The sequence below is a fragment of the Siccirubricoccus deserti genome, assembly GCF_014283215.1.
In the GTDB taxonomy this organism is placed as follows: Bacteria; Pseudomonadota; Alphaproteobacteria; order Acetobacterales; family Acetobacteraceae; genus Siccirubricoccus; species Siccirubricoccus deserti.
On sequence record NZ_JACOMF010000012.1, the window covers coordinates 56,165 to 110,788 of the forward strand.

Consider the following 54,624-nt stretch of genomic DNA (forward strand, 5'->3'; position numbering starts at 1 on the left):
GTGATCCCGATGTACCCCGCGGCCTATCGCCAGCGAGTTGGGCCAGAGGGCTACGCGAAGGCGCCCATTGGCTCCGGCCCCTACCGCATTACCCGCTTCGAGCCCGGCGCGGCGGTGGAGTACGAACGCTTCGACCAGTACTGGGGCGGCAGCCCGAAGGGCCGCCCGGCGATCCGGAAGCTCAACGTCCGCTTCGTGCCGGATCCGACGACCGAGATGACCGAGCTGCTCTCTGGCCGCGCCGACTGGATCTGGAACGTCAATCCCGACCAGTTCGACAACATCAACCGGCTGCCGAGCGTGCAGGCGGTGCGTCAGGAATCGATGCGCGTCGGCTATCTCTCGATCGATGCGGCGGGGCGCAGCGGCGCCGGCAACCCGCTGACCAATCTCAAGGTCCGCCAGGCGATCTGGCATGCGATCGACCGCGAGACGATCGCCAACCGGCTGATCACCGGCGGATCCCGCGTGCCGCCGGCGCCCTGCTACCCCAGTCAGTTCGGCTGCGATGGCGCCGCCGCGGTGCTGTACGACTACAACCCGGCGAAGGCCAAGGCGCTGCTGGCGGAAGCCGGCTTCGCCAATGGCTTCGAGATCGAGATGGTCAGCTATGTCACCCCGCAATGGACGGCCTCGGTGCAGAGCTACCTCGCCGCTGTCGGCATCCGCGCGCGGGTCAACCAGATGCAGGTGGCGGCTGCGGTGCAGCGCGCCTGGGAAGGCCGCAATCCGCTGTATATGGGCAGCTGGGGCAGCTATTCGGTGAACGACGTCTCCGCCATCCTGCCGGTGATGTTCGGCGGTGGCTCGGACGATTACGCCCGCGACCCGGAGTTGCAGGCGCTGATCGCCCGCGGTGGCTCGACCACCGATGAGGAAGAGCGCAAGACCGCCTACAGCGCGGCGATTCGCCGTGCCACGGAGAACGCCTACTGGCTGCCGCTGCACACCTACGTCACCATCTACGGCCACAGCCGGCAGCTTGACTTCAAGCCCTATCGCGATGAGCTGCCGCGCTTCTATCTGGCGAAATGGAAATAGTCCCATGGCACTGAAGGCCGCCGTCATCCCGGTCACACCCTTCGAGCAGAATTGCGCCCTGCTGTGGGAGGAGACGACGGGCAAGGGGGTCGTGGTCGACCCGGGCGGCGAGGTGGACCGCATCCTCACCGCCATCGGTGAGCTGAAGCTGAGCGTCGAGCGCATCCTGCTGACCCATGGCCATATGGACCATGCCGGCGGCGCGGCCGAGCTGAAGGCGGCATTGCCGGATGCGCCGCCGATCATCGGCCCGGATGTGCGCGACCAATTCCTGCTCGATGGGTTGGCGGCGCAGGGGGCGAAATACGGGCTGCAGTCGCGCGACGTGACCCCGGACCAGTGGCTGGTGGAGGGCGACAGCGTCACCATCGGCGCGGAGGAATTCGCGGTGCTGCATTGCCCCGGACACACGCCGGGGCATGTGGTGTTCGTCTCCACCACGCTGCGGGTGGCGCTGGTCGGCGACGTGCTGTTCCGCGGCTCGGTCGGCCGGACCGATTTCCCCTATGGCGACCATGCCGCGCTGCTGGCGGCGATCCACGGCAAGCTGCTGCCGCTGGGCGATGACATCAGCTTTCTCTGCGGCCATGGCCCTGGCTCGAATTTCGGCCATGAGCGGCAGCGGAACCCGTTCCTCAGGGGCGAGTAGGTGGGCCGCGGCGGCGGCGGAAGACGCTGCGGAATTCCAGCCGGTTGACCAGCACCAGGGCAAGGAGCCCCACCACCAGGACCAGGATAAGAATGGTGGTCGTCATGCTGGCTGCCTCCTGCGCATTCGAAAGAATGCGCGGGCCGTCCGCGGGTTCACCGCGCGCTACGGTTTCCCGGCGCCTTCCAGCAGCAGGCATTCGGCGGCGCCGCCGGCGGTCATGATGGCGTGCGGCGTGGTGGTGGCGCAGCGCGGCTCGGCCACCGGGCAGCGCGGGTGGAAGCGGCAGGCGGGCGGGATATTCGCCGGGTCCGGCAGCGTCTCGCCGAGGCCGACATCCGGCACGCCAAGCCCTGGCTCCGGCGTCAGCACGCTGGCCAGCAGGGCCTTGGTGTAGGGGTGCTGCGGCGCCCGGAACAGCGCATCCGCGGTGGCCCGCTCGACGATACGGCCGAGGTACATCACCGCCACCTCGGTCGCCACATGTTCCACCACCGCCAGATTATGGCTGATGAAGAGGTAGGTGAGGTTCAGCTCCCGCCGAAGCTCCGCCAGCAGGTTCAGGATCTGGGCCTGCACCGAGACATCCAGCGCGCTGGTCGGCTCGTCGCAGATGACGATGCGCGGACGCAGCACCAGGGCGCGGGCGATTGCCACCCGCTGGCGCTGGCCTCCGGAAAGCTGCGCCGGGTAGCGCTCGGCCTGCTCGGCGGAAAGGCCGACGCGGGCCAGCATCTCGGCGGCGCGGTCGGCAACCTGGCGGGCGGGAATGTCGCCTTGCGCCACCAGCGGCATCGCAACGATGTCGCGGATCCGCCGGCGCGGATTGAGCGAGGCGAAGGGGTCCTGGAACACCGGCTGGATCAGCCGGGCGCGGGCGCGGCGGTCCATCGCGGCAAGCCGCCGGCCTTCCACCAGCACCTCCCCGGCCGTCGGCGGCAGCAGGCCAAGGATGATCCGCGCCAGGGTCGACTTGCCGCAGCCGCTCTCGCCGACCACGCCGAGCACGCCGCCGCCTGCCAGGGTGAAAGAGACGTCGTCGACCGCGACCACTGTGCGGTCCTGCCCGAGCAGCCCGCCGCGCTGGCGAAAGCTGCGGCACAGCCCGCGCACCTCGATCGCCGGCGTCATGCGGCCCAGCCGGGCGGCAGGCGGCAGAGCACCTCATGTGCGCCGGCCTGCTGCCGTGGCACCGCGCCGGCGCATTCGGGCGCGGCATGGTCGCAGCGGTCGCGGAAGGCGCAGCCGGTGAAGCCGGGCGGGATGCGCGGCACCATGCCGGGGATGCTGCCAAGCGCTTCCTCCCGCTTCACCTTGCCCGGCACCGGCACGCAGGCCAGCAGCCCGCGGGTATAGGGGTGCGACGGCGCGGCGAAGAGCGCGGCGGTGGGGGCGCTCTCCACCACCTCCCCGGCGTACATGACGCTGACCCGGTCGGCGATGCGGGCGACAATGCCGAGGTCATGGGTGATCAGCAGGATGCCGAGGCCGAGGTCGCGCTGCAGCTCCGCCAGCAGCCGCAGGATCTGCGCCTGCACCGTCACGTCGAGCGCCGTGGTCGGTTCGTCGGCGATCAGCAATTCAGGGTCGCACATCAGCGCCATGGCGATCATCACCCGCTGCCGCAGGCCACCCGAGAGCTGATGCGGGAACTGGCCAAGCCGCATGCCCGGCGCGGTGATGCCGACGCGGGCGAGCAGGTCGGCGGCGCGGTCCAGCGCCGCGCGCCGGCTGCCGCCGCGGTGCCGGGTGAATACCTCCGCCATCTGCGATCCCACGGTATAGGCAGGGTTCAGGCTGGTCATCGGTTCCTGGAAGATCATCGCCATGCGGTCGCCGCGCAGCGCCGACAGCTGGCGCTCGGACAGGGCACGCAGGTCCTGCCCGGCGAATTCCAGCCGCGCCGCCTCCCGCCTCGCGCCGCGCGCCAGCAGTCCCATGACTGCCAGCGCGGTGACCGACTTGCCGCAGCCGCTCTCGCCGACCACGCAATGCGTCTCGCCCTTCTCCAGGCTGAAGGAGGCGCCGCGCACCGCCGCGGTCCGGCCGAAGGTGACGCGCAGCTCCTCGATTTCCAGCAGCGGAGGGGATTGGCGTGGCGGATTCGGGCTGCGCGCTGGCGGCGCTCCGCGATCCGACGTGCTCATCGTGTGTCGCCCGCGCCCAGCAGATCGCGCAGCCCGTCGCCCAGCAGGTTGATGCCGAGCACCACGATGAAGAGGGTGACGCCAGGGATGAAGATCACCCAGGGGGAGAAGAACATGTAGTCCTTGCCCTCGGCGATCATCAGCCCCCAGGAGGGCAGCGGCGGCGGCACGCCGAGGCCAAGGAAGCTCAGCGCCGCCTCCAGCAGGATCGCCAGCGCCATCTCCAAGGTCGCCACCACGGCAAGATGGCTGGCGATGTTGGGCAGTATTTCCTTCAGCAGGATCCCCGGTGTGGAGACGCCGGCGGACCAGGCCGCGGCGACGTAATCCAGGTTGCGCAGCTGCATGGTGGTGGACCGCGCCACGACCGCGAAGCGGTCCCACAGCAGCAGGCCGAGCACCAGGATCACCAGGGTCAGGCTCGACCCCAGCAGGCCGACCACGGCCAGCGCCACCAGCACCACCGGAATCGCCAGCCGGCAGGTGATGGCGAACAGCACGGCATCATCCACCCGCCCGCCGAAGAAGCCGCCCAGCACGCCGAGGGTAGTGCCGATCAGCCCGGAGGCCACCACTGTCAGCACCCCGATCAGCATCGAGATGCGCGCACCATGGACGAGGCGGGAGAGATAGTCCCGGCCAAGCTGGTCGGTGCCGAGCAGATGCGCGGGGTTGCTGCCCTCCATCCAGAACGGCACCGCCAGGCGGTTGTCGAGGTTCTGCAGGAAGGGATCGTGCGGCACGATCCAGGGCGCCAGGATGGCGCAGAGCAGCGCGATGCCGACGATGACGCCGCCCAGCACAAGCCCGGCCTGCCTCATGCGGCGCGCAGTCGCATCATGGCGCTCATGCGGCGCGCAACCTGGGATCCAGCAGTCCATTCAGCAGGTCCGCCGCCATGGTCAGCGCGATGTAGATCAGCGCCAGCACCAGCACCACCGCCTGCACCACAGGGAAGTCGTTCTTGCTGATGCTCTCCCAGGCCAGGAAGCCGACGCCGTGCAGCGCGAACACCGTCTCGATGACGATCGAGCCGCCGAGCATGAAGCCAAGCTGCACCGCGGCGATGGAGACCACCGGGATCGCGGCGTTGCGCAGCGCGTGCTTGCCGAGGATGGAAAGGCGCGACAGCCCCTTGGCCCGGGCGGTGCGGATGTAGTCGGACCCCAGCGCCTGGATCATGCCGCTGCGGGTCAGCCGGGTTAGTGCCGGAATCGCCGAGAAGGCCAGGACCACGCCCGGCATGACGTAATGCTCCCAGCTCCCGGTGCCGGAGATCGGCAGCCAGCCGAGCCTGAGGCCGAAGGTGATCATCAGGATCAGCCCCAGCCAGAAGCTTGGCATCGCCTGGCCGACCATCGCCACCAGCTGCACCAGCCGGTCCACCCAACTGGCCTCCCGCACCGCCGCCAGGATGCCGAGCGGGATGGAAACCGCCAGCGCGATCGCCAGCCCGGTCAGGCCCAGGGTCAGGGTGACCGGCATGCGCTCGGCGATCAGGGTCGAGACGCGCGCCTTGAAGAAGTAGCTGTCGCCGAAGTCGCCCACCGCGGCGCGGCCGGCCCAGTCGAGGAATTGCGCCACCAGCGGCCGGTCCAGCCCATAGGCGCGGCGGATGATGGCGACATCCTCCGGCGTCGCGCCGGCCCCGGCGATGGAGATCGCAAGGTCGCCTGACAGCCGCGTGAGCAGGAAGCTCAGCGTCATGACAGTGAGCGCGACCAGCAGGGCGACCGCCAGCCGGCGCAGGGCGAAGCGCAGCATCGCCGATTACGCTAGCCTGCGATCGCCCTGGGTGGAACCACCCCGGGCGTGAATCACCGGCTCAACACAGCCAAGGGGGATGCTGCGGCGCGGCAAGCGCCTACCAGGCGGCCGCCCAGCCATCCCGCCGCGGGTCGCTGGCCGCCATGCGCACGCCATTCTCCAGCAGCCGGATCGCCTCGACACTGCACGGGCCTTCCAGCGGCGGCACGATCCGCACCTGATGGCCGAGCGCCGTCAGCGCCGGCGCCGCCTCGGCCAGGCCTTCCTCCAGCGTCAGCACCGCATCACCGCCATGCGGGTAGTTGGCGGCCTGGCCAGGCTGGCTGCTGGTCCAGCGCGGTGCCTCCAGCGCCTGCTGCGGGTCAAGGCCGAACTCGGCCATTGCCACCAGCACCTGCATGTTGACCTGCACCTGGTTGTCGGCGCCCGGCGTGCCGAACACCGCCCAGGGTCGGCCATCCTTCAGCACGATCGGCGCGTTCATGGTGTGCCGCACCCGCATCCCCGGCCGCAGCAGGTTGGCGTGGCCTGGGTTCAGGTGCCAGTAGGCCATGCGGTTGTTCAGCAGCACGCCGGTATCGCCCGCCGTCACGCCGCTGCCGAAGGCGGAGTTCAGCGACTGGATGGCGGAGACGACATTCCCCGCGGCATCGACCACGCAGAAATAGGTGGTGTCGCCCTCCCCCATGGCGCGCACCGGCAGGGAGGCGGCGCGCTTCGGGTCGATCAGCGCGGCCTGCGCCGCCGCATGCTCGGCCGACAGCAGCCGGTCCAGCGGAATGTCGGCGCCGCGCGGATCGGCGCCATGGGATTCGCGGTCGAGGAAGGCACGTTTCTTCGCCTCGACCATCAGATGGATCAGCGCCGCGCTGTCCCGGTCCAGCCCGGCGAGGTCGAAGTTCTCCAGGATGCGCAGCATCTGCAGGAAGGTGAAGCCAGTGGAATTCGGCGGGGTCTGGCGCAGGGTGAAGCCGCGGTAGGGCACGCTGATCGGCGCCTGCTCCTCCGCCATGCAGCCGGCGAGATCGGCCTCGGCGACCAGCCCGCCGGCGGCGGCGATGCCGGCGGCGAGGCGCCGGGCCAGCGCACCCTGGTAGAACCCCGCCGCGCCCTCGGCGGCGATGGCCGCCAGCGTCTCCGCCAGCTCCGGCTGCACCACCAGCCCGCCGAGCGGTGGTGCCGCCCCATCCGGGCCGAGGAAGCGGGCGCGGCTGGCGGCATCGGGCTTCAGCCGGGCGCGGTTCTCTTCCGCGAAATGCCGGTAGGTGTGGGTGCTGGCGAAGCCGTCCCGCGCCGCCTCGATGGCCGGCGCCACCAGCCGGGCCCAGGGCAGGGAGGCGTGCCGCGCATGCAGCAGCGCCAGCCCGGCCAGCAGTCCCGGCGTCTGCGCGCTGAGCGGCCCCTGCACCGGAATGCCGCCAGCGGCGCGGTAGCGTTCCGGCGTCGCCGCGGCCGGGGCGGCGCCGGTGGCATTGATGCAGACCGGCGCGCCGTTGGCCAGGTGCAGGTGGAAGAAGCCGTCGCCGCCGATGCCCGACATATGCGGCTCGACCACCCCGAGCGCCAGCGAGACGGCGATGGCGGCATCCATCGCATTGCCGCCGGCCCCCAGCACATCCAGCCCCGCCTTGGTGGCGACCGGATGATTGCTGGCCACCGCGCCACGCCGGCCCATGATCAGCGGCCGGTGGCTGCGCAACGCCGGATGCATGGCGACCTCCCTGAATGCAGCGCCAAGGTCAGCACGCCCGGTGCCGCGCGGGAAGGCCTACTCGGTGGCCTGCTATCCCCGAGGTCGCCCGGTGTGGCGCCCCTCGCGGAATTCCTCGGTCATCTTGCGGATGAATGCCGGGATGTCGTCCGGCTTGCGAGAGGTGACGAGGCCATTGTCGGTGACCACCTCCTCATCCACCCATTGCGCCCCGGCGTTGGTCAGGTCCTGCCACAGCGAGGGCCAGCTGGTCATCCGCTTGCCATTCACCCCGCCGGCGTTGATCAGCGTCCAGGGACCGTGGCAGATCGCCGCGATCGGCTTCTTCTGCTCGACGAAATGCCGAATGAAGTCGATCGCCCGCGGCACCAGCCGGAGCTGATCCGGATTGATCACGCCGCCCGGCAGCAGCAGCGCGGCGTAATGCGCCGGGTCCGTCTGGTCGAGTGCCCGGTCCACCGGGATCGGATCGGCCTTGTCGAAGTGGTTCCAGCCCTGGATCGTGCCGGATTTCGGTGCCACCACATGCACCTCGGCGCCGGCCTGCTTCAGGGCCTTCACCGGCTCGGTAAGCTCCACCTGTTCGACCCCATCGGTCGCCAACACCGCAACCGTGCAGCCCTTCAGTTCATCCGCCATCCTCATCTCCCATCCGGTGGTGGGCAGTTGCGCCGGCATCTGGATGCCTTGCGCCGGTCCGGGCCATCAGCGCTCCGCGTTGGGCCCGGATTCGCCGCGCTCCACCCCGCCGACTGCCTTCATGACATCGGCGATGCTGGCGAATTCCTGGTCCGGAATGGCGTTGATCACCTCCATGACGTCCTGTTCGGCGCCGTTCCGCTTCGCCTGCTGCACCAGATCCTTCTTCTTGGCCGGGAAATGGATGCCCTTCAGGTGATGCGTGACATTGGCGGGCGAATGCCCACCGAGGCCTCTGGTCATGAGTATCTCCCGTCCTACGCGCCGCAGAACGGCGGCGGGCGAGGACGGTTGCCCCGCTGCCGTTCGCTTGACGCGCCGCGTCGCACATCGGATCGTTCGGGCAAGCGGCCCGGAATCGGCGCCGGACAGAACGGGGGGAAGACCATGCTGGGACGACGCGGGGCGTTGATCGGGGCGGGGGCGATGCTGGCGACGGCGGCGCAAGCCCAGGGTGCCTGGCCGGACAGGCCGATCCGCCTCCTCGTCGGCTTCCCTGCCGGCGGGCCGACCGATTTCGCCGCGCGCATCCTGCAGGAGCCGTTGCAGCAGCTCTGGGGCCAGCCGCTCGTGATCGAGAACCGGCCCGGCGCGTCGCAGATGATCGCCGCCGAAGCGGTGGTGAAATCCCCGCCCGATGGCTACACGCTGATGCTCTGCACCAGCAACCTGACGAGCAATCCGGCGGTCTTCGCCCGGCTGCCCTATGACACGCTGCGCGACTTCACCCCGATCGTCATCATCTACTCCTCGCCCACGGTGCTGTTCACCGGGCCGGACCAGCCCTACCGCAACGTGCGGGAGGTGGTGGAAGCGGCGAAGCGCCAGCCGGGCATGGCGGCGGCGACCTCCGGTGTCGCCACCTCCGGCCACTTCGCGACCGAGATGTTCATGCGCGCCGCCGGCATCGAACTGACGCATGTGCCCTATCGCGGCGCGGTGCCGGCGCTGCAGGACGTGATGGGCGGGCGGGTGCCGATCACCTTCTCCACCCTGTCGGGCGCCATCGGCCTGGCGCGGGAGGGCAAGCTGCGGCCGATCGCCGTCGCCGCGCCGCGCCGCACGCCGTCCTTCCCGGATGTGCCGACCATGGCGGAGCAGGGCATCGAGATCCGCGACACCTCGCCCTGGTACAGCTTCGTCGCGCCGGCCGGGCTGCCGCAGCCGATCATCGACCGCATCGTGCGCGACGTGCAGGGGCTGCTGAAGCGTCCCGACATCATCAAGCGCATCGAGGAGAGCGGCGGCAACGTGGAAGGCGAGGGCCCCGCCGAATTCCGCGCCCGCATCCCGCGCGAGATCGCCATCAACACCGAAGTGGCGCGCGCCGCCAACATTCACATCGACTAGGATGGACTGCGGAGGAGCGTGAATGTCCTCCGCAAACAACGGCCTACAGCGGTCTGGCGGTAAGACGGAGCGCGATCCGCCCTAGACCCGCCGGGCCAGCGCCGTGGCGCATCCCCATGGGCGCCCGCAGCCTGGCCCGGTGGCCCTGCGGGCCCAGGTCGGCGCCGGGCCGTTGTAACTCCCCGCGCCCTCATGCTTGACGCGAAATAGACCATACTTGCGCCCCGCCCATCATCCTCCTGTCCTTCGCTTGACGCACCGCACCGCACGGCGGATGTCTCGCCTCGCAACGGGGCAAATGATGCCGCGCGAAAAGGGTAGAGAGCGTATGCTTGGACGACGTGGTGCGTTGATTGGGGCCGGAGCGATGCTGGCGACGGCGGCCCAGGCCCAGGGCCGTGGCAACTGGCCGGACCGGCCGGTGCGTCTGCTGGTCGGCTTCTCCGCCGGCGGCCCGACCGATTTTGCCGCCCGAATCCTGCAGGATCCGTTGCAACATCTTTGGGGCCAGCCGCTGGTGATCGAGAACCGGCCCGGCGCGTCGCAGATGATCGCGGCCGAGGCCGTGGCGAAGTCGGCGCCCGATGGTTACACCCTGTTCCTGTCCACCAGCACCCTGACGGCCAACCCGGCCGTCTTCTCCAAGGTGCCGTATGACACGATCAAGGATTTCACCCCGATCGTCATCATCTACTCCTCGCCCACGGTGCTGTTCACCGGGCCGGACCAGCCCTACCGCAACGTGCAGGATGTGATCGCGGCGGCGAAGCGCGAGCCGGGCATGGCGGCGGCGACCTCCGGTGTCGCCACCTCCGGCCACTTCGCGACGGAGATGTTCATGCGCGCCGCCGGCATCGAGCTGACGCATGTGCCCTATCGCGGCGCGACCCAGGCGCTGCAGGATGTGATGGCGGGGCGGGTGCCGATCACCTTCTCGACCCTGTCGGGCGCCATCGCCCTGGCGCGGGAGGGCAAGCTGCGGCCGATCGCCGTCGCCGCGCCGCGCCGCACGCCCTCCTTTCCGGATGTGCCGACCATGGCGGAGCAGGGCATCCAGATCCGCGATACCTCGCCCTGGTACAGCTTCATGGGTCCGGCCGGGCTGCCGCAGCCGATCATCGACCGCATCGTGCGCGACGTGCAGGGCCTGCTGAAGCGCCCCGACATCGTCAGGCGCATCGAGGAGAGCGGCGGCGTGGTCGAGGGTGAGGGGCCGGTGGACTTCGCTGCCCGCATCCCGCGCGAGATCGCCATCAACACGGAACTGGCGCGCACGGCCAATATCCACATCGATTAGGGACGTCTAACCATGCGCATGCAGGCTGCTATCATGTTCGAGCAGGGCAAGCCCCGCCCCTACGCCACCAGCCAGGCGCTGGTGATCGAGGATGTGGAGCTTGAAGGCCCCGGCCCGGGCGAGGTGCTGATCGAGGTGGCGGCGGCCGGCCTCTGCCATTCCGATCTTTCCGCCATCGAGGGGATCCGGCCGCGGCCGCTGCCCGTCGTCATCGGCCATGAGGGGGCGGGCATCGTCCGGGAGGTGGGGGAGGGGGTCACCGACCTCAAGCCGGACGATCATGTCATCACGGTCTTCGTCGCCTCCTGCGGCGCGTGCCGGAATTGCGTGCGCGGGCGGCCGAACATCTGCAACGCCGGCAATGCGGCGCGCGCCGCGGGCACGCTGCTATCGGGTGCCAAGCGGATCAGCCGGTTGAGCGGGGAGAAGGTCAACCATGGCAGCGGCCTGTCGCTGTTCGCGCAATACGCCGTGGTCGGCCGCCGCTCCATGGTGAAGATCGACCCGTCCATCCCGCTCGAGGATGCGGCGATCTTCGGCTGCGCGGTGATGACCGGCGCGGGCGCGGTGCTGAACACGGCGGGGATGCGGGCCGGCGACACCATCGCCGTGCTCGGTCTCGGCGGTGTCGGGATGAATGCACTGTTTGCCGCGGTGGCCGGCGGGGCGGAGCGGATCATCGCGATCGACACCAGCCCGGAGAAGCTGGGCCTCGCCCGGCAATGGGGCGCGACCGACACCTTCCTGGCGACCGACAAGGATGTGGTGGAGCAGGTGAAGGCGGCGACCGATGGTGGTGTCGACACCGTCATCGAGACCGCCGGCAATATCCGCGCGATGGAGCTGGCCTATGCCGTCACCGCGCGCGGCGGCAGCGTGGTCAGCGCCGGGCTGCCGGCGCAGGGGGCGACATTCTCCTACATGCACGCCGGGCTGGTCTCGGATGAGAAGAGCATCCTCGGCAGCTACATGGGCAGTTGCATCGCCGAGCGTGACATCCCGCGCTTCCTCGGCCTGTACAAGCGCGGCAAGCTGCCGGTGGGTTCGCTGAAGAGCGGCTTCCTGCCGCTGTCGGAGATCAATGCCGGCTTTGACCGGTTGGCCGATGGCGGGGTGCTGCGCCAGGTGCTGCGGCCGAACGGGTAGGCCCTCCCCCGCAAAGCGGGGGAGGGAACACACTCACACCACCCGGAAATTCTGGAACTGCCAAGGGTCCTCGCGGTCCAGCGCTTCCGAAAACAGCACCTCCCGGTCCTGCAACGGCGTCCAGTCGGAAAATTCGCCGACCACCTCGCCCAGGTAGGGTCGCATGATGTCCATGCAGCGGGCGTGGTCGATCTCGTCCGCTTCGATGATGCCGGCGCGCGGGTTCTCCATCGCCCAGACCAGCCCGGCCAGCACCGCCGCCGTCACCTGCAGCGACGTGGCGTTGTTGTGCGGTGCCAGGGCGCGGGCCTGCTCGATGGATAGCCGGCTGCCGAACCAGTAGGCGCCCTTCGCATGGCCCATCAGCAGCACGCCCAGCTCATCCGTGCCGCCGGTGATCTCCTCCATCATCAGCCGCTTGGCCGGCTGCATGTGCCAGTTCTTGCCGGCGATCTCGTGCACCGACAGCACCGCATCGTCGCAGGGGTGGTAGGCGTAGTGCGCGGTAGGGCGGTAGGTCACCGCCCCCGCCGCATCCCGCACCGTGTAGTAGTCGGCCAGCGAGATCGCCTCGTTATGGGTGATGAGAAAGCCGTGAAACGGCCCCTCCAGTGGGGTCCAGCTGCGGACCCGGGTGGAAGCGCCCGGCCGTGCCAGCCAGATCGCAGCATCGCAGCCGAAGGCATGGCGGTGGCCGTCCGGCGGCAGCGCCTTCTCATGCGTGCCCCAACCCAGTTCGGCCGGCTGGCAGCCCTCGCCGACGAAGCCGTCGATCGACCAGGTGTTGACGAATTCACCCACCTGCTTCGGGTGGCTGGCCACCTGGGTATCGCGCTCGGCGATGTGGATGACCTTCACCCCCAACTGCTGCGCCAGCGCCGCCCAGCCTTCCCGTCCGGCTGGCACCGCCACGCCTGTCCCCGCCAGGTTCAGCAGCGCCTGCTTCACCAGGTGGGAAACCAGGCCGGGATTGGCGCCATGTGTCAGCACCGCTGTCGGCCGGCCGGCCACACCATCCCGCAGCGCCAGCGCACTTTCCCGCAGCCCGTAATTGGACCGCTGCGAGGGCGTCAGCGTCGGGTCGGTATAGCCGCCGGGCCAGGGCTCAATGCAGGTGTCGAGGTAGAGCGCGCCGATCTCCTGCACCAGCGCGATCAGCGCGACGGAGGAGACATCGACCGAGAGGTTCAGCAGGAAATCTCCGGGCGCCAGTTCGGGCAGCAGCACGACGCGGAGGTTTTCCCGTGTCACCGCCTGCTGCACGAAGCGGATGCCGTACTCGGCCGCCACCTCGGCGCCGCGGGGTTCGGCGGTGATGATGGTGATGCGCTCGCGCGGCATGGCGATATGCCGCAGGATCAGCGGCAGCACGCCCTGGCCGATGCTGCCGAAGCCGAGCATGACAAGGCGGCCGCTGAAGCTGGCATGGATCATGGCAGGCTCTCCTCGGGCACGTGCGGGGGTATCCACCGGCCAACGCGGCCGGCGGAGCTGCAAGGCATGAACTTCGGGTGAATTCAGGCCCCGGCCAGTTGCGGGGCGTCCCGGACCTCGACCAGCTTTGCCCGGTCGAAGCCATTGAAGGCGGTGCGCAGGCAGCCGCCATAGGCACCGAGCTGACCCAGCTCGATCCAGTCGCCCTCCCGCACATCCTCCGGCAGCAAGAATGGCCCGGCCATGTGGTCGGCGCTGTCGCAGGTCGGCCCGAACAGGCTGAAGCCGTGCAGGGCCTCGGCGGCCGCCCCCTCGGGCCGGATCAGCCGCACCGGGAAGGCGAAGCCGGGCCGCCCGGCATCGGACAGCGCGCCGTAGATGCCGTCATTTACGTACAGCGCATCGCCGCGGCGCTGCTGCACCTGGATGATGACGCTGCCGCCGGCCGCCACCAGCGCCCGGCCAGGCTCGGCCCACAGCACTGCACCCGGCAGCGCCAGCGCTTCGAACCCCGCCTCGATCTCGGCGAAGAAGGCGCCGAGCGGTAGCGGTGTGGTGTCCGCATAGGCCACCGGGAAGCCGCCGCCGACATCGACGATGTCGATGGCGACGCCGGCGGCGCGGATCACCCGCCCGGCCAGTGCCAGCGCCTCCCGCCAGGCCAGCGGGTCAAGGCATTGCGAGCCGACATGAAACGATACGCCGAGCCGCGCCGCATGCGGTCGCGCCGCGCGCAGCAGCGCCACCGCATCCTCCGGCACGGCGCCGAACTTGCCGGAAAGGTCGTACACCGCGCGGCCTTTCGGCAGAGCCAGGCGCACCACCAAGCCACGGTCATCCGCACCGGTTTCGGCCAGGATCTTGCCCAGCTCCTCCGCCGTATCCAGCACGAAGTCGCGCACCCCATGCTGCGCCCAGGCGGCACGGATGGCGCCGCGCGCCTTCACCGGGTGCATGAAGTGGATATGCGCCGCCGGGAACATGCTGCGCACCAGCGCCACCTCGCCCGCCGAGGCGCAGTCGAAATGCCGCACCCCCCCAGCCCAGACCGCACGCAGCACGGCGGGCTCCGGGTTGCACTTCACGGCGTAGAGCGTCTTGCCCGGGAAGCCCTGCTCGAAGCTGGCGCTGGCGGCGGCGATCACCGCCGGGCGCAGCGCGTGCATCGGCTCCTCCGGCCGCTCGACGGCGATGAGGTCATCGATGCGCGGCAGGGCGGGGGTCGCGCAGGAGGCGTGCGGGACGCTCTCCGCATCGAAGCGGCGGAGCGGAGAGACAGCGGTACGGGCGCGCAGCAGGCTCATGGCGACATCCTCACAGCATCCCGCGCGCGGGCGCGCGGCGATCAACGGGGCAAAAGGCAGGCGGGGCAGGGCCCCGGGCTTCAGACGATGCGGTGGGAAATTCGCATCGCGGCGAACCGTTCGAGCAGCATGGGCAATCCCTCACGACCCCACCCTTGCGGGTGGCATGGACGAAAAGGACGCGTCCCGTCGTTGCTGTGCAGGGTCCTGGACCCGCTCTCGGCACGTGCGATGGCGTCAGCGCGGCCCTTGCGGGTGGCGCGGCCGGATAAATAGCGGCTTTCGCGGCGAACTGCTATGTTTTTTTTCAGGAGGGAGGCTGCCCTGCCAGCATGGCTCCCGGGGAAAGCTGCAGATAGCCGGAAACTTACCGGCTGCGCAGCCCCTGCAGCGCCAGGTACTCCCACGCCATGGTGGCGGCGGCCAGGGCGGTGATCTCGGCATGGTCGTAGGCCGGTGCCACCTCCACCACATCCATGCCGACGAAATCGACCCCACCAAGCCGCCGCAGGATGGCCTGCGCCTGCCAACTGGCCAGGCCGCCGATCTCCGGCGTACCGGTACCCGGGGCGAAGGCAGGGTCCAGGCTGTCGATATCGAAGGTTAGATAGGCGGGCTGGTCGCCCAGCAGCGCCGTGACCTGCGCCGCCAGTGCCGCCGGCCCCACTTCCTGGGCCTGCTGGCCGGTGATGATGGTGACGCCCTGCGCCACCGTCCAATCCCAGGTCTCCCGGTCCACCGGAGACCGGATGCCGATCTGGATCATCCGCCTGGGATCCACCAGCCCTTCGTTCAGCGCGTGCCAGAACACCGAGCCATGGGCGAGAGCCTGGCCGAAATTGGTTTCCCAGGTGTCCAGATGTGCATCGAAGTGCAGCAGGCCGAGCGGCCGGCCCAGCCGCTTCGCCAAGGCGCGCAGCAGCGGCAGGGTAATGCTGTGCTCGCCGCCCAGCGCCACCAGATGCGCATGCTGCGCCGCCTGCTGCTCAATAAGCGAGAGGCTGGCGGCGAGGTCGCCCAGCGCGATGGCGAATTCCCCCACATCGGCCACGTCCATGGCCTGCGGGTTGGTCCAGTGCTGCGGGTGCACGCCATCCACCAGCATGCGGCTGGCCCGGCGGATGGCGCCGGGCCCGTCCCGCGTGCCGGCCCGGTTGGTGGTGCCGATGTCGAGCGGGATGCCGGCCACCGCATAGCTCGCGGTGCCGTCCCGCTGCGCCAGGCCGAGGAAGCCTGGCGCGGTGGCGAAGGTCGGGATGCCGGCCATCGCCTCAGCCGCGGTAAGGAGATGTGGTCATCTGCGGCAGCATTCTCCGATGTCCGGACGCTACTTCACCGAGGAGAAGGCGGTCGGCGCAAGGAACAGGTTCTCGACCGAGGCGACGATCTGGCCGCTTTCCTCGGTCTTGGCCCGTGCAGCCAGCCATTCCGGATCGCTGGCGAAGGTGTTCCACTTCTTCTCGCGGTCCGCCAGGCTGTCCCAGGCGAGCAGGTAGTAGAGATCCTGGTTCGAGGAGCCGACCAGCACGGTCCAGAAGCCGGCCTGCTTGATGCCGTGCTTTTCCCACAGCTTCAGGGTGATGTTGTTGAAGCGGTCCAGCAGCGCCGGCAGGCGGCCGGGGATGCAGTGGTAGATGCGCAGCTCATACATCATGGTTCGGTCCCTCCCTTTGGGCGGGCCATGCTAGCTCGTGCCGCCCGCGTGCCATAGTGCCGGGATGGAGCGGATTCCGGATCTTGGGGCGAAGCAGTTGCAGGCGGTGCTCGCCGTGGCCGGGCAGGGCAGCTTCGTCGCCGCCGCGGCGGTGCTGCGGGTTTCCCAGCCGGCGCTGACGCGGATGATCCAGCGGGTCGAGGATGTGCTTGGCGTGGCGCTGTTCGAGCGCAGCACGCGCCGCGTCGCGCTGACCGGCGCGGGGCGCGAATTCGTCGCGGTGGCGGAGCGGATGCTGAACGATTTGCGCATCGCCGCCCGCAGCCTGCGCGAGCTGGCGGAGGAACAGCGCGGCCAAGTCATCCTCGCCTGCATCATGTCGGTCGCCGTCGGACCCCTGCCGCGGCTGCTGGCGGAATGGCGCGCCACACGGCCGGGGGTGGAGCTGCATCTGCGGGAAGGCGTCCATGGCGATGTGGTGGAGGCGGTGCGCGGCGGCGTCGCCGACCTCGGCATCACCTATCTGGAGGCGCTGCCGGAAGGGCTGGAGGGCGAGGCGCTGGGAGAGGCGGTGTTCCGCGCCGTACTGCCGCCCGGCCATCGGCTGGCGGCGGCGCCGCAGGTCACCCTGGCGGCGCTGGCGGCGGAGCCGCTCATCTCCTTTCCCGCCGAGGCACGGACCCGGCGCATGCTGGATGGCGCGGCAACGGCGGCCGGCCTCTCCCTGCGCCATGCGGCGACGGTGACGCAATTCGCTACCATGCTGGCGCTGGTGCGGGCCGGGCTCGGCGTCGCCATCATCCCGGCCGGGGCGGTGGCGGGCGCCGAGGGGCTGGCTGTGCGCGATCTGGCGCCGCCGGGGCTGCGCCGGACGGTTGGCATTGTGACCCTGGCGGAGCGGGACCTGGCCCCAGCGGCGGCCGGGCTGCGGATGCTGCTGCAGGGATTGATGCACCCAACGCAAGAATAATCGACAACGCGTCATCTCTGGTAAGAACCAAGTCGCTGGCGCAGACTGGGCCACCGGAGGAATCCACCATGTCCATCGCCACCGCCGTCGAGGCCGGCACCGATCTCGTCGAATACTATTTTGCGCGCGGCTGGACCGACGGCCTGCCGGTGGTGCCACCCACGCGCGAGAAGGTCGAGGCGTTCATCACGGCGCTGGGCGGCGAGCCCGAACTGGTGGAATGCAAGGTGGCACCGCGCTGGGGCCTGCTAACGCGGGAGGTGCTGGCGATCAACGCCGTCATGGCCGGCTGCCTGCCCGACTACGCGCCGGTGCTGCGGGCAGCGATGCTGGCGCTGACCGACCCGCTGTTCAACCTCAACGGCGTGCAGGCGACGACCCATATGGCGGCGCCGCTGGTCATCGTGAACGGGCCGGCGGCGCGCGCCATCGGCATGAACGGCGGGGCCAATGCCTTCGGTCCGGGTAACCGCGCCAACGCCACCATCGGCCGTGCCATTCGCCTCATCATGCTGAATGTCGGCGGAGCCCATCCGCCCGACCTCGACAAATGCACCCTCGGGAATCCGGCGAAATACAGCTACGCCATCTGCGAGAACGAGGCCGACAGCCCCTTTGCCCCCTATCATGTCGAGCATGGCTGGAAGCCGGAGGACAGCACCGTCTTCGCCATGGCAGCGGAGGCGCCGCACAGCGTCACCGACCACCAGTGCAACGACCCCGAGGGCATCCTCGACACCATCTGTTCGGCGATGAGCACCATCGGCAGCAACAATGCGGTGCTGTCCGGCCATTGCGCCGTGGCGCTGGGGCTGGAGCATGCGCGGAGCATCGCCAAGCATGGCTGGACCCGCAGCGACATCCGCCACTACCTGTGGATGCACAGCGGCAATGCCTTCCGGCTGATCACCCGCGACCACCGCTACGGCCGCGTCTACAACCGCAACCTGCCGAAATGGTACAAGCGCGACCCCGACAGCCGCATCCCGATCGTGCCCAGCCCGGACAACATCCACCTCTTTGTCGTCGGCGGCGACGCCGGGCGGTTCTCCGCCTTCATCCCCGGCTGGGGCCATATGAACACCCCGGTGACGAAGCCGGTGGCGGTGGGTGCCGAGGCCGCGGGGCCGGAATGCGTCGGCGGCGTCTGCGCGATCTGAAGGGGAGGAACCACGCCATGCTGCAGAAGCTCGACGCCGACCGGCTGTTCATCTTCGACCCGCGCGGCCGGGTCGAAAGCGCCGACACGCCTATCGCACCGCGTCCCAAGGCGCTGGACGGGCTCCGCCTCGGCATCCTCGACAACAGCAAGTGGAACGCCAACAAGCTGCTGCGCGGCGCCCAGGCGGCGTTGGAGCAGCGGTTCCGCTTCGCCGCGGTGAATTACTACGTGAAGCACAGCTTCTCGAAGGATGCGGCGCCGGAGCTGATCGCGCAGATCGCCGCGGAATGCGACATCCTGCTGACCGCCATCGGCGACTGCGGCTCCTGCTGTTCCTGTTGCGTCCGCGACAGCATCGCGCTGGAACGGCTGGGCGTGGCCGCGGCCTGCATCATCACCACGGAGTTCGAGCGGGAGACGGAGCTCACCCGCGCCGCGATCGGCATGCAGGGGCTGCGGCCGGTGGTGATCGATCACCCGGTCAGCTCCATCACCGCCACCGAGGTCGCCGCACGGGTGGCGCAGATCGAGGTGCAGGCGGAGGCGGTCTGGCTCGGCCGCTGAGACCGTATCCAAGACGCTACGACATGCGCTAGCCTGCCCGGAAAGCCTGGGGAGAAGCGCATGAAATTCTACAATTCCATCGGCCCGAACCCGCGCGCCGTCCGCATCTTCATGGCGGAGCGCGGCATCGATCTGCCGAGCGCCGAGATCGACCTGCGCGGCGGCGAGAACCGCCAGCCGCCCTATCTGGCGAAGAACCCCGCCGGCCAGATGCCCTGCCTCGAGCTGGATGATGGCAGCGTGATCGCCGAGATCACCGCCATCTGCGAATACCTCGACGAGATCACCCCGGGCGACTCGCTGATCGGCAGCACCCCGCGGCAGCGCGCCGAGACCCGCATGTGGGTGCGCCGCATCGACCTCAACATCGTCGAGCCGATGCTCAACGGCTTTCGCTACGGTCAGGGCCTCAAGCTGTTCCAGAACCGCATCCGCTGCATTCCGGAAGCCGCGGAGGGGCTGAAGGCGGTGGCGCAGGACCAGATGGCCTGGCTGGATGGTCTGATCCAGGGGCGGGAGTTCATCTGCAACGGCCAGCTCACCCTGGCCGATATCATGCTCTTCGCCTTCCTCGACTTCGGCGCCGGCGTCGGCCAGCCGATCAACCCGGCGCTGAAGGCGGTCACCGCGCATCACGCGATGATGAAGGCGCGGCCTTCGGCAGCGGCGTAGCAGGCTGCGGAAGGGCTATCTCCCCGCCATGGCCAGGCTTGACCCGGCCATGACTGACCGGCTGTTTTCGCTGGATGTCCGGATGCGCGGGTCAAGCCCGCGCATGACGGAGATGAGGAGAACTCGCCTTTCCGCAGCCTGCTACACGAAGCGCCGCCGCCGCCGGTGCGCCGGCGGGTCGGCCGGGAAGGTGATGCCGCTGGCATCGACGCCGAGGTTGACCATCAGCTTCGCCAGTTCGATGCCGCAGCGGTAGCCCTCTAGCACCGGCACGTCCCAGCCGGCGGCGCGCAGCCTCTCCTGCAGCGGCGCTTGCAGCCAGAAGGCGCCGGAGCAGCCGAGCAGGATCACCTCCGCGCCATCCTCCTCGACGGCGGCGATGGCCGCGGCGACGGCGCCTTCCAGCATGCCGCTGCGCTCGCCCGCCGCGTGCCGCTCCGCCTCGCCGCGCAGGGTCGGGCGGTCCGCGCCATAGGCGGGCCGCGGCAGCGGGTAGTCGATGTTGCGGATGGAGGCGCAGCGGTCCGTCATGCGGTAACGCACCACCAGCTCCGCCATATGGGCGTTATGCGTCTCCGAGATGTCCACGACGGAGAAGCGGTTGCCGAGGGTCATCGCCAGATGCATCTGCGCATGGGCGTTGGCCGTCACCGGAATGCGGTGGCGCCGGCCGATCTCCCGCGCCTCCATGTAGCCGGGGTCGCCGCCGCCGAGCAGCACGATGGCGTCGTACTTCCCGCTCTCGCAGGCTTCCCGCACGATCGGCAGGCGGGCGACGCCAGCGATGGCGAATTCCTCGCGTGTCTCGACCGGCCAATTGCCGTGCGGCGCCATGGCACCAGGGTGAAGGTCCCACGCCACATCGGCCAGCAGCGGCGCGACGGCGGCGTGGTTCATGAGCTGCTGCTCCTTCGTCCCGCCCGCTTTCCGGTAGTTGTTGGGCGAATCGGCGGGCAGCGAGAAGGCCTGCACCAGCAGCAGGCGGGGGCGTGTCCCGGGCGCGCGCATGCTCAGATCGCCTTCTGCGCACGCAGCGCGGCGATGTCACCTGGGGCGTAGCCCAGCTCGGCCAGCACCGCATCGGTATCGGCGCCCATCACCGGCGGCGGGCGATCCACCTGCGGCCCACCATGCGCCAGCTTGAAGGCGGCGACCGGCACGCCGAAGGGCCCCGGCACGCCGGGCGCGCCCTCGGGGAAATAATGCACCACGCCGCGGGTGGCGACATGCGGGTCGGCCAGCGTCTCCTCCATGCGCCGCACGCGCGCCGCCGGCACATGCTTCGATTGCAGGAAGGCTTCCCACTCATCCGCGGTGCGGGTCAGCATGATCTCGGTCAGCACCGCTTCCTCATGGTCGCGGTCGGCGAGGCGGGCCTCATTATCCGTCTTGGCCATCTCCGGACGGCCAAGCGCCGTCCACAGCCGCTTCTGCTGCCGGAGGTTGCTGGCCCCGAGCATCACCAGCCCGTCCTTCGTCTGATAGGCGCTGTTGGAGGCGTGCGCATGCTTGTTGCCGGAGGGCTTGGCACCCTTGCCGTTGCGCAGGAAGGCGGCGACATGGCTTGCCTGCATCATCAGCGCCACGTCCAGCATGGCGAGGTCGATATGCTGGCCGCGGCCGGTGCGCTCGCGCTGGAACAGCGCGGCGGAGAGAGCGAAGGCGCCCATGGTGCCGGTGGCGTAGTCGATCGCCGGGGCGCCGAATTTGATCGGGTTCACTTCCGGCGTGCCGGTTGCCGCCATGATGCCGGAGGTGGCCTGGATGACGTGGTCATAGGCGGTCTGCACGCCGCGCGGCCCGCCATGGCCGAAGGCGGAGATGGAGCAGTAGATCAGCCGCGGGTTCAACTTCGCCACCGCCTCGTAGCCAAGGCCCAGCGCCTCGAAGGCGCCGGGGCGGAAATTCTCCACCAGCACATCGGCAGTCGCCAGCAGGCGCCGCAGCACCTCCCGCCCGCCCTCGGTCTTGAGATCAAGGGTGATGGAGCGCTTGTTGGACGCCTGGGTGATGAAGTAGCTGCCCATGCCGGCGCGGTTCAGCGCCAGGTCGGGGCCGCTGTCACGGCTCTGGTCCGGGTCGTCGGGGTGTTCGACCTTGATCACATCGGCGCCGAGCAGGGCGAGCTGATAGGCCGCGAAGGGCCCGGCCAGCACATGCGTGATGTCGATGATGCGGATGCCTTCGAACGGCCTCATCGCCCTATCCTCCCTTTGCTGATGCTGCGACTATGGGCCCGCTGGCGGCGCGCGCCAATCGGCGGCAGAGTGGCGCGGGAATACGGCTGCCGGGAAGGAAACGATCAGCGTGGACGCCTCCGCGGCACCGATGCCGCGCCTGTTCGCCGTGGCGGATTTCCGCCGGCTCTGGACCGTTGGGCTGATCGTTTTCGTGGTCCGCTGGCTGGAGATGCTGGCGGTCAGCCTGTTCGTCTACCAGGCGACCGGCTCGGCCTTCCTGGTCACCATGATGACCCTGCTGCGCATCCTGCCGATGGGCCTGTTCGGCGCCATCATGGGTGCGCTGGCGGAGCGGGTGGAGGCGCGGAGCGCCCTGGTCTGCATCGTGCTGGGCAGCCTCGGCACCTCCCTGGTGCTCGCCCTGCTGGCACATGCCGGGGTGCTCGCGGTCTGGCATCTCGGCGTGGCGAGCTTCGTCAACGGGCTGGCCTGGGCGGCCGACAACCCGGTGCGGCGGCTGATGATCGGCCATGTGGTCGGCCCGGCGCGGATGGGCAGGGCGATGTCGGCCGATGTCGGCAGCAACAACGCCAGCCGGATGTTCGGCCCGATCGCCAGCGGGGTGATCTTCGCGACCGTCGGCATCGAGGGCACCTTCGCCCTCTCCGTCCTGCTCTACCTCGTCGCGCTGCAGGCGGCGCTCGGCCTCCGCTATCGCAGCGGCGTGCAGCCGGCCGCCGCCGAGGGCGTGCTGGCCCGCATTGCCGAGGGCGTCGCCGCGGTGCGGCGCGACAAGCGGCTGCAGGGAACGCTGGCGATTACCGTCATCTTCAACATCTGGGGCTGGCCTTTCACCAGCCTGGTCCCGGTGGTGGCGCAGGATCATCTGCGGCTGGGGCCGGAGGCGATCGGCCTGCTGGCCAGCATGGATGGCGTCGGCGCCTTCTTCGGCGCGCTGGCGATGGCCGCCTGGGCCACGCCGTCGAACTACGGCCGCTGTTACATCGGCGGGCTGGTGCTGTATCTGCTGATGATCCCGCTCTTCGCCCTGGCCCCGCACCCGCTGGCGGCCGGGGCGGCGCTGCTGCTCAACGGCTTCGGCCAAGCCGGCTTCAGCGTGATGCAGGCGACCCTGGTCTATCTGCTCTCGCCGCCGGAGCTGCGCAGCCGGGTGCTGGGCATCCTCTCGGTCTGCATCGGCGTCGGGCCGATCGGCTTCCTGCATCTCGGCCTGCTGGCCGATGCCATCGGCGCGCAATGGGCCTGCGTGGTGTCGGCGCTGGAGGGCTTGCTGGCCCTCGCGCTCACGCGCAGGCTTTGGAGCAAGGTGTAACCGCCGGTGCACGGCACCGATTTCATGAGGAGAGAGAATCCATGGCCGACCTGACGATCCGAGAGATCCGCACCAGTTTGCTGCGCATGCCCTGGGCGGATGATCCCTGGATGAAGGGCCACGCCCTCGGGCCGCAGCGCGACCTCGTGGTGGTGGAGGTGGTGACCGCCTCCGGCCTTACCGGCATGGGCTACCTGCACCTGCTGAACCTGCCGCTGCAGCGCACCATTGGCGCCTGCATCGAGGAGGCGCTGGCGCCGCGGGTCATCGGCCGCGATGCGACGGCGGTGGAGGCCATCTGGCGCGACCTGTGGCGCGCGACCCTGACCGGCGGCCGCGGCGGCGTGACGGCGATGGCGCAATCGGCGATCGACATCGCGCTATGGGATGTGGTGGGCAAGGCAGCCGGCCTGCCGCTGCATCGGCTCTGGGGTCATTTTCGCAGCCAGATTCCGGTCTACGGCAGCGGCTGCTTCCGCGGCGCGCTCGGCGAAGGCATGGCGGCCAAGGCGAAGTGGTATGTCGACCAGGGCTACAAGGCCATCAAGATGCAGGCCGCGCATATCGGCGACTGGCGGCAGGATGTGCGCAACCTGCGCATGGTGCGTGACGCGGTGGGCCCGGATGTCGACATCATGATCGACATCAACATGGGCTGGACCGCCGACCAGACCATCATCGCCGGCCGCGCCATGCTGGACTACGATCCCTACTGGCTGGAGGAGCCGGTGCTGGCGGACGACTTCGCCGGCTATCTCCGCTGCGCCGACGCGCTGCCGACCCGCATCGTCGGCGGCGAGAGCCATTTCGGCCGCGACGATCTGAAGCCCTTCTTCGAGCATCCGAAGCTGCCGATCCTGCAGCCCGACCCGATGCGCGGCGGCTTCACCGAGTTGCGCAAGATCGCCACGGTGGGGGCGACCTGGGGCATGACCTTCGCCCCGCACCTGTTCCCGGAGCTGAACGTGCACATCCTGGCCAGCATCCCGAACGGGCTCTGGGCGGAGCAGATGGGGCTGCTCGACGATGTCTGGATTTCGCATCCGAAGATCGAGAACGGCTTCATCACCGCGCCGGAGACGCCAGGTCACGGGTTGGCCTTCAAGCCGGAGGTGCTGAAGGATTTCGTGCTGAAGTAGTCGCCGCCCCGGCCGCGGGGAAGCCCCCCGCGGCCGGGCAAGCATGCGCTAGAGCATTCTCCGTTCGCATGGGTTCACGGAAATGCTCTATCCCTTCTTGGTAGAGCAGATTCACGCCTCCGGGCGATGCCGCCCTGCGGCGGTCTGCTCTAGGCCAGCGCGTCGATCGCCGCGGCGACGCCGCCCGGCGCATGCGGCACGCCGGCGACCTTCATCGCCAGCTCCACCGTCGCCAGCGTGCCGAGGATCATCGGCTCGTTCAGGTCGCCGAGATGGCCGATGCGGAAGACCTTGCCGCCGAGCGGCCCGAGCCCACCGCCGAGCGAGAGGTTGAACCGTTGCAGCGCCACCGAGCGCAGCGCATCGGCATTCAGCCCCTCCGGCATCAGGATCGCCGTCACGCTGTCCGAATAGCGTCCCGGATTGAGGCAGAAGAGCTGCGGACCGTCATTGCCCGACCAGTGCTGCACCGCGGCCCGCACCGCGCGGCCCAGGCGGGTGTGGCGGGCGAAGACATTCTCCAGCCCCTCCTCCTGCTCGATCAGCCGGAGCGACTGCTGCAGCCCGTAGAAGAAGCTGACCGGCACCGTGCCGACGAAGCTGCGGTGCGGCCGCGCCAGCATGTTGGTCCAGTTGAAATAATGCTTCGGCAGGCGGGACGTCTTATGGGCTTCCATCGCCTTGGCGGAAACGCCGGTGAAGCTCATGCCGGTCGGCAGCATCAGCCCTTTCTGGCTGCCGCCGACGCAGGCATCGACGCCCCATTCATCCATCCGGAAATCGAGGCTGCCGAGGGAGGAGATGGTATCGGCCAGCAGCAGTGCCGGATGGCCGGTGGCGTCCAGCGCCGCGCGCACCTCGGGAATCGGGATCATCATGCCCGTCGCCGTTTCATTGTGCACGACGCAGAGTGCCTTGATCCCATGCGCCGTATCGGCCGCCAGGGCCGCCCGCACCGCCGCCATGTCGACGCCTCTGCGCCAATCGGCCGCGACGCTCTGCACCTCGATCCCGAGATCCTTCGCCATATTGGCCCAGGAGATGGAGAAATAGCCGCTCTCGAGAATCAGGATCCGGTCGCCGGGAGAGAGCAGGTTGACCAGGCTGGCTTCCCAGGCGGCATGGCCGGAGCCGGTGTAGAGGAAGAGCCCCTGCGTGGTCTTCAGCACCCGCTTCAGTCCGGCGACGCAGGCGTCGTAGACCTCGATGAAATTCGGGTCGTTGAAATCGACGGTTTGGTGCGCGGTGGCCAGCAGCACCGAGTCCGGAATGTTGGTCGGGCCCGGGTTGGCGAAGAATTGGCGGCCCCGCGGCTTTCTCGCCGGCTGCGTCACGCTCATGGCGTCGTATTCCCTGGTGAGAGTTGCATAGGCGCTTCCCGGGGGGGCGGTGTCCCATGGCCCGCCTGGCTTGGCCAGAGCCGGGGCCAACCGGCCCCGGCATGCACGGCTAGACCGGGAAGGGGTACTTCTTCAAATAGGGCATGTAGCTTTCCTCCACATCGATCTCGAGCGAGGCGAGCAGCCGCACCACGGCGCAATAGAAGCTGGCGGTCACCACCAGGTCGATGATGCTCTCGGTATCCAACGCGGCGCGGAGCGCGGCGAAGGTCTCGTAGCCGATGCCGGGGCCGGCGTGGATCTCCCGCGCCGCCTTCAGCACCAGCCGGGCGATGGGCTCCAGCGCCGTGGCCTCGCCATTCGTTTCGGCGATCAGCGCCACGATGTCGTCGTCGGTGACGCCGAAATCATAGCCGATCTTCACATGGTGCGACCATTCATAGGGGGATCGCGCCAGCCAGCCCACCTGCAGAATCGCCAGTTCGCGCAGCCGCGGGTTCAGCACCGATTTGTGGCGAATGTAGCCACCGAGGCCGGAGAAGGCGCGGGCCGCGCCGGGGTTGTTCACCAGTGCCTTGTGCAGGCTGATGTCGCGGGCCAGCAGTGGCTGGTCCTCGGGCTTGAGGTCAGCTTGGCTGAGGTAGGGTACGCGCGCCATGGTCTCTCTCTCTCCGGTTCAGATGAATTGCCAGTCGAAGCCCGCGGCGCCGCCCTTCACCCGACCGGCGGTAGGCCCGGGGAAATGGATCGGCAGCACCAGCGTGGGCGTTTCCGCCACCTCCGCCAGGAAGCCGCGGCGGGAGGCGGCGGCCTGGGTTGCGTCCCAGTCGAAGACGGTGGACCAGCCCGGCTCCCGCACCTGCAGCGCATGGTGCATCAGGTCGCCGGTGACCACGGCGCGCTGGCCGCGGGAGGCGATGTTGACGCAGCAATGGCAGGGTGAATGCCCGGGCGAGGGCTGCAGCCAGACGGTGTCATCGAGGGCGAAGTCGTCATCCACCAGCAACGCCTGGCCGGCGGCGACCACGGGTTCGCAATTGAAGCGCCAGACATTGCCAGGCGGGTTGGCGCCGCGGCGGCTGGCCTCCTCCCAGGCGGCGTATTCGCCCTTGTGGAAGACGTATTTCGCACGCGGGAAGGTCGGCACCCAGCGGCCGTTCACGAGGCGGGTGTTCCAGCCGCAATGGTCGATGTGCAGATGCGTGCAGAAGACGTAGTCGATGTCCTCGAAGCGCAGCCCCTCGGCGGCGAAGCCGTCCAGCCAGGGGGCTTTCGGAAAATCCATCGGTGCCGGATAGCCCTTGTCCTCGCCGGTGCAGGTGTCGACCAGGATGGTGTGCTTCGGCGTACGCACGACGAAGGTCTGGTAGGTGATGACCATGCGGCCGGAGGCGGGGTCGAACACCACCGGATCCAGCGTCTTCAGATGCGTCTCGGCGATCGCCGGGTCATAGGCCGGGAACATCTCGGCCGGGCGGCGCCAAGGGCCGTCGCGCTCGACGATGCTGGTGATGGTGACGTCGCCGATCCTGAGCGGCTGCATGTGCCCGACTCCTCCCGATTGGCTCCAGCCTAAGCGATACCGGCGTCGGCGCCAGCCCGGGCGGCGCTGCCCTTAGAGGGAAGGCGGCTCACCGCTGCAAGGATTTTCGCAATGATGCCGCAATGGAACACGGTTGACGCCGTGCCGCAAACCCATGCGAGTTTTATGAATGGAACAGGCTACGGCGCTGCCGGACAACTATGGGATTCCAAAGAAGCGGTGCCAATCCAAGGAATTTTCATGCTCAAATTAAAACAACATCAAGGATCACTTGAGGTTGGATGATCCATGGGTGAGATTGCCGCCTCGTGACACAACCGTTTCTGGCTCCATGACGTGAAAATGCACCCGCCAGCGGCAGACGAGCTCATCGGGCGCACCCTGGCATCGGATGTTCTGCATCGGCTCCGGGCCGACATTGTCGAGGTGAGGCTCCCGCCGGGCCAGCGGCTGCGCTTCGAGACGCTGCGCACCGCCTATGGCGTCAGCTTCAGCACCCTGCGCGAGGCGCTGGCGCATCTTGTCCAGGAAGGGCTGGTCGCGGCGGAAGGCCAGCGTGGCTTCCGCGTCGCTGGCATCTCGTGCGGTGAGTACGAGGACCTCATCCGGGCCCGCATCCTCATCGAGCGCGAAGTGCTGCGCCTGGCGGTGCAGCATGCCGACCCGGCCTGGGACGACCGGCTGACGGCGCGCTTCGATACCATCGGGGACAGCGGCGACATCCGCTGCATGCCGGGCTCGGAGTGGCTTGCTCGACACCGCGGCTTCATCGACACGCTGGTGGCGCCATGCGGCTCGCCGACGCTGCTGACCATGCGCGCCGTACTGGCGCGGCGGGCGCTGCGCTACGGCTTCTGGGCCGGAGAGATGCACCCCGGCCTGGCGCCGCACCGCCCGCTGCTGGAAGCGGCGCTGGCCCGCGACGCCGCCGCGCTGATGGACGAGCGGACCGCGCAGATCCGTCGCATCGGTGAGGATATTCTGCGGCACCTCGGGGATCATCTCATCGCCGGCTGATCCCATGCGCGGCGCGGGCCGGGCTCAGGCGTCGATGTGGTCGGTCGCCCGCACCGCCGGCCGCGCGGCGAAGCCTGCATGCCAGCGGGCCAGCGCCGGATGCGCCTCTCGCCAGCCGAGCGTCGGCCAGCGGAAATCGAGGTAGGACAGCGCCCCGCCGATCGAGATTTGACCGATGTCATAGGCGTCCTGCTCCAGCGCCGACGCCTCTGCCTCCAGCGCCTTCAGCAGCGCCTCCAGCTTCCAGCCGAAGCCTTCCAGCACCGCCGTGGAGGGGTGTTCCCGCGCCAGTTCGCCGCGCCACAGCACCAGCATGTCCATCGCCCCGGTGCCAAGCGCCTGGCGCCGCAGCGCGGTGATGCGCGCCCGGCCATCCGCCGGGAACAGCCGCGGGCCGCTGCCTAAGCCGTCGAGGTATTCGCAGATGACGCTGGAATCATACAGCGCGCTGCCATCCTCCAGCAGCAGGGTCGGGATCTTGCCGAGCGGGTTGGTCGGCAGCAGGGCGCGGTCGGTTTTGGTCATCGCCACCACCGTCGGCACCCGCTCGATCTGATCGACGAGGCCGCGCTCATGCACCACCACCATCACCTTGCGCACGAAGGGCGAGCGCGAGGACCAGTGCAGCCGCATCATTCGATATTCTCCCGTGGTGGCGTTGCCGCTGCCATTCTGCGCCGCCGGACGGCACCGATCCAGGGGCCTGCCCGGACGTCAGGGCCAGGCCAGCGCCAGTTGGGCGTCCGGCCTTGCCCGCGCCATGTTGGTCCAGGTCCGGCAATCCAGCATCTGCCAGCCGGCCGCCGCTGTTTCGCCAGAGACGAATTCCGCGCAGCGGCCGGAGCCGGCGGCCAGCGCCGCTCTTGCCTCGCGGTCCTTGGCTTGGCTGAGCGCCGATTCTCCCACCGCATCAGGCCCAGGCCGCGGGCGAAGCAGATGCGCTCCGGATGATACGCGGTCCCGATGGATTGCGGATGTAGTGCTCGAGAACAGCACCTCCGTGGTGGCCGCAATGGTGGCCCCGGTCACCGCTTCCCGCTAAGGTGGGGCGATGCGGCCGGTGCGCCAGGCTGGGGTTCAGGCGCCTCGGGCTGGTTTCCGCCGCGCGGGTGATGTTGAGGCGGACCACCCGGCTCTGCCGTTCCGACCGCAGCGGCGTTGCGCCGAAGAACCACCCCCGGTCGGGCGCGGCGGGCCAGTCATGCTTGCGGTAGGGCAGGAGCTCACCGGTGCGCAGCAGGCGACTGTGGCCGCAGCCGGGCTCGAAGGGCAGCACGCCGGGGCGTGGCGCTCCGGCTGAATCGAGGCAGGCGGCCTGGACGAGATCGCCGGCAAGGTTATCGGCCTATGCGAGCGCCTTTATACGCGCACCACACCGGGCTTAGCAGCAGTGCCGGCAGCACTGCCTGCAAATTTCACACACCAAATTGTGCGCAAGAGGAGACCGCGGCACGCGGGTTCTCCCGCACCGCAGCATCTTCCCCTAGGGATACGTCCCTCCGCTGAAGCCAGGCGCTGGCCTGGTCCGGCGGATGGCGGGGCTCAGAAGCCCTCGCGCTCCAGCCGCTTGCGCTCGACCTTGCGGGCGCGGCGGACGGCCTCTGCGGCCTCGCGGGCGCGGCGCTCGGACGGCTTCTCGTAATGCCGGCGGAGCTTCATCTCGCGGAACACACCCTCCCGCTGCAGCTTCTTTTTGAGCGCCTTCAGCGCCTGGTCGATGTTGTTGTCACGGACGACGACTTGCACGCGGCTCAGCCTCCTGTCGCTGTGGTGGAGAAACGGAAAAAGCCGCAGCAGGGTGCAAGGTTGCGCGTGGCCCGGCTCGCCGGACCCCGAACGCCACCCCACCCTGACGCGGATGCGCGGCTCTTAGCACGCATCGGTGGCGCGCCGGAAGCCCCTCCCGCCATCGGCCCCGGCATCCTAACTGCTGAAGCAGAATCCGCGGCGGAGCATCCACAATGGCCATTCTGAAGATCGCCCGCATGGGCCACCCCGTCCTGCTGCGGGAGGCGGAGCCGGTCGATGACCCGACCGGCCCCGAAATCCGCCGGCTGATCGCCGACATGGCCGAGACCATGCTGGACGCCGCCGGCATCGGCCTCGCCGCGCCGCAGGTGCATGTGCCGTTGCGGCTGTTCGTCTACCGGGACGGGGCCGGCGTCGCCACCCTGGTGAACCCGGAGCTGGAGCCGCTGGGGGAGGAGCTTGAGTCCGGCTGGGAGGGGTGCCTCTCCATCCCTGGCCTGCGCGGCTGCGTCGCCCGGCCGAAGCGTATCCGCTGGCGCGGGCTGGATGCCGAGGGACATCCAGTCTCGGGTGAGGCGGAGGGCCTGACCGCCCGGGTCATGCAGCATGAGACGGACCATCTGGACGGCGTGCTCTATCCGATGCGGATGGAGGATCTGGCGCTGTTCGGCTTCACCGAGGAACTGGCCCGTGCGGCCGGGAGCGTGACGCGATGACCGAGCGCAGCCCGGAGCGCGAGGCGGCGATCCGCGCCCTGCTGCCGCTCGCCGCCCGGCAGGGCTGGAATTGGGGCAGCCTGCGGGCGGCGCTGGCGGCGATCGGGGAAGCCCCCGCGGTGGCGGAAAGCCTGTTCCCGCGTGGCCCGGTGGGCGCGGTGGAGGCTTGGATCGACCTTATCAACCGCGACATGACCGAGGCGGCGGCGGAAGAGGGGGTGCCGGGGCTGCGGGTGCCGGACCGCATCCGCCGGGTGGTGGAGCTGCGGCTCCTCGCCGTCGCGCCGCACAAAGCCGCGCTCAGGCGGGCGCTCAGCCTGCTGTCACTGCCCTGGAACCTGCCGGCGGCGCTGCGCACCTCGGCGTCGACGGCGAATGCCATGTGGTACGCCGCCGGCGACACCTCGGCGGATTTCTCTTGGTACACCAGGCGGGCGACATTGGCCGGCATCTATGGCGCGACCCTGGCCTTTTGGATGCGCAACGACGACCCGGAGATCGGCGAGGCGATGGCCTTCCTCGACCGGCGGCTGGCCGAGCTGGCGCGGATCGGGAAGCGGCGACGGCCCGGCGTCCAGGCCGGCTGAGCAGCTCCGGTGCAGATGCGGCCGCATCCCCTTGCGCCGCCTGCCCCCCGCTGCCACACAGCGGCGCTGCCAAACGGACGCCATGACAGACGACGCCCCCAATTCTTCCACGCCCCCTGGCCTCCTGCCCGCCGGGCTGATGGACCTGCTGCCGCCCGAGGCGGAGAGGGAGGCGGTGCTGGTCGAGACGCTGATGGCCGCCTTCGCCGGCCATGGCTATGAACGGGTGAAGCCGCCGCTGCTGGAATTCGAGGACAGTCTGCTGGCCGGCTCGGGTGCCGCCGTGGCCGAGCAGACCTTCCGGCTGATGGACCCGGTCAGCCAGCGGATGATGGGTCTCCGCGCCGACACCACGCCGCAGGTCGCCCGCATTGCCGCCACCAGGCTGGGCCTCCAGCCGCGGCCGCTCCGCCTCTGCTACGCCGGCCAGGTGCTGCGGGTGCGGGGTACCCAGCTGGCACCGGAACGCCAGCTGCCGCAGACCGGCATCGAGTTGATCGGCAGCGACGCCCCCGCCGCCGATGCCGAGGTGGCGCTGGTCGCCGCCGCGGCGCTGGCCGCCGCCGGGGTGCCCTCGGTGAGCCTCGACATCACCCTGCCGACCATGGCGCCGGCGTTGCTGGAGGCCGCCGAGGTGCCGCCAGCGCTGCGGCAGCGGCTGGCCCGGGCGCTGGACCGCAAGGATGCCGCCTCGGTCGCCGCGCTCTCGGGCGAGGCTGGGCCGCTGGCGGCGGCGCTGCCGGTACTGCTGGCCGCGGCCGGCCCGGCTGATGGCGCGCTGGCGGCGCTGGCGGGGGTGGAGCTGCCGCCCGCGGCGCGTGCCATCGCCGACAATGCTGCGGCCGTCATCGCCGCCATCCGGGCCCGCGCGCCGGGGCTACGCATCACCCTCGATCCGGTGGAGTTCCGCGGCTTCCGCTACCATGTCGGGGTCGCCTTCACCCTCTACGGCCCCGGCACCACCGGGGAACTGGCGCGCGGCGGCCGCTACATGTCGCTGAACGAGGAGCCGGCGACGGGCATGAGCCTCTACCCCGATGCGGTGCTGCGGGCGGCCCCGGCGCCCGCCCCGCGGCCGCGCGTCTTCGTGCCCGCCGGCACGCCCGAGGCGGCGCTGCAGGCGCTGCGGGCTCAGGGCTTCGCCACCGTGGCGGCGCTCTCGGCGGCGGATTCCCCGAAGGGGTTGCGCTGCTCCCACCGCCTGGTCGATGGCCGCGCGGTGCCGATTTCAAAGGAAGGCTGACGCCATGGCAAATGTCGCGGTGATCGGCGCCCAATGGGGCGACGAGGGCAAGGGCAAGGTGGTGGACTGGCTCGCCAGCCGCGCCGATGTCGTGGTGCGGTTCCAGGGCGGCCACAACGCCGGCCATACGCTGGTGGTCGGCGACCAGACCTATAAGCTGTCCCTGCTGCCCTCCGGCGTGGTTCGCGGCAAGCTCGGCATCATCGGCAATGGGGTGGTGCTGGACCCGCAGGCCCTGCTCGACGAGATCGCCAAGGTGACGGCACAGGGGCTGACGGTGACGCCGGACAACCTGCGCATCGCCGAGAACGTGCCGCTGATCCTGCCGCTGCACCCAGCGCTGGACAAGGCGCGGGAGGCGGCACGCGGCGGCGACAAGATCGGCACCACCGGGCGGGGGATCGGCCCGGCCTATGAGGACAAGGTAGGCCGCCGCTCCATCCGCCTCTGCGATCTGGCGGAGCCGGAGACGCTCTCGAAGAAGCTGGACGAGCTGCTGCTGCACCACAATTCGCTGCTGCGCGGCCTCGGCGCGCCGGAGTTCGAGAAGCAGGCGCTGCTGGACGGGCTGCTGGCCCTGGCGCCGAAGCTCCTGCCCTTCGCCGAGGCGGTATGGGAGAGGTTGGAGGAGGCCCGCCACACCGGCCAGCGGGTGCTGTTCGAGGGCGCCCAGGCGGTGATGCTGGATGTCGACCACGGCACCTACCCCTATGTCACCTCCTCCAACACTGTTGCTGGCAGCGCCGCGGCAGGGTCGGGGGTCGGGCCGGATGCGGTCGGCATGGTGCTCGGCATCGCCAAGGCCTACTCCACCCGCGTCGGCAGCGGGCCCTTCCCGACCGAGTTGCATGACGCGATCGGCGAGGGGCTCGGCGACCGCGGGCGGGAGTTCGGCACCGTCACCGGCCGCCGCCGGCGCTGCGGCTGGTTCGATGCCTGCATGGTGCGCCAGGCGGTGAAGATCGGCGGCATCCAGGGCATCGCCCTGACCAAGCTCGACGTGCTGGACGGGCTCTCGGAGCTGAAGATCTGCACCGGCTACCGGATCAAGGGCGAGACCTTCCGCCGGCTGCCCAGCGCCTTCCAGGCCCAGGCTGCGGCCGAGCCGATCTACGAGACGCTGGAAGGCTGGACCACCTCCACCATGGGCGCCCGCAGCTACGCCGAGTTGCCTGCCGCGGCGGTGAAATACGTCCGCCGGATCGAGGAATTGGTCGAGGCGCCGGTGGTGCTGCTCTCCACCAGCCCGGATCGCGACGATACCATCACCCTGCGCGATCCCTTCGCCGGGTGAATGCCGTACGCGCCGTGCTGGCCGCGCTGCTGCGCGTCGCCGGCGCGGCGCGGGCGGGGAAGGCGTGTTCCATCAGTAATTCGAGGGGACGGTGCGACACCTCGATGTCGATGCATGTCCCGGCGGCACGCTGGCGGTGGAGCAGGGGTGCTGCCGCCTCGCGCTGCAGGGCAGTGATGTCCTGATCTACGAATTCCGCCAAGCGGAAGGCAGCCCCTGCCTGGTGCAAGTGCCCTGCCACGACGGCAACGCCGTCGTCGCTCGGCATGGCGTGAACCACACCCGCCGCTGAACCTGCCCTGGAGTGGCCGCCATCCGTAGCGGCCGTACCGGCCGCCTTCAAGGATGACAGGGCGCCGCTACTCGGGCTGCACGCCTGCCGCGCTCAGGATCGCCGTGTAGCGCTCGATGCCCTCACGCACCAGCTTCATCACCTGCTCTGAGGTCTCGTAGCCCGCCCGCGGCGAGACGCCGGCCATTTCGATGACCTTCGCCGCATTCTGCTGGATCGCGCCACGGAAGGCGGCGCCCAGCGCCGCGACCACGGGCGCCGGCGTACCGGCGGGGGCGAGGATGGGGAAGAATTCCTCATGGATGATCCCGGGCAAGCCGGCCTCGGGGGCGCTCGGCACGTCGGGCAGGGCCGGGCTGCGCTGCTCCGCCAGCACTGCGAGTGCACGCAGACCGCCACCGCGGATCTGCCCGATCGAGGAAGCCATGGTCGGCGTGCCGAGCTGCGCTTCTCCGGCAATCAGGGCGGCGACACTCGGGCCGCCGCCGCGGTAATGCACCACCTCGACCTGTGCCTGAGCCACGGAGCGGAACAACTCCGCGGCGACGTGCACGCCGCTGCCGGTCCCGGCCGTGGCCAGGTTGTAGCGACCCGGATTGGCCTTCAGCAGCGCCACCAACTCCCGCGCCGTCCGCGCCGGCAGTTGCGGGCTGGCGACCAGCACATGCGGCGAGAAGCCGGCCACCGCCACGCCAACGAAATCATTGACCGCGTCATAGGGCACGCGCGCGACAATCGCCGGCACTGTCGAATGGGAGCTGTTGATCAGCACCGTGTAGCCATCCGGCGCCGCGCGCGCGACATACTCGGCGCCGATAACGCTGCCGGCGCCGGCGCGGTTCTCGACGACGATCGGCTGACCAAGCGCCTGGCCCGCCGACTCCGCGATGAGCCGACTGACGATGTCATTCGAGCCGCTGGGGGCGAAGGGGACGACCAACCGGATAGGCCGGGTGGGCCGCCAGGCCTGCCCGGTCTGGGCATGGACGACCGAGGGCGCGAGGCCCGCGGCGACGGAAAGGGCAAGGGTTTGGCGGCGGGTCGGCATCTGGGACGTCTCCCTGGTCTTGGCTTCGCGGCGCACTGTAACAGCGGCGTGCCATGCCTTTGGCCGAACCATACCGCGATCGAGCGTGGATGCCAGAGCCGAAATGGATCGGCTGCCTGGGACAACACGGGCGTTTGTCGGCCGCCCGTCAGCCCGCCGCGGCTTCCACCGTGGCGACGAAGCGCGGTGCCATCGCCGCCAGCGAGTAGTGCTCCACTGCCCGCGCCCGCCCCGCCGCACCCATCGCCCGGCGCCGTTCCGCATCGCCGGCGAGCCCGACCAGCGCCGCCTCCCAATCCGCGTCGCCTTCCGCCAGCAGCCCGGTCTCGCCATCCCGCAGCACATCGACATTGGCCCCAACCGGGCTGGCCACCGCGGGCAGGCCGCAGGCCATGTACTCGATCAGCTTGAAGCCGCATTTGCCGCGCGCCTGGGCGTCATCCGGCAGTGGCATGATGCCGATGTCAAAGCCCTGGATGTCGGCGATCTCGCCGGCCAGGGTCCAGGGGCGGAACTCCACCGGCGTCTCGCCGGCATCGAAGGGCTCGGCGCCGACGAAGCGGTAGCGGATGCGGGGATCGCGCCGCGCCGCCGCCGCCAGCCCTGGCCAGATCGCCCGGATATAGCTGGTGTTGCGCGGCGTGCCGATCCAGCCGACGACAATCGCGCCATCCGCTGGCCGCGGCGCGGGACGGAATTGGACGGTGTCCACCACGGTCGGGATCAGCACGACCCGGTCCGGTGAGGCGGCGTGCCGCCGGGCGTAATCGGCGAGCAACTCGCTGCCGACCACGGTGCGGCGCGCCCGGGCGATCAGCCGCGCCGGGCGGTCGAAGTCGCGCAGCCGGTCGATCGGGTTGTCGTAATTGGTCGAGCGCAGCCAGATGGCATCGTCGAAATCAAAGGCGAGCCGGCCGCTGGCCGCCTCCAGCGCCCGCTCGAAGACGGCGGGGCCGATGGGGAAGGCCTCGCGCAGCACGTAGACCAGGTCGGCCCGCGTCGCCTGCAGGATATCGCCCATCCGCAGCGCCGCGCCCCAGGCTGTGATGCCGAGCTTGGCCGCGAGCCCCGGCCGATAGGCCAGCGGCGCCAGGCGGGAGGAGAGGAAGGGCCGCACCGTGGCCTGGATGCCTGCCGCCTCCAGCGCCGGCAGGTACTGGTGGATGCGGAAGCGGGTGGAGGGCCCCTCGATCGGGTGCGGGGCGATGAACAGGACGGAGAGGCGGGGCATGGTTCAATCCGGTGGCAGCAGGCGCAGGCGGATGGCGCCGCAGCCGGCGATCAGCAGCAGCAGGGCGACGGCAACCCCGACCAACTCCCCGGCCACGGCGCGGGCGGCGAGCCCGGCCGCGGCCGCCACCGCCTGCACCAGCAGCACCCGGCCGAGCGGCCGCAGTGCCCGCCACCCCGGCAGCAGCCAATGCCCGGCCAGGGCGATGCCGGCAAGGGCGGCCAGCGCCTGGCTGCCGGCCACCGCCAGCGCCGCACCCAGCGCGCCATGGCCCGGGATCAGCAGCAGGTTCAGCGCCAGCTGGGCCGTGACGACCAGGGCGTTCAGCAGCAGCACCGCACCCTGCCGGTCGGTCAGCATCAGCGCGCCGGCGGCCAGCGCCTGCAGCGCGGTCACCGGCAAGGTTGCCAGCAGCACCGCCAGCGGCGCCGCGGCGGCGGCGTAGGCCGCGGGGAACAGCAGCCCGATCAGCGGCCCGGCGGCGAGCAGCCCGAACACCAGCGCCGGCAGCAGCAGCGCCGCCGCCAGGCTCAGCTCCCAGCCGAACCAGCGGCCGAAGCCGGCGCGGTCGTGCTGGATCAGCCGCGCCACGGTGGCGTTCATCGCGATCTGCGCCGAGTAGATGATGAAGAGCGCTGCCTCGAACAACTTGAAGGCGGCGATGAAGCGGGCGACCTCAGACTCGTTCGCCAATCGCCCGAGCAGCAGCGGCTCCAGCCGGCCGAGCGCCACCGTGGCCAGGGCGACACCAAGGTAGGGCAGGCTCTGGCCCAGGACCCGCCGGCAGAAGGCAAGGTCGAGCCGCAGCCGGACCGGCCCGGCGACGCCGGTCAGCAGCCGCCACATCAGCGCGGTGTTGAGCAGGCTGGCGACCACCAGCGCCGCCGCCACCACCCGCAAATCGCCGCCGGTGGCCAGCGCCGCGACCAGCCCGAGCCCCGATTGCAGCAAGGTGTTCGCCAGGTAGCCGGTGGCGAGCAGCCGGATGGCGTGCAGGCCCTGGCCGGCATTCTCCAGCAGCAGCCAGAGGTTGGCCGCGGGCAGCAGCAGCGCGACGATGGCGAGGATGCCGACGACGCCGGGCCCATAGCCCGCCAGCGCCGCCGCCCCCGGCAGCAGCAGCGCGGCGATGACGCCGAGGCCGAGCTTCAGCGGCGCCAGCCGGCCGACCCATTCGGCAGCCTCGGCCCGGGCCCGCGCCACCTCCTTCACCACGCTGCGCGACAGGCCGAGGTCCTGCGCCATGCCGGCGATGACGATGGCCGATAGCGCCAGATTATAGGTGCCGAAATCCTCGATGCTCAGCAGATGTGCCAGGGTCAGGGTGAAGACCATGCCGATCGCCCGGCTGGCGATCTGGCTGGCGGCGAGCACCGCCGCGCCCTGGAGCACGCGGCCGGCGGTGCGGCGCAGCGGCTCGGTGGCGCTGGTCGGGGTGTCGGGACGGGCGGTGCCGGTCATGCCTGGCGGGCGAGGGGGTGTCGAGCGGAGGGCATGGTCCGGTCCCGGATAGGTGCCGCGGCACGAGCCTCGGACATTGGCCGAAGGGGCTTGGCGATGCGGGCCGCATGATGCTGGGCGGGCCGGAAAAGGTAAACCACCCTGTCCATAACGCAGCCGGAAAATTGCCAAACCGGCCGGAAACGGCCGGCTGGCGCCGCTTTCGCCCATGCTCTAGAGCGGATCGCGACGGGGCGTAAGCGCCCCGGAGCGTGATCCGCTCTCCAAACAACAGGCTACAGCGTGCTTCGGCTGGCACGGCTGGCGAGGGGAATGGGCAAGGGGATGGTGGTGGCATTGGCGATCCGGGGCAATGGTTGCGGCGCGGCCCGGCATGGCGGGAGCGCCGCGGATGCCGGTTGAGGTGGCGCCGGGGCTTGCGGCGCGGGTGGGCATCGTCATCCCCAATTGGAACGGTGCGCATCTGCTGCCGGCCTGTCTCGACAGCCTGCGGCGGCAGAGCTTCCGCGACTTCGCCGTCATCGTCGTGGACAACGGCTCCACCGACGGCAGCCTGGAGCTGTTGCGATCCGGTTACCCGGAGGTGCATGTGGTGGCCCTGCCGCGGAACATCGGCTTCGCCGGCGGGGTGAATGCCGGCATCCGGCTCTGCGCCGGAGAATATGTCGCGCTGCTGAACAATGACACCGAGGCCGCGCCGGATTGGCTGGAGGCGGCGGTGACCGAGCTCGACCGGCTGCCGGAGATATCCTACGCCGCCTCCAAGCTGCTCGACTTCCATGATCGCCGGGTGCTCGACAGCATCGCCGACGGCTTCGCGCTCTACGGCGTGCCGTTCAAGATCGGCGATCGCGAGATCGACGCCGGCCATTATGCGGCGCCCTTCGAGATCCTCAGCGCCTGCGCCGCCGCCAGCTTCTACCGCCGCGCGCTGTTCGAGGACATCGGCCTGTTCGACGAGGATTTCTTTGCCTATGTCGAGGACATCGACATCGCGTTGCGGGCGGTGCTGGCGGGACATCGCGGCATCTCGATCCCGGCGGCGCGGGTGTATCACCTCGGCACCGCCTCCACCGGCGGCGCGCCTTCGGGCTTCACCATCCGTCTCTCCGCCCGGAATGTCTGGTGGGTGATGCTGAAAGCCACGCCCGGGCCGCTGTTGCCGGCGGTGTTGCCGCTGGCCTTCCTGTCGCAGCTCGGGCTGCTGGCACACACGCTGCTGACCGGGCGGCGGCCGTGGTTGCGGCGCCACCTCGGCGCCTATTGCCGGGGGGTGTGGGATGCCTTCGCGGCGCTGCCGCAGGTGCTGCGCAAGCGCCGGCAGATGCCGCGGCGGATCGGCGCCGGCGCCTTCCTCGCCCGGCTGCGGCTGGCCGAGGCGCAGCGGCGGGCCAGCCGCCGCCGTGCCCTGGCGCAGCGCGCCGCGGCACCGCAGGTGGTGGAGCGCGCGGCGTAGCGCCGCTTCGCTGGCCGCATGCCGCCGGCGGGTAACCCGGCGCCCGGTTGCAGCGAACCGGCTGCATTCGCCACCACCGCACCCTATCTTGGGGTAGCGACGACGAGGAGGCAGCGGGCATGAGCGGCACGACCGAAACGGCAACCCTGGGCGGCGGGTGCTTCTGGTGCCTGGACGCGATCTACCGCGACCTGCGCGGGGTGTCCGCCGTGGTCTCCGGCTACGCCGGCGGCCATACCGAGAACCCGACCTATGAGGAGGTCTGCGGCAAGCGCACCGGCCATGCGGAGGTGGTGCAGGTCACCTTCGACCCGGCCGAGATCAGCTACGCCGACCTGCTCAGGGTGTTCTTCACCATCCATGACCCGACCACCAAGGACCGCCAGGGCGCCGATGTCGGGCCGCAGTACCGCTCCGTCATCCTCTACCATTCCGAAGAGCAGAAGCGGGTGGCCGAGCAGGTGATGGACGAGATCGCCGGCGCCGGCATCTGGGGTGCGCCGCTGGTGACCGAGCTGGTCCCCTTCGACCGCTTCTGGCCGGGCGAGGCGGAGCACCAGGATTATTTCGCCCGTACCCCCTGGAGCGGCTATTGCCGCGTCGTCATCGCGCCCAAGGTGGCGAAATTCCGCAAATCCTACGCCGACCGGCTGAAGCGGCCGGCGGCCTGAGCATCCGATGACCGTAGCGCCCGCGGGGCGCGGAGGTCCGAACCGGATGCGACACCAAGAAGGGAACCCCGTCATGGCCCTGTTCGGCAAGACCGCTGAGGCGGAACACTACCCGGTCGAGAAATCCGAGGCGGAGTGGCGCCGCATCCTCTCCCCCGAGGCCTTCCGGGTGCTGCGGCAGCACGGCACGGAACGCGCCGGCACCAGCCCGCTCAACGCCGAGAAGCGCCCCGGCATCTTCGCCTGCGCCGGCTGCGGCACGCCGCTGTTCGATGCCGGGACGAAATTCGAAAGCGGCACCGGCTGGCCGAGCTTCTTCGCGCCCATCGAGGGCAATGTCGGCACCACCACCGACCGCAGCTTCTTCATGACCCGGACCGAGGTGCATTGCGCCAAGTGCGGCGGCCATCTCGGCCACGTCTTTCCCGACGGCCCGGCGCCGACCGGGCAGCGCTACTGCATGAATGGCGTCTCGCTGCGGTTCGAACCGGCGAAGGGCTCAGGGGGCGGAACGGACTCAGCATAACGCGACTTGCCAATCGGGCGCGGTCAGGGGAAGCCATCTCCGCAACCTGGAATGCTTGACGCCATGCGGCGGGCCGCCTTCGCGCTTCCCCTCCTGGCCGGGCTGCTTGCCGCCCCGGCCCGGGCCGATCTGGTCTATGTGTTGAACTCCGGCGACGCCTTCATCACCGTGCTGGACAGCACGACTCGGGAGGAGGTCCGACGCATCCCGGTGCTGCGGGAAGTCCACCACCTGTTGCTGACCCCCGACCGGACGGAGCTGGTGATCGGCGATTCGGTGGCCAACGAGCTGATCTTCCTCGACCCCGCCACCGCCGAGGTGACGCGGCGCGAGCGGATCAGCAACCCCTACCACCTGGAGTACAGCCCGGACGGCAGGCACCTGGTCATCACCAGCCTGCGCCGCGACCAGGTGGACATCTACGATGCCGCCACCCGCACCCTGCAGGCCCGGCTGCGGGTGCCGGACAAGCCCAGCCACCTGGCTTTCTCGCCCGATGGCCGGCTGGTCTACGTGACCTTGCAGGGGGCGAGGCGCCTCATGGCGATCGACCTTGCCCAGGGGCGCCCGGTATGGACCGCCGAGGTCGGACGGCAGCCGGCCGGGGTGATCTGGCATCGCGGCAGGCTGCTGGTTGGCATCATGGGGGCCGACCACATCGCGGTGGTGGATCCCCTGGACGGCAAGGTGGAGCGGACCATCCCGGTCGGCCGTGGCGCCCATACGGTCTTCGCCGCGCCGGATGGCCGCGCCCTCTACGCCACCAGCCGGGTGGACAGCCGGCTGACGGTGCTGGACCCGGAGACGCTGGAGGTCCGGGCGCGCTGGGATTTGCCGGGCGGACCGGATTGCATCGCCTTCGACCCGGAGGGGCGGCTCTGGGTAACCCTGCGCTGGGTGGCTCGGGTAGCGGTGGTGGACCCGGCGACCGGCGCGGCGGAGACCATCCCGGTCGGCCGCTCGCCGCATGGCATCTTCGTCCAGCCCCGGCGGGAGCCCTTGCCGCCAGTGCCAGTGGCTGCGACGACGCCGACCGACGCTGCGCCGCCGGTGGCCGAGGTGACCGCTGCGCCCGTGTCGCCGCCGCCACTGGCCGCTGCGCCGCTGGATGCATCGCCGGTGGTTCCTGCGGCGACGCCGGCACCGGAGCCGGGGCAGGCGCCCTGGTGGCGGCGCAGCCTCGGCCGATGAGGCCCGGCCGCCGCGCCCTGCTGGCCGGGCTGCTGGCGCCAGGCACGGCGCTGGCCCAGCCGGCCTGCCGCGGCACCATCTATCTCACCATCGATACCGGCTGGGGGCGGGAGGCCGAGGCGATCGCCGGCATCCTACGCCGTCACGGTGTGCGCGCCACCCTCTTCCTGGCCGATGAGCCGAGCTTCCGCGGCGACACCACCCTCTCGGACGGCTGGGCGCCGTTCTGGCGGGCCCGCGCGGCGGAGGGCCATGCCTTCGCCAGCCACACCAGGCGCCATTGGTATTTCCGCGGTGACCCGGCCCCCGGCCGCGTGCGCTATGCTCCCCGCCAGGGTCCGGGGGCGGAGGTGCTGGACGGTCCTGGCCTCTGTGCCGAGTTGCAATGGCCGATCACCCGCCTGCGGGCGATGGCGCCGGAGGCGCTGGTCCTGCCGCTGTGGCGCGCCCCGGGCGGCTTCACCACGCCGAACGCCCTGGCCCTGGCGGCCGCCTGCGGCCTCAGGCACCAGGGCTGGACCCCGGCCGGCTTCTGGGGCGATGAGTTGGACAGTGCCCGCCACCCCAATGCCAGCCTTGCCCGCCGGGCCATGGCCCGCACCGGGCCGGGCGATGTCGTCGTGCTGCACTGGGGCGTGCGCAGCCGGCAGGAGCCTTTCGCCGGGGTGCTGGATCAGGTCATAACCGGGCTGTTGGCGAAGGGGCTGTGCTTCGCCCCATTGCCGCCCCAAGGCATCTGATGCTGCAGGATTGGTACGCCGCCGCCACCGGCTGGCTGTTCGAGCATGTGCTGCAGCCGGCGCTCTATGCCCTCGGCCTGATGGACTGGGCGGAGGATCTCTACGGCTGGCTGGATTTCGCCCTGTTCGGGCTGTTCGGCATTGCCGTGGTCTATGCCGTCTGCCGGCCGTTGGAGGCCTGGCGTCCGGTGGAGCGGCGGGCGGACCGCCGCGCGGTGCGGACCGACATGGTCTACACCTTTCTCTCCCGCCTCGGCATCCTGCCGCTGCTGGCCTTCGTGCTGCTGGCCTCGCTGCAATCGCGCTGGGAGGGCTGGCTGACCGAGGCCGGCATCATGCCGCCGACCCTGGAGGAGCTGTTTCCACCGCTGCGCGAGCACGCCCTGCTGGCGCTGCTGGTCTATGTCGTGGTGCTGGACTTCGGCGAGTACTGGCGGCACCGGGCGCAGCACGGCTTCCGCTGGTGGTGGGCGCTGCATGCCATCCATCATTCCCAGCGGCAGATGACCTTCTGGACCGACGACCGCAACCATGTGCTGGACGATGTGCTGGCGGCGCTCTGGTTCGGCGGCCTCGCCCTGCTGATCGGCGTGCCGCCCGGGCAGTTCCCGCTCATCCTGCTGCTGCTGCGGCTGGGGGAGAGCCTGTCCCACGCAAATGTCCGGCTGAGCTACGGCCGCATCGGGGAGCGGCTGCTGGTCTCGCCGCGCTTCCACCGGCTGCATCATGGGCTGCTCTCGGCCGGGGCGACGGGGAAGAATTACGCGGTGCTGCTGCCGGTCTGGGACTGGATCTTCGGCACCGCCGATTTCCGCCGCGGGCAATTCCCGCCGACCGGCGTGCCCGGCATCGAGCCGGCGATGGAAAGCGGCGGCTGGCTGCGACAGCAATGGGCCGGCTTCCGGCGGCTGGCGACAACCCTGGCCGGCCGCGCTTGAAGCTTGCGATGCCGCACCCATCATGCGGGGCATTCCCCGCACCGGAGCCCGCCATGCGCCGCCGCCACCTGATCGCCGCCGCCGCCGCCAGCCTCGCCGCGCCCGCCGCCTTCGCCCAGCAGCACCAGCACGGCCCGGCGCTGCGCCCGGCGGCGCCGGCGGCCGATGCCTATCACCGGCTGCAGGGCGGCGTGCCGCACCACATCACCCCGGACCAGGCGGCGCAGCGCGTCACCGACAGCCCGGCGCCGCCCGGCCCGCCCGGCCGCTGGGTGGCACGCGCCGCCCTGCCGATCCCGCGCAGCGAGATGGCCTGGGCCACCGAGGCCGGCGGCCGCATGCATGTGGTCGGCGGCTATGGCGAGGGCCGGGTCGACCGCGGCTACCATCATGTCTACGACCCAGCGGGCGATCGCTGGTTCGACGCCGCGGCGCTGCCGCGCGGGGCCAACCATGTGGCGGTGGCGACGCTGAATGGCCGGGTCTACGCCTTCGGCGGCTTCATCGAGCAGAACCGCAATCCCGACGCCAATACCTATGTCTACGACCTGGAGACCGACCGCTGGACCGCGCTGCGGCCGATGCCCCGACCGCGCGGCGCGGCGGCGGCGGTGGCGCTGGACGGCAAGCTGCACCTGATCGGCGGGGCCGGCGCCCCGACGGCGGAGCGGGCCAGCGTCGGCTGGCACGAGGTCTACGATCCGCAGGCCGATAGCTGGGAGATCCGCAAGGCGCTGCCCGGCGCGCGTGACCACGTCGGCGTGGTGGCGCATCAGGGCCGCATCCACATCATTGGCGGCCGCTTCAACACCTTCGAGTACAATACCGGCCTGCACCATGTGTACCTGCCGGCGCGCGACACCTGGGAGGAGCGGGCACCGCTGCCGACCGCGCGCTCCGGCCATGGCACGGTCCTCTACCGCGGGCGGTTCTTCGTCATGGGCGGGGAGGGCGGCATTCTGGAGCGCGGCGTGCCGCGCAACGCCAAGGTGTTCGGCCAGATGGAGAGCTACGACCCGGCCACCGACAGCTGGCAGAGCCACGCGCCGATGCCGACGCCGCGCCATGCGGTGGCGGCGGTGGCCATCGGCGACTGGATCTACGTCGCCGGCGGCGGCGCGGTGCTCGGCGGCTCGGTCCAATCCTCGATCCACGAGGCCTTCACGCTGGGATAGCCGTTCGCCCGGCCTGCTTTCCCACAGAAAAAGGAGGGGGCACGGGGGAGTTCGCTCTCCCGAATTGCCTTTCTGCATGCAGAATTTCGACGTCATCGTTCTGGGCGCCGGCGCCGCCGGCCTGTTCGCCGCCATCAGCGCCGGGCAGCGCGGCCGCCGCGTGCTGTTGCTCGACCATGCGGAGGAGGCGGGGAAGAAGATCCTCATCTCCGGCGGCGGCCGGTGCAATTTCACCAACCTCGGCTGCGTGCCGGAGCGCTTCCTCTCGGCGAACCGGCAGTTCGCCCGCTCGGCGCTGGCCCGCTACACCCAGCACGACTTCATCGCCCTGGTGCAGAAGCACCGCATCGCCTTCCATGAGAAGACGCTGGGGCAGTTGTTCTGCGATGGCTCGGCGCGGCAGATCGTGGCGATGCTGCTGGCCGAGGCCGCGGCGGCGGGGGTGGCGCTGCGGCTTGGCCATCGCATCACCGAGGTCTCGCGCGCCGATGCCTTCCGCGTCGAGACCAGCCATGGCGGCTTCACCGCATCCTCGCTGGTGCTGGCGACCGGCGGGCCGGCCATTCCCAAGCTGGGTGCCACGGATTTCGCCCATGCGGTGGCGCGGCGCTTCGGCCTGCCTGTCATCCCACCGCGCCCGGCGCTGGTGCCGCTGACCTTCGCCGGCGAGGATCTGGACCTGATGCGGCCGCTGTCCGGCGTCGCGCTCGACAGCATCGCCCGCTGCGGCGGCGTGGCGTTCCGCGAGGCGACGCTCTTCACCCACCGCGGCCTGTCCGGTCCTGCCATCCTCCAGGCATCCTCCTACTGGAAACCCGGCGAGCCGCTGCTGCTGGACCTGCTGCCGGAGCAGGATGCCGCCGCGCTGCTGCGCGCCGCCAAGCGGGCCCGGCCAAGGGCGGAACCGCGCACCGTGCTGGCGGAACTGCTGCCGCAGCGCCTGGCCACGGCGCTGGCGGCGCGGCACTTGCCGGCGCTGCGCATGGCCGATCTGCCGGACCGCGCGCTGGATTCGGTGGCCACGCTGCTGCGCGGCTGGCGCCTGCTGCCCGCCGGCACCGAGGGCTTCGCCAAGGCCGAGGTCTCCGCCGGCGGGGTGGATACCGCGGCCCTCTCCTCCCGCACCATGGAAGCGCGGAAGGTGCCGGGGCTGTTCGCGGTGGGGGAGGCGGTGGACGTCACCGGCTGGCTCGGCGGCTACAATTTCCAATGGGCCTGGTCGAGCGGCTGGGTGGCGGGGGAGGCGGCGTAAGGCCCCGCTGGCGTGACGTTTGCTTGGCAATGACGCATGTCGTCAGGAAGCCGGTCCATGCGCCAACGCCGCAACCGTCCTCGGCTCGAGACCGATGCCGCGCTGGCCAGTCCGCCGCCGCCCCTCGGTCACAATGGCGGGCCGCCGCTCGACCCGAATGAGAGCTGGCGGGGCTATTGCTGGCGCAAGGCCAGCAAGCGTGCCTGGAAAGCCCCGCGGGAGATCGCCCTGCGCCGGCTGGCCCGGGCCGAGGAACTGGGGATGAGCTACCGGGATTATACGCTCGAGATCCTGGAGCGCGGGCGGTACCTCTGAGCCGGCCCGAACGCGCTACCCTTTCTCAGCCGCCAGCACCCGCGCCACAGCCGGCCTCGCGGCAACCCGCTCCCGATGCGCCATCACCCGCGGCAGCTTGCCGAGATCGACGCCATCGCCGTCCAGCCAGCGGGCCACGGTGAAAAGATAGGCATCGCAGATCGAATACTGATCACCCATCACCCAGGGGCCGCGCAGCATGCCGTGTTCGATCAGGGCGAAGGCCTCGCCCATGCTCTGCGGCACCTTGCGCTTCATCGCCTCCATCGCCGCGGCGTCGTCCACCCAGCGGGCGCCGCGGCTCTTGTGGGCATGGGCGACATGCACGGTGGAGCAGAGATAGCTGTTGAAGGCTTGCGCCTCGGCGAAGGCGAAGGGGTCGTCGAGCGGCGCCAGTCCGGCGGCCGGGTTGGCCTGGGCCAGGAAGGCGAGGATCGCCGGCGTCTCGGTCAGCACGCCGCGCGGCGTCACCAGCGCCGGGACCCGGCCCTTCGGATTGATCGCCAGATACTCGGGCGAACGCTGCGCCTGGCTGGCGAAGTCCACCCGCACCGCCTCATAGGGCAGGCCGAGTTCCTCCAGCACGATGTGGCTGGCCAGGGCGCAGGTGCCGGGGCCGGTGAACAGCTTGTACATGGGCGTCTCCTGGTGGTTGGCGGGGCCGGATCAACGCACCCCGCCGGTTGCTCAAGCCCTCGGCGTCAGCCCTCAAGCCGGATCCCGGTCAGCTCCACCAGCTCCCGCCAGCGCGCCACCTCGGCGCGCTGGAAGCTGGCGAATGCGGCGGCACCCAGCGGGGCCGGGTTGAAGCCCAGGCTGCCCAGCCGCGTCACCATCTCCGGCTCCGCCAGGATCCGCGGCAGCGCCTCGGCCAGCCGGGCGATGATCGGCGCCGGCGTCCGCGCCGGGGCCCAGAGGCCGAACCAGGCATCCACCGCCATGTTGGGCGCGCCGGCCTCGGCGAAGGTCGGCACCTCGGGCAGCTCCGCCAGCCGCCGCGGCGCGCCGATGCCGAGGCAGCGCAGCCGCCCGTCCTTCACCAGCGCCACCACCTGCGGCCAGGTGGAGACGAAGGCATCCACCACCCCCGCCACCGTGTCCGTCGTCGCCTGGGCGCCGCCGCGATAGGGCACATGGGTGGCCGTCAGCCCCTCCCGCCGCACGAAGCTCTCGGCGATGACATGGCTGGCCGAGCCGACACCGGAGGAGGCGTAGGTGATCCGCCCGCCGCCCTTCCCGCGTGCCGCCAGCTCCGCCAAGGTCTTCGCCGGAGAGGTGGCGGGCACCACCAGCGCGTGATGCACCTCGGCCAGCCGGCCGATGGCGGCGAAATCCTCCAGCGGCCGATAGGGCAGGTCGCGGATCATCGCCGCATTGGCCGCATGCGTCTGGTTGTTGCCGAGGCTGAGGGTGTAGCCATCCGGTGCCGCCGTCGCCACCGCCTGGGTGCCGACCACCGCGGCACCGCCCGGGCGGTTCTCCACCACGAAGGTGGCGCCGGGGATGCTGGTGGCCAGCCGCTCCGCCAGCGCCCGGGCCAGCACATCGGTGCTGCCGCCGGGCGGGTAGGCCAGCACGATGCGCACCGGCCGGCTCGGCCAGGGGGCGTCCTGGGCCCAGGCGCGCCCGGCGACCGGTGCGGCGATTGTGGCGGCGAGCAGGTGGCGGCGGAGGATCATCGCGGGTCCCTTCGCCGGCCCGGCGGGCCGGCCTTCGTTGCAGTGACCGCTCCCTGGACCATCCGCGCGCTCAGGTCCACCGGCGGCCACCGGCGGGGGGCTGTTCACTGCTTCGTGAATGTCTCAACCACGGCCGGCATAGCTTTGAAACATTTGGCATTAATTCCGCCGTCATCGTGCCACAACTGCTGGTGCATACTGCGCTCTCATCATGGGGAGCCGGAACATGGCAGTCTGCCAGGCCGATCGCCGCACCGCCGCGGCTGGGGGATGAGGCGCATGGATCGCCGCCCCGACCCGTGGGGGGATTTCCTCCGGCGCACCCTGCTCGCGGTTGGCCTCGCCGGCGCCGCGGCGGTGCCGCCTGCCCTCGCCACCGATCCGCCCGCCGCCGAGCAGGGCGAGCGTGAAACCATCCCGAACCAAGCGCCACCGCAGGCCGAGGGGCAGGAGTAGCCAAGGGCTTTCAGGCCGGTCCTGGCGCCGTGCGGCCCGAGCCGGACCGTTACCGCCGTGCTGCGAAGAATGCCCGCAGCAGCGCCGCGCACTCCGCCTCCCGCACCCCGCCCACCACCTCCGGTGCATGATGGCAGGAGGCAGCGGCGAAGACCCGGGCACCATGCTCCACCCCGCCGCCCTTCGGGTCATAGGCGCCGAACACCACCCGCTTCACCCGGTAGAGGCTCGCCGCCTGGGCGCACATCGGGCAGGGCTCCAGGGTCACGGTCAGCACGCAATCCGCCAGGTATTTCCGCCCACGCCCGCGAGCGGCGGCGCGCAGTGCCAGCATCTCGGCATGGGCGGCGGGATCCTGGCCGGCCTCCACCAGGTTTCCCGCCCGCGCCAGCACCACCCCGGCGGCATCGGTGACGACGGCGCCGACCGGCACCTCGCCCCGCTCGGCGGCGGCGCGCGCATCCTCCAGGGCGAGTTCCATGGGCGAAGGCATCGCCCGGTTCTGCCCCGGCCCGGGGCCCGGGACCAGAGCCGTGCGCAGATAACTTCGCGGTTGCGATTCCACTGGGGCGCGGTTTGCTCTAGCAACCTGCCATGCGCACCCGTCCCATCATCGGCGTGACCCTGGATGCGGAGGAGCCTGGTGGCTACTCCAAGCTGCCCTGGTACGCCCTGCGGAAGAATTACTTCTCCAGCCTGGCCGAAGCCGGGGCCCTGCCCATGGCCCTGCCGCACCAGACCGAACTGGCGGAGGCCTATCTCGACACGCTCGACGGGCTGCTGATCACCGGCGGCGCCTTCGACGTCGATCCTTCGCTCTACGGCGGCGGCCCGGCCCATCCCACGGTCACGCTGAAGGCCGGCCGCACCGATTTCGAGCTGGCGGTCACCCGCGGCGCGCTGGCCCGCAACCTGCCGGTGCTTGGCATCTGCGGCGGCCAGCAACTGCTGGCGGTGGCGCTCGGCGGCACCTTGATCCAGCACATCCCGGATACCGTGGCGGAGGCGCTGGAGCATGAACAGCCCAACCCGCGCGACCAGCCGGGGCATGAGATCGCCATCGCCGCCAATACCCTGCTCGCCAGCATCGTCGGCAAGACCCGCATGGCGGTGAACAGCGCCCACCACCAGGCCGTCGCCACTCCCGGCGAGGGCGCGGTGGTCAACGCCGTGGCGCCGGACGGGGTGGTGGAGGGCGTCGAGCATGCCGGCTACCGCTTCGCCCTCGGCGTGCAATGGCACCCGGAATACGCCGTGGACCCCGCCGACCCGCTGATCTTCCAGGCCTTCGTGCAGGCCTGCCGTGGCTGACCGGCCCGAAGACGGCGACAAGCGAACCACGCCGGAGGCGCGGGGGGAGAGAATCGCCAAATGGCTGGCCCGCGCCGGCGTCGCCAGCCGGCGCGACGCCGAGAAGCTGATCGCCGCGGGCAAGGTGAAGCTGGACAACCAGCCGGTGACCTCGCCCGCCACCTTTATCCGGCCCGGCGACCTCGTCACCGTGGAAGGCAAGCTGGTCGGCGAGCCGCAGCGTACCCGGCTCTTCCGCTACCACAAGCCGGCCGGGCTGGTGACCACGCATCGCGACGAGAAGGGCCGCGAGACCGTCTTCCAGAAGCTGCCGCCCGGCCTGCCGCGCCTCGTCTCCATCGGCCGGCTCGACCTGAACTCCGAGGGGCTGCTGCTGCTGACCAATGACGGCGAGCTGGCGCGCCGGCTGGAACTGCCGGCGAATGGCTGGCTCCGCCGCTACCGGGTGCGGGTGCATGGCGAGGTGGATGAGGCGGCGCTGGCGCTGCTGGCCAAGGGCACCCGCATCGGCCGCACGCATTACGCGCCGATCGAAGCCGGGCTCGACAGCCGCAAGGGCAGCAACGCCTGGCTGACCGTCGCCTTGCACGAGGGGAAGAACCGCGAGATCCGCCGGGTGATGGAACACCTCGGCTTGGCGGTGACCCGGCTGATCCGGCTCGCCTACGGCCCCTTCCAGCTCGGCGCCCTGCCGCGCGGCGCGGTGGAGGAGGTCAACCCGAAGGTGCTGCGCGACCAGCTCGGCCTCAAGACCGAGACCCCGGCCCAGCGCCGCAGCCGGGAGCGTGGCGCGGCGGCGCGCGGCGAACGTGCCCATGCCGAGCCCGAGCAACTCGGCCGCGACGGCACGGCGGGGCTCGCCGAGCCGGAGCCCGAGGCGCAGTAGGGGCGGCGGCATGCGCATCATCGGCGGGCTGCACCGCGGCCGCCGGCTGGTCGCCCCGGCCGGCGCCACCACCCGCCCGACCGCCGACCGGGTGCGCCAGGCGCTGTTCGACATGCTCTGGCACGCCCCCTGGGGAGGGCGGGAGGCGATCGAGGGCGCGGTGGTGCTGGACGCCTTCGCCGGCACCGGCGCGTTGGGACTGGAGGCGCTGTCGCGCGGCGCCGCCTCGGCGCATTTCATCGAGAACGATCGTGCCGCCCTGGCCGCGCTGCGGGCCAATATCGCCGCCTGCGACGAGGCGGCGCGCTGCCGGGTCCTGGCCGGTGACGCGACCAAGCCGCCGCGGGCGCCGCAACCCTGCACGCTGGTCTTCCTCGATCCGCCCTATGCGCGGCGCGCCGCGGCGGCGGCGCCCGGGCTGCTGGAGCAGGCCCTGGCCGCCCTGGCCGCCGCCGGCTGGATCGCTCCCGGCGCGCTGGTCTCGGCTGAATACGGCACGCCGCCGGAGGCCCCGCCGCCCGGCTTCGCCCTGCTCGCCACCCGCGCGCATGGCGCCGCGCATCTGTCGGTGATGCGGGCCGGTCCGCCGGCGTGACCCGGCGGCTGCGCCGGCTGCTGGTGCTGCTGCCCTCCGCCGGCCTGGGCGGCGCGGAGGCGCATACCGCGACCCTGGCGCGCGACCTTGCCGCCGCCGGCGTCGCCGTCACCCTGGCCATCGCCCCGGCGCTGGCCGAGGCCTTCGGCCGCATGCTCGGGCCCGGCTTCGCCACCAGGCTGCACGCCGCCGAGATCGACTGGCGGGTGGACGCCAGCCCGGCCTCCAATATCGCCCGCCAGGCCATGGCCGGGGCGGAGCTGGTGGCGGCGGTCGCGCCTGATGCGGTGCTGCTGCCGCTGCCCTGGCCGAGCCATGGCCTCGGGCTGATGCGGGCGCTGGCCGGCACGCCGGCCCTGGCCATCGCCCATCTGGCGCCCGCGGCGCTGCCGGACGCGGAGGTTGCCGCTGCGCGCACCGCCCCCGCGGTGCACTGGGTCGCCGTCTCCGCCCCGGTCGCGGCGCGGGTCGCGACCACCTTCGCCCTGCCGCCCGACCGTATCCTCGTCATCCCCAACGGCGTCGAGGTGCCGCCCGAAGATCCCGCCGCCCGCGCCGCAGCACGCGCCGCCAAGCGGGCGCTGCTCGGCCTGCCGCCCAAGGCGCCGCTGCTGATCTTCGCCGGCCGGCTGGACCCGGCGAAGGGCGCCGACCTGCTGCCCGGCATCGCCGCCGCCCTGGCCAGCCGCGCCACCATCGCCGTGCTCGGCGCCGGGCCGCTGCGGACGGAGCTGGAGGGCGGAGCGCTCCGCCTGCTCGGCCGGGTGAGCGATGTGCCGGACTGGCTGCTGGCCGCCGATGCGTTGCTGCTGCCCTCCCGCCTCGAAGGCTGCCCGCTGATCTTCCTGGAGGCCGCGGCGCGGCACTGCCCGGTCATCGCCACCGCCGCGGCGCTGGAGGCCTTTCCGGAGGCCGCGGGCCTCGCCGCCCTGGCGCCCGGCCCCGGCGCGGCGCGGCTGGCCGAACTGGCTGCCCTCTGCCTCGCCGACCCCGCCGCCGCCAGGGCGGTTGCCGCCGCGGCGCACCGCCAGGCGGTTCTTCAGCAGCAGTCCATCATGCTCGGGCAGTATTGTGCCCGGCTGCGCGCGCTGCCGGCTTGATCGCGCCGGCGTGACAGGTCATGGGACGTCGACGAGGGTGGCAGGGCGTGCGGAATAGCCATGCGGGTTGAGGTCGCGGTCGTCATCCCCGCCTACCGCCAGCCAGGGCTGCTGGCGGAGGCGGTGCTCTCGGCGCTCGACCAGCAGGGCGCGCCACCCACCGCGGTGGTGGTGGTGGATGACGGCTGCCCCTATCCCGCCACCGCCCGCACCGCGGCCGATCTGGCGGCGGCGCAGCCCGGCCGGATCTTCGTGCTGCGGCAGCCGAACCGTGGGCTTTCGGCCGCGCGCAACGCCGGGCTGGGCTTTTCCCTGGCCGCCTTCCCCGGTTGCCGGGCGGTCTATTTCCTTGATGCCGACAACCGGCTGCTGCCGCGCTTCCTCGGCCGCGCCATGGCGGCGCTGGATGCGGCGCCGGCCGAGGTCGGCTGGATCTATCCCGACATCGATGAATTCGGCGGCCGGGAGAATTGGACCACCGGCGGCGAGTTCTCCCTGCTGCAATTGCTGCTGGCCAATTATTGCGACGCCGGCAGCCTGGTCCGCCGCGCGGTGTTCGAGGCCGGGCTGCGCTTCGACGAGACGATGCGCGCCGGCTTCGAGGATTGGGACTTCTGGCTGCAGGCGGCCGGGCGCGGCTGGCGCGGCCAGCACCTGCCCGGCGCCGGATTCCTCTACCGCCGCCGGCCGGAAAGCATGCTGGCGGGATCGGAGCGGATCCGGCCGCTGCTGCTCGGGCAGCTTCGGCAGAAGCATGCGGCGTTGCTGGCGCCACGCCGCCTGTTGGCGCTGGAGGCGTCGGAGGCGCCGCGCCATGCCATCCATCTGGCCGGGGAAGCCAGCGTAGCCTGGACGCTCGACCCGGGCGCGCCGCCGGCCGAGCTGCTCGATCCCGGCACCGCCCGCCGCCGCCTCGCCGCCGCCATGGCGGCGCCGGGCGCCCGCTTCCATCCGTCGCTCTTAATCTTCGCCGAACCCGCCACCCTGACGCTGCTGGAACGCTTCGGGGTGCTGCACCTGGTACTCTGGTGGGCCGGGCGGCTGCTGGCCGAGGCCGATGCGGTGGCGCTGGAGGTCGTCGCGACCGCGCGGCCCGAGCTCGCCCTGGACCGTCCTGGCATGGTCGAGGGGCTGCCGGACGAGGCGCCGCTGATCGTCACCACCAGTGCCGCGCTCTGGGCCGCGGCCGCTCCGTCGGGCGGGATTCCGGCGCGCCACCAAAGCCAGGACCGACCGGACGTGGTCCAGGACGCCGCCCCATCGGGGGAGCCTCCGGAGCGACGCCGGCGCAGTGATCGGCCTGGCACGCTCCGGGCTGCCGCCCTGGCGAGCGAGGGGCCCGGGCCACGGACCGCGCGGCTGAGGCTGCACCTGCCGCTGGAGCCCGAGGCGGCGGGGCAGCGCAGCCCGCTTCCGGCGCGGCAGTTGGCGCTGGAGGTCGCCGCCCTCGGCCAGCTCCGCCGCAGCCGCAGCCCGCGCCCGGCTGAATGGAAGCGGGAATACCGGCCGCCCCGCGCCGGCATGGCGGCGGAGGCTGCGGCGCTGGCGGGAATTGGTCCGCTGCTGCCGCGCCTGCCTGGCACGGGCCGGGCACGGCGCGACATCGGCTTCATCCTGCCCCTGTTCTCCTTCGCCGGGCTGGAGAAGGTGATCCTCAACCAGGCACGGGCGCTGCGTGGCCGCGGCTGGCGGACCCATCTCATCGTGCTCGGCGCCTCGCGGATCGACCGCGGACTGGAATTCGCCGGCGCCTTCGACAGCGTGGCGCTGCTGGAAGGCATCGGCGAGGGCGAGGTCGCCTGGCAGGGCGGCTATTTCGGCGCCGGCCTGTCCCGCTTCGACCGGGAGGCGGCGGCGCCGGAGGTGCTCGGCCTGCTGGCCGGGCTCGACGTGGCGGTGAACGTCCATTCGCTGGCGGCGCAGGGGCTGATGGCCTCGCTGCGCGGGCTTGGGGTGCGCTGCTTCGGCGGGCTGCACCTGATGGAGCATGGCCCCTGGGGCGAGCCACATGGCACCCCGCATATCCAGGCCGCCTATGAGCACGCCTATGACGGGGTGATGGTGATTTCGGCACGGCTCCGCGACTGGTGCCTCGGCGCCGGCATTCCGGCGGAGAAGCTGCATCTGGTGCGCAACGCCCCGGGCTATGCCAGCCCGCCATCGGTGGTCGCGGCGGCGCTGGCGGCGCGGCGGCGGCTGGCTTCGGGGCCGCTGAAGCTGCTGTTCCTCGGCCGGCTGGATGCGCAGAAGGGGATCGACCGGCTGGCGGCGATGATCGGCCGGACCCGGGGCGAGGCGGTGCAGTGGCGCATCGTCGGCCGCGCCGTGCTGGGCGAGGTGCCGCCGCCGCTGCCGGTGGCGGTGGAGCCGCCGGTCTTCGCCCCGGCGGCGCTGGATGCGCTCTATGCCTGGGCCGATGTGTTGGTGCTGCCCTCCCGCTTCGAAGGCGTGCCGCTGGTGGTGTTGGAGGCGCAGCGGCTGGGCTGCGTGCCGGTCGCCACCGATGTCGGCGCCATGGCCGAGGCGATCGCCCATGGCGCGGATGGGCTGCTGGTGCCGCATGACGCGCCGGAGGAGTCGATCCTCGCCGGCT

The 54,624-nt window shown here is 70.8% G+C and carries 57 protein-coding genes (2 of these 57 only partly in view); 33 read left to right on the plus strand and 24 right to left on the minus strand.

What is annotated here, in order from left to right; all coding sequences use genetic code 11:
• A protein-coding gene (locus tag H7965_RS12185) for an ABC transporter substrate-binding protein (RefSeq protein WP_186770855.1) crosses the window boundary here: on the plus strand, positions 1-1,041 show its 3' portion. The gene continues 486 nt to the left of window position 1, outside the view; 1,041 of the gene's 1,527 nt are visible here — the last part of the coding sequence; its start codon lies off the left edge, out of view; it ends in the stop codon at positions 1,039-1,041.
• A 4-nt stretch (positions 1,042-1,045) separates the two neighbouring features.
• Positions 1,046-1,690, plus strand: a complete 645-nt coding sequence (locus H7965_RS12190) for an MBL fold metallo-hydrolase (RefSeq protein ID WP_315898689.1) — start codon at positions 1,046-1,048, stop codon at positions 1,688-1,690.
• Between the two features lie 165 nt (positions 1,691-1,855).
• On the opposite strand, the gene H7965_RS12195 is transcribed toward H7965_RS12190, so the two are convergent.
• The 7 genes from H7965_RS12195 to H7965_RS12225 all read right to left on the minus strand — a co-directional run bounded on the left by H7965_RS12195 (position 1,856) and on the right by H7965_RS12225 (position 8,257).
• Positions 1,856-2,821 carry an oligopeptide/dipeptide ABC transporter ATP-binding protein gene (locus tag H7965_RS12195; protein ID WP_186770856.1) on the minus strand — a complete coding sequence of 322 codons (966 nt, stop codon included), beginning with the start codon at positions 2,819-2,821 and terminating at the stop codon, positions 1,856-1,858.
• The gene (locus H7965_RS12200; protein ID WP_186770857.1) at positions 2,818-3,837 is read right to left on the minus strand and encodes an ABC transporter ATP-binding protein; all 1,020 of its coding nucleotides are present in this window, start codon (positions 3,835-3,837) and stop codon (positions 2,818-2,820) included. The genes H7965_RS12195 and H7965_RS12200 overlap by 4 nt, the downstream gene beginning before the upstream one ends.
• A complete protein-coding gene (locus tag H7965_RS12205; RefSeq protein WP_229682588.1) occupies positions 3,834-4,658 on the minus strand; it encodes an ABC transporter permease in 825 nt (274 codons plus the stop codon). The genes H7965_RS12200 and H7965_RS12205 overlap by 4 nt, the downstream gene beginning before the upstream one ends.
• Positions 4,659-4,683: 25 nt before the next feature.
• On the minus strand, positions 4,684-5,601 hold the full coding sequence (locus H7965_RS12210; protein ID WP_186770859.1) for an ABC transporter permease: 918 nt from the start codon (positions 5,599-5,601) through the stop codon (positions 4,684-4,686).
• Positions 5,602-5,701: 100 nt separating this feature from the next.
• On the minus strand, positions 5,702-7,315 hold the full coding sequence (gene ggt / locus H7965_RS12215; RefSeq protein ID WP_186770860.1) for a gamma-glutamyltransferase: 1,614 nt from the start codon (positions 7,313-7,315) through the stop codon (positions 5,702-5,704).
• A 72-nt stretch (positions 7,316-7,387) separates the two neighbouring features.
• The gene (locus H7965_RS12220) at positions 7,388-7,954 is read right to left on the minus strand and encodes a type 1 glutamine amidotransferase domain-containing protein (RefSeq protein ID WP_186770861.1); all 567 of its coding nucleotides are present in this window, start codon (positions 7,952-7,954) and stop codon (positions 7,388-7,390) included.
• Positions 7,955-8,020: 66 nt separating this feature from the next.
• Positions 8,021-8,257 (minus strand): DUF2795 domain-containing protein, encoded by a 237-nt coding sequence (locus tag H7965_RS12225; RefSeq protein WP_186770862.1) that lies wholly within the window; start codon positions 8,255-8,257, stop codon positions 8,021-8,023.
• A 144-nt stretch (positions 8,258-8,401) separates the two neighbouring features.
• Between H7965_RS12225 and H7965_RS12230 the strand changes: the two genes are divergently transcribed.
• The 3 genes from H7965_RS12230 to H7965_RS12240 all read left to right on the plus strand — a co-directional run bounded on the left by H7965_RS12230 (position 8,402) and on the right by H7965_RS12240 (position 11,807).
• Positions 8,402-9,364, plus strand: a complete 963-nt coding sequence (locus H7965_RS12230) for a Bug family tripartite tricarboxylate transporter substrate binding protein (RefSeq protein ID WP_186770863.1) — start codon at positions 8,402-8,404, stop codon at positions 9,362-9,364.
• Between the two features lie 328 nt (positions 9,365-9,692).
• A complete protein-coding gene (locus H7965_RS12235) occupies positions 9,693-10,661 on the plus strand; it encodes a Bug family tripartite tricarboxylate transporter substrate binding protein (RefSeq protein ID WP_186770864.1) in 969 nt (322 codons plus the stop codon).
• Between the two features lie 12 nt (positions 10,662-10,673).
• Positions 10,674-11,807: a zinc-dependent alcohol dehydrogenase family protein gene (locus H7965_RS12240; protein WP_186770865.1), complete on the plus strand. Its 1,134-nt coding sequence runs from the start codon at positions 10,674-10,676 to the stop codon at positions 11,805-11,807.
• 33 nt (positions 11,808-11,840) lie between these two features.
• Here H7965_RS12240 and H7965_RS12245 read toward each other — a convergent pair whose 3' ends face one another.
• The 4 genes from H7965_RS12245 to H7965_RS12260 form a co-directional block, all read right to left on the minus strand.
• Complete coding sequence (locus H7965_RS12245; RefSeq protein WP_186770866.1) at positions 11,841-13,241, minus strand: homospermidine synthase; 1,401 nt, start codon at positions 13,239-13,241, stop codon at positions 11,841-11,843.
• A gap of 83 nt (positions 13,242-13,324) precedes the next feature.
• The gene (locus H7965_RS12250) at positions 13,325-14,545 is read right to left on the minus strand and encodes a type III PLP-dependent enzyme (protein WP_186770867.1); all 1,221 of its coding nucleotides are present in this window, start codon (positions 14,543-14,545) and stop codon (positions 13,325-13,327) included.
• Positions 14,546-14,912: 367 nt separating this feature from the next.
• The gene (speB, locus tag H7965_RS12255) at positions 14,913-15,812 is read right to left on the minus strand and encodes an agmatinase (RefSeq protein WP_186770868.1); all 900 of its coding nucleotides are present in this window, start codon (positions 15,810-15,812) and stop codon (positions 14,913-14,915) included.
• Positions 15,813-15,872: 60 nt separating this feature from the next.
• Positions 15,873-16,199: an NIPSNAP family protein gene (locus H7965_RS12260; protein WP_186770869.1), complete on the minus strand. Its 327-nt coding sequence runs from the start codon at positions 16,197-16,199 to the stop codon at positions 15,873-15,875.
• 64 nt (positions 16,200-16,263) lie between these two features.
• On the opposite strand from H7965_RS12260, the gene H7965_RS12265 reads away from it, so the two are divergent.
• From H7965_RS12265 to H7965_RS12280, 4 genes are all read left to right on the plus strand, one after another.
• Positions 16,264-17,169: a LysR family transcriptional regulator gene (locus H7965_RS12265; RefSeq protein WP_186770870.1), complete on the plus strand. Its 906-nt coding sequence runs from the start codon at positions 16,264-16,266 to the stop codon at positions 17,167-17,169.
• Between the two features lie 68 nt (positions 17,170-17,237).
• A complete protein-coding gene (locus H7965_RS12270; RefSeq protein WP_186770871.1) occupies positions 17,238-18,329 on the plus strand; it encodes a hypothetical protein in 1,092 nt (363 codons plus the stop codon).
• A gap of 17 nt (positions 18,330-18,346) precedes the next feature.
• A complete protein-coding gene (locus H7965_RS12275) occupies positions 18,347-18,895 on the plus strand; it encodes a UGSC family (seleno)protein (RefSeq protein WP_186770872.1) in 549 nt (182 codons plus the stop codon).
• Positions 18,896-18,955: 60 nt separating this feature from the next.
• Positions 18,956-19,567, plus strand: coding sequence for a glutathione S-transferase family protein (locus H7965_RS12280; protein WP_186770873.1), 612 nt, complete (start codon positions 18,956-18,958; stop codon positions 19,565-19,567).
• Between the two features lie 141 nt (positions 19,568-19,708).
• Here H7965_RS12280 and H7965_RS12285 read toward each other — a convergent pair whose 3' ends face one another.
• Entirely contained in the window at positions 19,709-20,575 is an 867-nt protein-coding gene (locus H7965_RS12285; RefSeq protein ID WP_186770874.1) for an aspartate/glutamate racemase family protein, read from the minus strand.
• Positions 20,576-20,577: 2 nt separating this feature from the next.
• Entirely contained in the window at positions 20,578-21,765 is a 1,188-nt protein-coding gene (locus tag H7965_RS12290; RefSeq protein ID WP_186770875.1) for a CaiB/BaiF CoA transferase family protein, read from the minus strand.
• A gap of 109 nt (positions 21,766-21,874) precedes the next feature.
• On the opposite strand from H7965_RS12290, the gene H7965_RS12295 reads away from it, so the two are divergent.
• A complete protein-coding gene (locus H7965_RS12295; RefSeq protein WP_186770876.1) occupies positions 21,875-23,080 on the plus strand; it encodes an MFS transporter in 1,206 nt (401 codons plus the stop codon).
• A gap of 41 nt (positions 23,081-23,121) precedes the next feature.
• Positions 23,122-24,219, plus strand: coding sequence for a mandelate racemase/muconate lactonizing enzyme family protein (locus H7965_RS12300; RefSeq protein WP_186770877.1), 1,098 nt, complete (start codon positions 23,122-23,124; stop codon positions 24,217-24,219).
• Between the two features lie 149 nt (positions 24,220-24,368).
• Here H7965_RS12300 and H7965_RS12305 read toward each other — a convergent pair whose 3' ends face one another.
• From H7965_RS12305 to H7965_RS12315, 3 genes are all read right to left on the minus strand, one after another.
• The gene (locus H7965_RS12305) at positions 24,369-25,559 is read right to left on the minus strand and encodes a pyridoxal-phosphate-dependent aminotransferase family protein (RefSeq protein ID WP_186770878.1); all 1,191 of its coding nucleotides are present in this window, start codon (positions 25,557-25,559) and stop codon (positions 24,369-24,371) included.
• A 109-nt stretch (positions 25,560-25,668) separates the two neighbouring features.
• Positions 25,669-26,217, minus strand: coding sequence for a carboxymuconolactone decarboxylase family protein (locus H7965_RS12310; protein ID WP_186770879.1), 549 nt, complete (start codon positions 26,215-26,217; stop codon positions 25,669-25,671).
• Between the two features lie 18 nt (positions 26,218-26,235).
• Positions 26,236-27,102: an MBL fold metallo-hydrolase gene (locus H7965_RS12315; RefSeq protein ID WP_186770880.1), complete on the minus strand. Its 867-nt coding sequence runs from the start codon at positions 27,100-27,102 to the stop codon at positions 26,236-26,238.
• A 114-nt stretch (positions 27,103-27,216) separates the two neighbouring features.
• Between H7965_RS12315 and H7965_RS12320 the strand changes: the two genes are divergently transcribed.
• Both H7965_RS12320 and H7965_RS12325 read left to right on the plus strand, forming a co-directional pair.
• On the plus strand, positions 27,217-27,387 hold the full coding sequence (locus H7965_RS12320; protein WP_186770881.1) for a hypothetical protein: 171 nt from the start codon (positions 27,217-27,219) through the stop codon (positions 27,385-27,387).
• 57 nt (positions 27,388-27,444) lie between these two features.
• Positions 27,445-28,119, plus strand: a complete 675-nt coding sequence (locus tag H7965_RS12325; protein WP_186770882.1) for a GntR family transcriptional regulator — start codon at positions 27,445-27,447, stop codon at positions 28,117-28,119.
• A 24-nt stretch (positions 28,120-28,143) separates the two neighbouring features.
• Here the strand turns inward: H7965_RS12325 and H7965_RS12330 are convergent, their stop codons facing one another.
• A complete protein-coding gene (locus H7965_RS12330; RefSeq protein WP_222440580.1) occupies positions 28,144-28,755 on the minus strand; it encodes a glutathione S-transferase family protein in 612 nt (203 codons plus the stop codon).
• Positions 28,756-29,661: 906 nt separating this feature from the next.
• Positions 29,662-29,865, minus strand: a complete 204-nt coding sequence (gene rpsU / locus H7965_RS12335) for a 30S ribosomal protein S21 (protein WP_007006360.1) — start codon at positions 29,863-29,865, stop codon at positions 29,662-29,664.
• A gap of 215 nt (positions 29,866-30,080) precedes the next feature.
• Here rpsU and def point away from each other — a divergent pair, with 215 nt between their 5' ends.
• The 5 genes from def (at position 30,081) to H7965_RS12360 (ending at position 34,000) form a co-directional block, all read left to right on the plus strand.
• The gene (def, locus tag H7965_RS12340; RefSeq protein ID WP_186770883.1) at positions 30,081-30,584 is read left to right on the plus strand and encodes a peptide deformylase; all 504 of its coding nucleotides are present in this window, start codon (positions 30,081-30,083) and stop codon (positions 30,582-30,584) included.
• Positions 30,581-31,171, plus strand: a complete 591-nt coding sequence (locus H7965_RS12345; protein WP_186770884.1) for a COQ9 family protein — start codon at positions 30,581-30,583, stop codon at positions 31,169-31,171. Before def ends, H7965_RS12345 begins: the two co-directional genes overlap by 4 nt.
• Positions 31,172-31,253: 82 nt before the next feature.
• Entirely contained in the window at positions 31,254-32,414 is a 1,161-nt protein-coding gene (locus tag H7965_RS12350; RefSeq protein ID WP_186770885.1) for an ATP phosphoribosyltransferase regulatory subunit, read from the plus strand.
• Positions 32,415-32,418: 4 nt separating this feature from the next.
• Complete coding sequence (locus H7965_RS12355) at positions 32,419-33,708, plus strand: adenylosuccinate synthase (protein WP_186770886.1); 1,290 nt, start codon at positions 32,419-32,421, stop codon at positions 33,706-33,708.
• A gap of 91 nt (positions 33,709-33,799) precedes the next feature.
• Positions 33,800-34,000 (plus strand): hypothetical protein, encoded by a 201-nt coding sequence (locus H7965_RS12360; RefSeq protein WP_186770887.1) that lies wholly within the window; start codon positions 33,800-33,802, stop codon positions 33,998-34,000.
• Between the two features lie 67 nt (positions 34,001-34,067).
• Here H7965_RS12360 and H7965_RS12365 read toward each other — a convergent pair whose 3' ends face one another.
• The 3 genes from H7965_RS12365 to H7965_RS12375 all read right to left on the minus strand — a co-directional run bounded on the left by H7965_RS12365 (position 34,068) and on the right by H7965_RS12375 (position 37,740).
• Entirely contained in the window at positions 34,068-35,048 is a 981-nt protein-coding gene (locus H7965_RS12365; protein ID WP_186770888.1) for a Bug family tripartite tricarboxylate transporter substrate binding protein, read from the minus strand.
• Positions 35,049-35,196: 148 nt separating this feature from the next.
• A complete protein-coding gene (locus tag H7965_RS12370) occupies positions 35,197-36,279 on the minus strand; it encodes a glycosyltransferase family 4 protein (protein ID WP_186770889.1) in 1,083 nt (360 codons plus the stop codon).
• A 3-nt stretch (positions 36,280-36,282) separates the two neighbouring features.
• The gene (locus H7965_RS12375; protein ID WP_186770890.1) at positions 36,283-37,740 is read right to left on the minus strand and encodes an oligosaccharide flippase family protein; all 1,458 of its coding nucleotides are present in this window, start codon (positions 37,738-37,740) and stop codon (positions 36,283-36,285) included.
• A 391-nt stretch (positions 37,741-38,131) separates the two neighbouring features.
• On the opposite strand from H7965_RS12375, the gene H7965_RS12380 reads away from it, so the two are divergent.
• From H7965_RS12380 to H7965_RS12420, 9 genes are all read left to right on the plus strand, one after another.
• Positions 38,132-39,196, plus strand: a complete 1,065-nt coding sequence (locus H7965_RS12380) for a glycosyltransferase family 2 protein (protein ID WP_186770891.1) — start codon at positions 38,132-38,134, stop codon at positions 39,194-39,196.
• Between the two features lie 119 nt (positions 39,197-39,315).
• Positions 39,316-39,867 carry a peptide-methionine (S)-S-oxide reductase MsrA gene (msrA, locus tag H7965_RS12385; protein WP_186770892.1) on the plus strand — a complete coding sequence of 184 codons (552 nt, stop codon included), beginning with the start codon at positions 39,316-39,318 and terminating at the stop codon, positions 39,865-39,867.
• A gap of 73 nt (positions 39,868-39,940) precedes the next feature.
• Positions 39,941-40,393 carry a peptide-methionine (R)-S-oxide reductase MsrB gene (msrB, locus tag H7965_RS12390; protein ID WP_186770893.1) on the plus strand — a complete coding sequence of 151 codons (453 nt, stop codon included), beginning with the start codon at positions 39,941-39,943 and terminating at the stop codon, positions 40,391-40,393.
• Between the two features lie 51 nt (positions 40,394-40,444).
• Entirely contained in the window at positions 40,445-41,584 is a 1,140-nt protein-coding gene (locus H7965_RS12395; protein WP_186770894.1) for a YncE family protein, read from the plus strand.
• Positions 41,581-42,324, plus strand: coding sequence for a polysaccharide deacetylase family protein (locus H7965_RS12400; RefSeq protein WP_186770895.1), 744 nt, complete (start codon positions 41,581-41,583; stop codon positions 42,322-42,324). The genes H7965_RS12395 and H7965_RS12400 overlap by 4 nt, the downstream gene beginning before the upstream one ends.
• The gene (locus H7965_RS12405; RefSeq protein ID WP_186770896.1) at positions 42,324-43,262 is read left to right on the plus strand and encodes a sterol desaturase family protein; all 939 of its coding nucleotides are present in this window, start codon (positions 42,324-42,326) and stop codon (positions 43,260-43,262) included. The genes H7965_RS12400 and H7965_RS12405 overlap by 1 nt, the downstream gene beginning before the upstream one ends.
• A 53-nt stretch (positions 43,263-43,315) precedes the next feature.
• On the plus strand, positions 43,316-44,437 hold the full coding sequence (locus H7965_RS12410; RefSeq protein WP_186770897.1) for a Kelch repeat-containing protein: 1,122 nt from the start codon (positions 43,316-43,318) through the stop codon (positions 44,435-44,437).
• Positions 44,438-44,513: 76 nt separating this feature from the next.
• Complete coding sequence (locus H7965_RS12415; RefSeq protein ID WP_186770898.1) at positions 44,514-45,689, plus strand: BaiN/RdsA family NAD(P)/FAD-dependent oxidoreductase; 1,176 nt, start codon at positions 44,514-44,516, stop codon at positions 45,687-45,689.
• A 57-nt stretch (positions 45,690-45,746) separates the two neighbouring features.
• The gene (locus H7965_RS12420) at positions 45,747-46,004 is read left to right on the plus strand and encodes a hypothetical protein (protein ID WP_229682585.1); all 258 of its coding nucleotides are present in this window, start codon (positions 45,747-45,749) and stop codon (positions 46,002-46,004) included.
• A gap of 15 nt (positions 46,005-46,019) precedes the next feature.
• Here H7965_RS12420 and H7965_RS12425 read toward each other — a convergent pair whose 3' ends face one another.
• Both H7965_RS12425 and H7965_RS12430 read right to left on the minus strand, forming a co-directional pair.
• A complete protein-coding gene (locus H7965_RS12425) occupies positions 46,020-46,640 on the minus strand; it encodes a glutathione S-transferase family protein (protein WP_186770899.1) in 621 nt (206 codons plus the stop codon).
• 65 nt (positions 46,641-46,705) lie between these two features.
• Positions 46,706-47,683, minus strand: coding sequence for a Bug family tripartite tricarboxylate transporter substrate binding protein (locus H7965_RS12430; protein WP_186770900.1), 978 nt, complete (start codon positions 47,681-47,683; stop codon positions 46,706-46,708).
• 279 nt (positions 47,684-47,962) lie between these two features.
• On the opposite strand from H7965_RS12430, the gene H7965_RS12435 reads away from it, so the two are divergent.
• Positions 47,963-48,139: a hypothetical protein gene (locus H7965_RS12435; RefSeq protein ID WP_186770901.1), complete on the plus strand. Its 177-nt coding sequence runs from the start codon at positions 47,963-47,965 to the stop codon at positions 48,137-48,139.
• A gap of 49 nt (positions 48,140-48,188) precedes the next feature.
• On the opposite strand, the gene H7965_RS12440 is transcribed toward H7965_RS12435, so the two are convergent.
• Positions 48,189-48,632: a nucleoside deaminase gene (locus H7965_RS12440; RefSeq protein WP_229682584.1), complete on the minus strand. Its 444-nt coding sequence runs from the start codon at positions 48,630-48,632 to the stop codon at positions 48,189-48,191.
• A gap of 101 nt (positions 48,633-48,733) precedes the next feature.
• Between H7965_RS12440 and H7965_RS12445 the strand changes: the two genes are divergently transcribed.
• The 5 genes in view from H7965_RS12445 to H7965_RS12465 are tightly spaced (at most 60 nt apart) and all read left to right on the plus strand, a layout consistent with a single transcriptional unit that may run on beyond the window.
• Positions 48,734-49,450, plus strand: a complete 717-nt coding sequence (locus tag H7965_RS12445) for a gamma-glutamyl-gamma-aminobutyrate hydrolase family protein (protein ID WP_186770902.1) — start codon at positions 48,734-48,736, stop codon at positions 49,448-49,450.
• On the plus strand, positions 49,443-50,336 hold the full coding sequence (locus H7965_RS12450) for a pseudouridine synthase (RefSeq protein ID WP_186770903.1): 894 nt from the start codon (positions 49,443-49,445) through the stop codon (positions 50,334-50,336). Before H7965_RS12445 ends, H7965_RS12450 begins: the two co-directional genes overlap by 8 nt.
• 10 nt (positions 50,337-50,346) lie before the next feature.
• Positions 50,347-50,931: a 16S rRNA (guanine(966)-N(2))-methyltransferase RsmD gene (rsmD, locus tag H7965_RS12455; RefSeq protein ID WP_186770904.1), complete on the plus strand. Its 585-nt coding sequence runs from the start codon at positions 50,347-50,349 to the stop codon at positions 50,929-50,931.
• Positions 50,928-52,031 carry a glycosyltransferase family 4 protein gene (locus tag H7965_RS12460; RefSeq protein ID WP_186770905.1) on the plus strand — a complete coding sequence of 368 codons (1,104 nt, stop codon included), beginning with the start codon at positions 50,928-50,930 and terminating at the stop codon, positions 52,029-52,031. Before rsmD ends, H7965_RS12460 begins: the two co-directional genes overlap by 4 nt.
• A 60-nt stretch (positions 52,032-52,091) precedes the next feature.
• Positions 52,092-54,624, plus strand: the 5' portion of a protein-coding gene (locus H7965_RS12465; RefSeq protein ID WP_186770906.1) for a glycosyltransferase. It continues 158 nt past the right edge of the window; the window shows 2,533 of its 2,691 coding nt (coding positions 1-2,533); the start codon lies at positions 52,092-52,094; its stop codon lies off the right edge, out of view.

Coding starts and splice junctions, on each gene's coding strand:
- H7965_RS12190 (WP_315898689.1), top strand. CDS start 1,046: ATGGCACTGAAGGCCGCCGTCATCCCGGTCACACCCTTCGAGCAGAAT.
- H7965_RS12195 (WP_186770856.1), bottom strand. CDS start 2,821: ATGACGCCGGCGATCGAGGTGCGCGGGCTGTGCCGCAGCTTTCGCCAG.
- H7965_RS12200 (WP_186770857.1), bottom strand. CDS start 3,837: ATGAGCACGTCGGATCGCGGAGCGCCGCCAGCGCGCAGCCCGAATCCG.
- H7965_RS12205 (WP_229682588.1), bottom strand. CDS start 4,658: ATGAGGCAGGCCGGGCTTGTGCTGGGCGGCGTCATCGTCGGCATCGCG.
- H7965_RS12210 (WP_186770859.1), bottom strand. CDS start 5,601: ATGCTGCGCTTCGCCCTGCGCCGGCTGGCGGTCGCCCTGCTGGTCGCG.
- ggt (WP_186770860.1), bottom strand. CDS start 7,315: ATGCATCCGGCGTTGCGCAGCCACCGGCCGCTGATCATGGGCCGGCGT.
- H7965_RS12220 (WP_186770861.1), bottom strand. CDS start 7,954: ATGGCGGATGAACTGAAGGGCTGCACGGTTGCGGTGTTGGCGACCGAT.
- H7965_RS12225 (WP_186770862.1), bottom strand. CDS start 8,257: ATGACCAGAGGCCTCGGTGGGCATTCGCCCGCCAATGTCACGCATCAC.
- H7965_RS12230 (WP_186770863.1), top strand. CDS start 8,402: ATGCTGGGACGACGCGGGGCGTTGATCGGGGCGGGGGCGATGCTGGCG.
- H7965_RS12235 (WP_186770864.1), top strand. CDS start 9,693: ATGCTTGGACGACGTGGTGCGTTGATTGGGGCCGGAGCGATGCTGGCG.
- H7965_RS12240 (WP_186770865.1), top strand. CDS start 10,674: ATGCGCATGCAGGCTGCTATCATGTTCGAGCAGGGCAAGCCCCGCCCC.
- H7965_RS12245 (WP_186770866.1), bottom strand. CDS start 13,241: ATGATCCATGCCAGCTTCAGCGGCCGCCTTGTCATGCTCGGCTTCGGC.
- H7965_RS12250 (WP_186770867.1), bottom strand. CDS start 14,545: ATGAGCCTGCTGCGCGCCCGTACCGCTGTCTCTCCGCTCCGCCGCTTC.
- speB (WP_186770868.1), bottom strand. CDS start 15,812: ATGGCCGGCATCCCGACCTTCGCCACCGCGCCAGGCTTCCTCGGCCTG.
- H7965_RS12260 (WP_186770869.1), bottom strand. CDS start 16,199: ATGATGTATGAGCTGCGCATCTACCACTGCATCCCCGGCCGCCTGCCG.
- H7965_RS12265 (WP_186770870.1), top strand. CDS start 16,264: ATGGAGCGGATTCCGGATCTTGGGGCGAAGCAGTTGCAGGCGGTGCTC.
- H7965_RS12270 (WP_186770871.1), top strand. CDS start 17,238: ATGTCCATCGCCACCGCCGTCGAGGCCGGCACCGATCTCGTCGAATAC.
- H7965_RS12275 (WP_186770872.1), top strand. CDS start 18,347: ATGCTGCAGAAGCTCGACGCCGACCGGCTGTTCATCTTCGACCCGCGC.
- H7965_RS12280 (WP_186770873.1), top strand. CDS start 18,956: ATGAAATTCTACAATTCCATCGGCCCGAACCCGCGCGCCGTCCGCATC.
- H7965_RS12285 (WP_186770874.1), bottom strand. CDS start 20,575: ATGCGCGCGCCCGGGACACGCCCCCGCCTGCTGCTGGTGCAGGCCTTC.
- H7965_RS12290 (WP_186770875.1), bottom strand. CDS start 21,765: ATGAGGCCGTTCGAAGGCATCCGCATCATCGACATCACGCATGTGCTG.
- H7965_RS12300 (WP_186770877.1), top strand. CDS start 23,122: ATGGCCGACCTGACGATCCGAGAGATCCGCACCAGTTTGCTGCGCATG.
- H7965_RS12305 (WP_186770878.1), bottom strand. CDS start 25,559: ATGAGCGTGACGCAGCCGGCGAGAAAGCCGCGGGGCCGCCAATTCTTC.
- H7965_RS12310 (WP_186770879.1), bottom strand. CDS start 26,217: ATGGCGCGCGTACCCTACCTCAGCCAAGCTGACCTCAAGCCCGAGGAC.
- H7965_RS12315 (WP_186770880.1), bottom strand. CDS start 27,102: ATGCAGCCGCTCAGGATCGGCGACGTCACCATCACCAGCATCGTCGAG.
- H7965_RS12320 (WP_186770881.1), top strand. CDS start 27,217: ATGCCGCAATGGAACACGGTTGACGCCGTGCCGCAAACCCATGCGAGT.
- H7965_RS12325 (WP_186770882.1), top strand. CDS start 27,445: ATGCACCCGCCAGCGGCAGACGAGCTCATCGGGCGCACCCTGGCATCG.
- H7965_RS12330 (WP_222440580.1), bottom strand. CDS start 28,755: ATGATGCGGCTGCACTGGTCCTCGCGCTCGCCCTTCGTGCGCAAGGTG.
- def (WP_186770883.1), top strand. CDS start 30,081: ATGGCCATTCTGAAGATCGCCCGCATGGGCCACCCCGTCCTGCTGCGG.
- H7965_RS12345 (WP_186770884.1), top strand. CDS start 30,581: ATGACCGAGCGCAGCCCGGAGCGCGAGGCGGCGATCCGCGCCCTGCTG.
- H7965_RS12350 (WP_186770885.1), top strand. CDS start 31,254: ATGACAGACGACGCCCCCAATTCTTCCACGCCCCCTGGCCTCCTGCCC.
- H7965_RS12355 (WP_186770886.1), top strand. CDS start 32,419: ATGGCAAATGTCGCGGTGATCGGCGCCCAATGGGGCGACGAGGGCAAG.
- H7965_RS12365 (WP_186770888.1), bottom strand. CDS start 35,048: ATGCCGACCCGCCGCCAAACCCTTGCCCTTTCCGTCGCCGCGGGCCTC.
- H7965_RS12370 (WP_186770889.1), bottom strand. CDS start 36,279: ATGCCCCGCCTCTCCGTCCTGTTCATCGCCCCGCACCCGATCGAGGGG.
- H7965_RS12375 (WP_186770890.1), bottom strand. CDS start 37,740: ATGACCGGCACCGCCCGTCCCGACACCCCGACCAGCGCCACCGAGCCG.
- H7965_RS12380 (WP_186770891.1), top strand. CDS start 38,132: ATGCCGGTTGAGGTGGCGCCGGGGCTTGCGGCGCGGGTGGGCATCGTC.
- msrA (WP_186770892.1), top strand. CDS start 39,316: ATGAGCGGCACGACCGAAACGGCAACCCTGGGCGGCGGGTGCTTCTGG.
- msrB (WP_186770893.1), top strand. CDS start 39,941: ATGGCCCTGTTCGGCAAGACCGCTGAGGCGGAACACTACCCGGTCGAG.
- H7965_RS12395 (WP_186770894.1), top strand. CDS start 40,445: ATGCTTGACGCCATGCGGCGGGCCGCCTTCGCGCTTCCCCTCCTGGCC.
- H7965_RS12400 (WP_186770895.1), top strand. CDS start 41,581: ATGAGGCCCGGCCGCCGCGCCCTGCTGGCCGGGCTGCTGGCGCCAGGC.
- H7965_RS12405 (WP_186770896.1), top strand. CDS start 42,324: ATGCTGCAGGATTGGTACGCCGCCGCCACCGGCTGGCTGTTCGAGCAT.
- H7965_RS12410 (WP_186770897.1), top strand. CDS start 43,316: ATGCGCCGCCGCCACCTGATCGCCGCCGCCGCCGCCAGCCTCGCCGCG.
- H7965_RS12415 (WP_186770898.1), top strand. CDS start 44,514: ATGCAGAATTTCGACGTCATCGTTCTGGGCGCCGGCGCCGCCGGCCTG.
- H7965_RS12420 (WP_229682585.1), top strand. CDS start 45,747: ATGCGCCAACGCCGCAACCGTCCTCGGCTCGAGACCGATGCCGCGCTG.
- H7965_RS12425 (WP_186770899.1), bottom strand. CDS start 46,640: ATGTACAAGCTGTTCACCGGCCCCGGCACCTGCGCCCTGGCCAGCCAC.
- H7965_RS12430 (WP_186770900.1), bottom strand. CDS start 47,683: ATGATCCTCCGCCGCCACCTGCTCGCCGCCACAATCGCCGCACCGGTC.
- H7965_RS12435 (WP_186770901.1), top strand. CDS start 47,963: ATGGATCGCCGCCCCGACCCGTGGGGGGATTTCCTCCGGCGCACCCTG.
- H7965_RS12440 (WP_229682584.1), bottom strand. CDS start 48,632: ATGCCTTCGCCCATGGAACTCGCCCTGGAGGATGCGCGCGCCGCCGCC.
- H7965_RS12445 (WP_186770902.1), top strand. CDS start 48,734: ATGCGCACCCGTCCCATCATCGGCGTGACCCTGGATGCGGAGGAGCCT.
- rsmD (WP_186770904.1), top strand. CDS start 50,347: ATGCGCATCATCGGCGGGCTGCACCGCGGCCGCCGGCTGGTCGCCCCG.